Here is a 57,260-nt window from a genome sequence, read left to right as displayed (position 1 = left end):
CGATCTGGCTACACCCTAGCGCTGATCGCCGCAGCAAACCGGTGGAGAATTGCCGTTTTCGCCGGAGTCGATTCAGTCCTTGCGCACGCCGTCGATGAGCAGTCGCCGGATCGCTTCGTTCAGTTCGTTGACCGCGGTCTCGTCCGGATTGCGCAACCCCTGCACGATGCCCGCGATCAGCATGCCGGTGACGGCCTTGGCGGTGTTCTTGGTGTCGAGGTCCGCACGCAGGTAGCCGAGTTCGACGCCGTGCGAGAGGTAACCGGCGGTAAGCGCGTCGGCCATATCGAGTAGGCCGTAGAGCCGGGCGGTGAGTTCGTCATCGATACCGGTGGCGTGGAACAGCAGCAGCTGGGCGACCCGGCGGTCCGCCACCAGAATCCGGGTGAGCGCGGCGCCGATGCGGTCGATCTGGGCGCGGTATTCGTCAAGGGAGGTGGCTGCGTCGGGGGCGTTATCGGTGCCGAGCGCAGCGATGATCCGTGCCGCCAGATCGTCGATGACCACGTCGATGATCTCGCGCTTATTGCTGAAATACCGGTAGAACGTGCCGTGCCCGATGCCCAGCTCATTGGCGATATCGGCGATGCCGGTGGCGTGATAGCCCTTCTCGGCGAAGCACCCGAAGGCGGTGTCGATGATCTCCTGACGCAGTTCGGCTTTGCGTCGCTGGATCGCATTGCCGGCTGCTGGTCGGGGCGCACGCGTGGATGGCTTCGTCACCCACCCGATGATACGGTGTTCATAAACGGAATGAGATGTCATTCTGTGAGAGATGGTTCCTACATTCCCGTTGGAATGTATCTAGCAGGAGGTTCGACGTGGCGCCTCAGTACGACGCGGTCGTGGTCGGTGCGGGGTTCGGCGGAATGGGTGCGGGTATCGAACTCGACCGGCTCGGCCTGGGCAATTTCGTGATCCTGGAGCGCGAGGAGGACCTCGGCGGCACCTGGCACGTCAATCACTATCCGGGCCTCGCGGTCGATATCGCCTCGGTGACCTATTCGTATTCCTTTGAGCCCAACCCGTATTGGACGCGGCTGTTCGCACCGGGCAAGGAGCTCAAGAGGTACGCCGAGCACGTCGCGGACAAATACGGCCTGCGTCGTCGGATGCGCTTCGGCGCGGTGGTGGACGGCGCTCGCTGGGATGAGGAGCACCAGCACTGGGTTGTATCCGTCGCGGGTGGTGAAACCATTACCGGCCGCTACCTGTTGACCGCGACCGGGTTCCTGTCGCAGCCGTACACCCCGCCGTTCCCCGGTATCGAGTCCTTCGCGGGCAAGATCATCCATACCACCGCGTGGGAGGACGATTTCGACCTCACCGGGCGCAAGGCCGCCATCATCGGCACCGGCGCCACCGCCGTGCAGCTGGTACCGGAGGCGGCCGAGAAAGCCGAGGAACTCACTGTCTTCCAGCGCACGCCTATCTGGGTGGTGCCCAAGATCGACACCGCGATTCCGGCCCCGGTGCAGCAGTTGTTCGCCCGCGTGCCCGCCACCCAGAAGGCCGCGCGGTTGGTCAATACCAGCCTGCTCGAGGCGCTGATGGTGCTCGGCGTACTGCACTTCAAGCAGGCCAAGCCGCTGAACAAGGCCGCGGGGATGCTGGCCAAGGCGCATCTGCGAGCGCAGGTGCGCGATAAGGAGATTCGCAAGCAGCTCACCCCGCACTACGACTTCGGCTGCAAGCGCCCCACCTTCTCCAACACTTACTTCAAGACGTTCAACCAGCCCAATGTGCGGCTGGAGACCAACTCCATCGATCACATCGAGCCCGATGGCATCGTCACCGCCGACGGCCACAAGACCGAGATCGACACCCTGATCCTGGCCACCGGCTTCAACCTATGGGATGTGAACTTCCCGGCCATCGAGATCATCGGCCGCGACGGCGTCGATCTCGGAAAGTTCTGGCGCGACAACCGTTTCCAGGCCTATGAGGGCATCACGGTGCCGAAGTTCCCGAACTTCCTCAGCCTCAACAGCCCGTACTCCTACAGCGGCCTGTCGTACTTCACCACCATCGAGGCCCAGATGAAGCATATGGGCCGCCTGCTGAAGGAGACCTTCCGTCGCGGCGAGACCACTTTCGAGGTGACCGAGCAGGCGAACCGGCAGTTCCTGGATCGGGTCACCGACAAGCTGGGTTCCTCGGTCTTCTACGGCGGCGACTGCTCGACCGCGCGCAGCTACTACTTCAACCAGCACGGCGAAGCCGCCCTGCTGCGCCCGACCAGCACCATCAACGCGCACCGCGAAGCCGTCGCCTTCCCGCTCGACGACTACAGCTACGGCAAAAGCGCCTAGAACGCCCCGTTGCGCAGCCCCGTGACCACACCGCGGTCGCGGGGCTCGGCGTATCGGCCTGTATCCGCCGACGGCGCCGAGCGGTGCGATTCGGCCCGAATACCTGGCGCGACCGGTCCGCTGCCGGAGTCCTGATATCCGCCGGATCGGGTGTTCTGGGACGTCAGGGGGTGTGCCGGTGTGGTGGCGACGACGCGAACTGGCAGACTGTTGGTGTACTTGTCCATCCCACCCACAGACTAGGGACTGACTTCGACGATGGAACTTCTGTTTCCGCTGCTGCTGGTAGCCCTGCTCGTGCCCATGTTCCTCGGTGTGCGCCGCCAGAAGCGCGAGGCCGAGAAGGTCACCTCCTTGCAGGAAAGCCTGAAGGTCGGCGATCAGGTAACCACCACGTCGGGGCTCTACGGCACCGTCGTCGATTTCGACGACGATACGGTCGATCTCGAGATCGCCGAGGACGTCATCACCACCTGGCTGCGTCAGGCCATCCGCGATGTGCGCACCACGGACCAGACCACGGATGAGACCGTGACCGACGAGACCGTGGCCGACGAGATCGAGGCCGGTCCCGTCGAGGAGTCTGCGCAGCAGACCGAGACCCGGCTGACCAAGGACTGACTACCGTAGCGACTCGCACGTTGCTCGAAACGGTCGGCTCCACCGGCTACCGTTGCGATTGCTTGCAGGTCGCTCGAAAGGCCAGCCCGTGTGCTGACGATCGCCGCGGGCGGTCCGTCCGGGCCCCGGCTGTGCGTGCCCGCTTGTTCCACCCTCGACTTCCGCCTAGGAGATGACGAACTGTGCCACCTTCTCAGGGATCGGCGCATCCGCTCCGGTTGCTCGGCGTCTACGCCGTGCTGCTGGCCGTGATCTATGCGCTGGTGTTCTTCGCCGGTGACCATTCCCCGACCCCCAAACTGGGCATCGACCTGCAGGGTGGTACCCGGGTTACGTTGACCGCCCGCACCCCCGACGGCAGTAAGCCGAGCCAGGACAGCCTGCGCAGGGCCCAGACGATCATCGAGAACCGTGTCAACGGCCTCGGTGTGTCGGGTTCCGAGGTCGTCATCGACGGCGACAACCTGGTGATCACGGTTCCGGGTGACGACGGTGGCCAGGCCAAGGCGCTGGCGACGACCGCCAAGCTCTACATCCGTCCGGTGCTGCAGGCCGTACCCGCGGTCGGCGGCAAGGGCACGCCACAGGCGCCGGGTACGGCGGGGACGACACCGGGCACCGTTCCGGACACGACGCAGCTCAACCCCGACGGGACCGTGCCGACCCAGCCGGCCACCACCGGGGCTGCGCCGACCACCGAATCCGCACCCGCGGCGGAGTCGACCCCGCAGCCGCGCGTATTCCCCGCACAGGCCCCGACCTCGCCCCCGGCCCCGCCCGGCGGTCTGACGCCGCAGGAGCAGGCGAAGAAGGAGATCGCGGACGCCAGGGCGACCAGGCAGAGCACCGATCCCACGGTGCAGCAGGCGGCGATGACCGCGATGGACTGCACCAAGGCCGACCCGCTCGCCGGTAACGACGATCCGAATCTGCCGCTGGTCACCTGCGCTACCGACGGCAAGGAGATCTTCCTGCTCGACAAGAGCCGCATCGACGGCCAGGAGATCAACAACGCCACCTCGGGACTGAACCAGCAGCAGGCCCGCCACGAGGTGAACCTCGAGTTCAAATCCGGTGGTAGCGACGCGTGGGCATCGCTGACCGGCGAATACATCAATAAGCGGGTCGCGTTCGTGCTCGACTCGAAGGTGGTCAGCGCGCCGGTCGTGCAGTCGGGTCCGCAGCAGGGTGGTCGCACCACGATCTCCGGCAACTTCACCGCCGCCAGTGCCAAGGAACTCGCGAACACGCTGAAGTACGGTTCGCTGCCGCTGTCGTTCCAGACCTCGGAGGCCGAAACGGTATCGGCGACACTGGGTCTGTCCTCGCTGCGCGCCGGTCTGCTCGCCGGTGCGATCGGACTCGCGGTGGTGCTGCTGTACTGCCTGCTCTACTACCGGATGCTCGGCTTCCTCGCGGGATTCTCACTGATCGCCTCGGGTGTCGCGGTGTACGGCATCATCGTGCTGCTCGGCCGGTGGATCGGGTTCACCCTCGACCTGGCCGGTATCGCCGGTCTGATCATCGGTATCGGTCTGACCGCCGACTCCTTCGTGGTGTTCTTCGAACGCATCAAGGACGAAATGCGCGAGGGGCGCAGCTTCCGCTCGGCGGTGCCGCGCGGTTGGCAGCGGGCCCAGCGCACCAACCTCTCCGGTAAGACCGTCAGCCTGATCGCCTCGGTCGTGCTCTACATTCTGGCCGCCGGTCAGGTGAAGGGCTTCGCGTTCACCCTCGGTATCACCACCGTCCTCGACGTGATCGTGCTCTACCTGGTGACCGCGCCGCTGATGATGCTGGCGTCGCGCTCGTCGTTCTGGGCCAAGCCGTCGGTCAACGGGCTCGGCGCGATTCAGGAAGTAGCCAGGGAACGCAGGGCTGGCGAGGCTCTGGTGAAGGAGACGTCACGATGAGGACAGCATCGCGCAGCGATTCCGTGGGGGGCGGCGGTCGCGAGACGGGTGGGCACTCTTCGACTCTGGAGCCGTTCACCGACGAGGTGAACGAATTCGATGCCGCGCCCAAGCACAGCATCTTCGAGCGCCTCTACACCGGCACCGGCGGTTTCAAGATCGTCAGTCGGCGCCGCTTCTACTACGCGCTGACCGCGGCCTTCGTGCTGATCTCGTTGCTGAGCATCGGAATTCGCGGATTCACCCTCGGCATCGACTTCGCTGGTGGCTCACGCATCCAATTGCCCGCGGCGGGGACCGCGACCACGCAGAAGGTCGAGGACGTCTACTCCCAGACCATCGGCCACGCCCCGGTGACGGTGCAGAAGGTCGGGTCCGGTTCGGCGGAGACCATCCAGGTCCGCTCCGATACGCTGAGCGCCTCCCAGACCGACGCGCTGCAAACCGCGCTGTTCAACGCCTTCCAGCCGAAGGACAAGGACGGCAATGTCTCTCGCAACGCGATCAGTGTCGCGGAGATCAGCGAGACCTGGGGTAGTCAGATCACCAAGAAGGCCTTGATCGCGCTGGTGGTGTTCATTGCCCTGACCATGGTCTACATCGCGATCCGGTTCGAGCGGGATATGTCGATTGCGGCGATCGCCTCGCTGTTCTTCAACATGATCATCACCGCGGGCATCTACTCGCTGGTCGGCTTCGAGGTGACACCCGCCGCGGTGATCGGTCTGCTGACCATCCTCGGATATGTGCTCTACGACAATGTCGTCGTCTTCGACAAGGTCGAGGAGAATACCCGCGGTGTGGTGAATACGTCCCGGCGCACCTATGGCGAACAGGCGAATCTCGCGGCGAACCAGACGCTGATGCGTTCGATCAACACGACCGTCATCGGCATTCTGCCGATCGTTGGCATGCTGGTGATCGCGGTGTGGCTGCTCGGCGTCGGCACGCTGAAGGATCTGGCGCTGGTGCAGCTGGTCGGCATGATCGTCGGCGCGTACTCGTCGATCTTCTTCGCGGTGCCGCTGCTGGTGTCGATCAAGGAGCGGTGGGGTCCGGTCGCGGCGCACACCAAGAAGGTGCTCAACAAGCGGGCCGGGCTGGCCTCGGCGCGTGCGGGAGTCGAGGCCGAGCGGCGCGCGGTCGCGGCGACCGGCCGGGATCTCGATCCTCGCCCCGCACGTGAACCAGGGCAGACGCCGCGTCCCGGCGCTCGCCCGAGCGGAAAGCGGAACAAGCGCAGGCACTGACAGCCGACGGCAGGGGTTTTCCTTGATGAAGCAGTCGCTAGCGGCACGTTTGATCGGAGCGGTGGCTGTGGGCACCGTGGCTGCCACGGTGGTGGCCGGGTGCTCGAGCCAGAACCAGGTGCCCTCCATCGGCTATGCCGTCGACGCAGTGATCGCCAGTTACAACGGGGGGACCACCCTCGGCACGAGCAGTGGGTCGGACGTGGTATTCGCACGCGTGCTGACCGGGTTCTTCTACACCGGCCCCGACGGCCAGCAGGTCGCCGATACCGATGTGGGCACTGCGAAAGAGGTGCCGGGCGAGGCACAGACCGTGCAGTACCGGCTCAACGCGGACGGGGTGTACTCCGATGGCGTGCCGACCTCCTGCGACGATCTGGTGCTGGCCTGGGCCGCCCGCAGCGGCCGGTACACCAAACCCGGTGACCGCGGCCAGGTTCCGTTGTTCGACGCCGCGAGTACCGCCGGATACGCCGATATCGAGCGGGTGGACTGCCAGCCCGGCTCCAAGGACGCCACCGTGGTGTTCCGCGGGGACCGGCATTATCTGCCGTGGCGCAATCTGTTCGCCGCGGGGGAGTTGATGCCCGCGCATGTGGCGGCGCGAGTGGCGAATGTGCCCAATGTCGTGACGGCTGTGCAGGCCGGTGATCAGGCCTCGTTGCAGCGGATCGCCGACTTCTGGAACAACGGGTGGACGTTGGGCGCGGACAAGCTGGATCTGAGCCGGTTCCCGTCGTCGGGGCCGTATCGGATCGATTCCTACTCGGCCGAGGACGGGTTGGTCCTGGTAGCCAACGAACGCTGGTGGGGCAATAAGCCCGAGACCGGGCGGATCGTGGTGTATCCGAAGACCGCCGATCTGAAGTCGAAGGTCGGCGACAATGCGGTCGGCGTTGTCGATATCGGTGCCGGATCGGTCAAAGACATCAATCTGGACGGGTTTTCGGTGCGGACCGTACCGGGACGCGGTGCCGAACAGTTGGTGCTCGGGACCGGTGGCGTCTTCGGTTCGACCGAGGCGCGGCGCGCCTTCGCGTTGTGTGTGCCGCGGCAGGCGCTGTTCGACAAGCTCGGTAAGGCCAAGGATGCACCGAAGACCGGGCTCGGCACCGGAGTGCTGAACTCTCGTATCACACAGCAGGACTCGCTGAACTACCCGGCCGTCATCGGTGCGGCCGACAAGTATCAAGGCGCGAATGTCCCCGGCGCCACGGCGGCCGTCGCGGCCTCGAGTGCGCCGAATCCGACCATCCGGGTCGGGTATCTGAAGCCGGACGAGCGGCGCACACAGACCGTGCAGATGATCGCGGAGGCATGCAAACCGGCGGGTATCAATGTGGTGGACACCGGATCCGCCGATTTCACACCTTCCCAGCTGACCGAGGGCAAAGTCGACGCCGTCCTCGGCAGTACCGCATCGGCGCCGGGTCCGGCCGGATCCGAGACCACTGTGGCCGCTACCAGCGCGTTGCGCACCGGTAGCGGGCTCAATTTCGGTAGGTTCGGTAACGGCCGCTACGATTCGATCACCGATCAGCTTGCGGGCGACGACAACTCGACCACAGCGCTGAATCTGCGCACCGAGGCCGAGAACCTGCTGTGGGCGGAGATGCCGAGCATTCCCTTGTTCGCCACACCCCGCACCATCGCATTCGGCAGCGGTCTGCAGAACGGTATAGCCGGGCCCACCCAGGCGGGAACCGGCTGGAACATGGACCGCTGGGTGCTGAAGCGGTGACAGGTGTTGGTGGGTGAGTGATCATGGAGAGGTGTCGATGAGCAAGCATGCGGCGGTGGAATCGGAGGACGTCCTAGCCGAGCGGACGGGCAAGGCGGCCGAGTTGGTCGACCGCCTGACCCGTTGGTGCGACGATTTCCCCTCGCCCGGCGTCCGGTTTGCCGATCTGACGCCGGTCTTCGCCGACCCGGAGGGTTTCCGGGCGGTCATCGACTGCCTCGCCGCCTGTGCTCCCGATGCCGATCTGGTGGCGGGCGTCGATGCACGCGGGTTCATTATCGCTGCGGGTGTGGCCGCGACATTGGGCACCGGCGTCATGGCGGTGCGCAAGGCCGGTAAGCTGCCGCCGCCGGTGATCTCCCGCGAGTACAGCCTCGAGTACGGTACGGCCGCACTGGAGATTCCCGCCGATGGTGTCGAGCTGAAGGGCCGTCGCATCCTGCTCCTCGACGACGTGCTGGCCACCGGTGGGACGCTGGCCGCGGCGGCGGATTTGTTCCGGGCCGCCGGTGCCGAAATCATCGCGGCCGCAGTTGTTCTGGAGCTCGGATTCCTCAACGGGCGCGATCGCCAAGGAGACTACCCGTTGACAGCGGTAGTACGGATCTAGCCCACAATCCCCCGAAACCTGTTTGCCGATTGAGGTTCGGACCGCAAAGTTCGCCGAGCGGTTGCTCCCCCCTCCAATCCGGTAGCGTCGCATAACGAGTCGGACTGGTCGACGGTAGTCGAATGGTCGTTGCTGGTCTGCATGTTGGGCCACCTCTTCGCTACCCTCGATCGCGTGTAGCGGTCGGAGCTGCGGCGTATTGGAGATAGCGTGTGATCCAAATATCACTGGCGCGATGTCTGCGGGTGTGTTTAATCTAGAGTGGTCTTATTGCCGTTGATCGGAGTTATGCCGTTGCTCTCATGAGGTAGCACCTCGGGCGGTCCGCAATTCGCGCGCCGCGTATCCGTGCAACCTCTGGGGACCGCATGACCAATCTTTCTCTTTCCGATCTCACTTTTTCCTGGCCCGATGGCACACCCGTATTCAGTGGGCTCGATGCTGTACTCGGGCCCGGCCACCTCGGCTTGGTCGGCGGCAACGGCGCGGGCAAATCGACACTTCTGCGGCTGCTCGTCGGTGAGCTGACACCTGCCCGCGGTTCGGTCTCGCTGACCGGGCGACTCGGCTATCTGCGCCAGGATCTCGGGCTCGGCGATGGTCAGCGCGTCGACGAGGTGCTCGGTATCGCCGAAACACGGAAGGCATTGCACAGTATCGAATCCGGTATCGGCGCCGAGTCGGACTTCGACACCGTCGGCGGGCAGTGGGATGTCGAAGAGAGCGCCATCGCGCTGCTCGGTCGACTGGGCCTGCACTACCTCGCCGACACGACCGAACAGCTGGACCGCCGCCTCGAGACGCTCTCCGGCGGTGAAACGGTCCTGCTCGGCTTGGTCGCGCAGTTGCTGCGCGAGCCCGACGTGCTGCTGCTCGACGAGCCGACCAACAACCTGGATCACGTTGCCAGACAACGCCTCTATGAGGTCGTCGCGCAATTCTCCGGCACTGTGCTCACGGTCAGCCACGACCGCGAGCTATTGGATCGGATGACGACTATCGTCGAGCTCCGGCAGGGCGAATTGCGGTTGTTCGGCGGCAACTTCAGCGAGTACGAGCGCACTATCGCGGCCGAACAAGAGGTCGCGCGGGCCGCGATTCGCGACGCGCGCAGCGATGTCCGCAAACAGGCGCGCGAGCTGGTCGAGACCCGAATCAAGCTGGATCGCCGAGCGCGCTACGGGCAGAAGATGTTCGAGAACAAACGCGAGCCGAAGATCGTGATGGGCGCACGTAAGCGGGCCGCCCAGGTCTCGGCGGGCAAACTGCGCAACAATCACATCGAAAAGCTGGACACCGCAAAGGGACAGCTGCAGCAGGCCGAGGAATTACTACGTGATGATCGGCAGATCCGGATCGACCTGCCCGACACCCGGCTCTACCCGGGCCAGGACGTGATCGATCTCGACCGGATCGAGCTGGCCTGTGGGCCGACCGTGACCTTGCGCGTGTCCGGTCCCGAGCGGATCGCACTGACCGGCCGCAACGGCGCGGGTAAAACCACACTGCTGCACCGCATCGCCGCGGAACCGCCGAAGGTTACCTGGCGCATGCTGCCACAACGCCTCGACATCTTCGACGAGCGGCAATCGGTGTTCGACAACGTCGCCTCGACCGCACCGCACGCCTCCGGCGAACAGATCCGAGCGCAACTGGCACGCTTCTTGTTCCGCGGTACCGACGCCGACGTGCTGGCCGCGGCGTTGTCCGGTGGCGAGCGCCTGCGCGCGGCGCTGGCGATGCTGTTGCTCGCCGATCCCGCACCGAAGTTATTGCTGCTCGACGAGCCGACCAACAATCTCGACCTGCCGAGTCTGGAACACCTGACGCAGGCCTTGGCGGGCTTCGAGGGCGCACTCATCGTGGTCAGCCACGATGCGCGGTTCCTGGACGATATCGGGGTGACCCGTCGGTTGGAGCTGACCGCGGATGGGCTGACGGAGGAATCGGCCCGGTAGCTCCTTCATCGGTTCGGGTTGCCGCGCAAGGTGATCATTATCGGGCGGCGCGTCGCATGATCCCTGGGTAACGGAGCAGGCGCGGCCCCAGTTTCACCGCGAGGAAAGTGAGGGCCGGCCAAGGGCGAATGTGGGGCGCGAGGCGGCGGATGTGGCCGTCCTCGGCGACCTCCAAGACCAGGGCTTCGGTCATTCGCAACGGTCCTACCGTCGCCTCGGCCAGCAGGACCTGACGTGCGCCATCGCCGATATGTTCGGTCCAGCGCAGGCGGGAGAGGCTGCCGTAGGCGGCGGTCAGCAGGATGCGCAGATCGTCGTGACCGCGGAAGACCAGGCGGCCCGAGAGGGGAGAGGTCAACTCGGCATCGGGGGTGAGGGTGGTCATCAGTGTGTCGATATCGAAGGGCTGCGTCGCCTCGCGGAATTGTGCCACTGCATCCGACATTGTCTCGATCACCCTTCGCATGTGGTCATTCGATCGTTTCGAAACGTATCGGAGTAACTTGCAAAAAGCAATGGACTACGATGGGCAGGTGCCCAAAGCTGCCATGTCCGACATTGTGTGCTCGATCGCGCGAACGCTCGACGTGGTCGGGGAGCGGTGGACGCCGCTGATCCTGCGTGATCTGTTCGTCGGGGTGAACCGGTTCGAGGACATCCGTCGCGATCTGGGGATCGCCTCGAATGTCCTGACCGCGCGTCTGGATGCGTTGCGGCAGTACGGGATTGTCGAGGCCAGGGCGTATCAGTCGAATCCGGTGCGTCACGAATATGTGCTCACCGAACAGGGGCGCGATCTGTATCCGGTGCTCACGATGCTCATTTCGTGGGGCGATAAATGGCTCGCCGGGTCCGCGGGCCCGCCCGCGCTGGTCGTGCATCGCGATTGCGGACAACCGACGTCGGGGGTGGTGGTCTGTCGTAGCTGCGGAGCGCCGCTGACCGCCGACAATGTGTACTGGCGTCACGGCCCCGGCGCGTGGCGCGGGCCGGGGACCATGCTCATCGGAGACCATCTGGAACCCGCTCCGTAGGCCTGTGCGCCGTCAACGATTTCGCTCGAGTTGAGCGACGTGCTCGGCTGCAGCATGATCAATGCGATGGACCTGGTGCTGCGAGCAATAGCCGACGTCGATTGGGACGAGCTGGAACATGCTTATGGCCCAGCGGCGGATGCTCCGGCGCATCTGCGGGCACTGATCGACGGTGATGCGGAGGCCTGTGTCGACGCGGTCGGCTATCTCGATGCCGCACTACTGCATCAGGGGAGTGTGTACTCCGCGACCGCGCCGTTCGTCGCGATCATGGCCCAGCTGCTGCCGCGCCCGCATACCGCGATGACGATCGAGGACATCCTGCCGTGGGATCCGGAGCCACGGTCGCTGCGGGTCGCGCTGCTGGACTACCTCGAGGTCTTCGCGCAGGGCTGTTGTTCCGGAATCTCCGACGCGCAGCTGTATGCCGAGGCCTATCCGCCCGGTCGCGCCGAGGAGGACCTGCAGCGGGTCAAAGCGAATCGGCGCGCGGGATTGCTGGAACTCGGTCCCGATCCTGCGAAAGCTCTACTGGTGGAGCATGTTCCGACACCGCCGGGGCTACTTGCGGCGATCGATGACAACGAATTCCGCACAGCGATGCGGGCGCGGGACGAGATCGCCTGTCGCGCGGTGATTCCCGGAGTGATCGAGGCGATCGAACCCCTGGTGGACGATTCGGATGCCGCGGTGCGCATCGCCGCGCTGCGCGCGCTGATCGAGCTCACTGCGCAGCCCGCCTTTACCGCGAAACGGTCCACCTTGCTCGACCGGCTCGACACCATCGCGCCGACCATGCCGGATCCGGTCGAACGCGCCACTGCCGCAAGGATTTCGGGTCTCAACGGCGGCCGTCCGGAACAGCTGCTCGCCGACACCCATCCCGGTGTCCGTGCCTGCGCCGCCCTGGCGCCCGCATTCGCCACCGAGCAGCGCGCCATCGACGAACTCCTGGCCGCGCTGGAGCGTCCCGAGATCATCGACGAATGGTTCAACCGCCAACTGCCCGGGCAGGATGGCTGGCTTCGCCACGATGTCATCCGCGAACTCGTCAGCCGGGTCTACGATTTCGAGATACTGCTGCCCGCGGCGATCGAAGCAGCCTGGGCCGCCAACGACCATACCGTGCACTACGACTGTATTTCGTTCCTGCACAGAGCCTTTCCCGACCGGATCAGCGATGAATCGGAGCTATCCGCCGCCCAACTGTCCTATCTGGCGGTGCTGGCGGAGATCGAGACCCTATGGCAGACCGGTCAACTCGACCGCTGGTTCAGTGTGGCGGGTCTGCCGGGTGGCCGGGACAGCTGCCGTCGGCTCGTCGAACGGTAGCCGAATCAATCCAACTGGGCCGCAAGCTTTTTCGGTGCGACGATGCGGTAGGCATCATGAATGATCTCGGTGATCTCATCCCAGTCGGGATCCACCTCCAGCCGGACGCCGATCCAGCCGCGATGGCCGACATACGGTGGCACGAAGAAGCGTTCGGGCTCGGCGTCGACGAGTTCGGCCTGCGCCCCCTGCGGCGCCGGACACCAGATCGTCGCCCCCGGTTCGCGGTGCTGGTCCGCCATGAACATCGTGAACGCCCGCTTCGCCCGCACGAAGAAGTTCGGCGAGCCGTGGCTGAGTCGCTCGCTGGTCTCGGGCAGCGCCAGGCATATCGCCCGGATCCGCGTCAACGGGTCCACGTCCGCAGTGTAGGTGTAGGGTCCTGACTTTCGCCGCCGGACCGCGGACACAAGGATGTCTATCCATGGGAATCGAGTTGAATGTGGCGGGGGTGTGCCGCGCGCCCACCGAGGACTTCCTCGATCAGGTCGGGGCGTGGTTGCGGACCGGTCCGGCCGGTGCGCGGGTCGGCTGGACCGCCACGTCGGCTCCGTTCCGGAAATCGGTGGAGGTCTCCGGTGATCGCCTGCTTGCCGTCTTGCATCCGGCGGCGGAACCGGTCGATCTGCGCGCGGCGCACGGTCAGGTGGTGGTGAGTGCGGGCTGTGCCCCGGCCGGGCCGGGCTATCACCGGCACGTCGCCGCGGTGCTGCACGAAATGGGCAGGCGATTCGACATCGTATGGGACGAGGGGACCGAGGATCCGCTCGGACTTGCCGATAACCGCGCCGAGGTCGAGCAGGACTACCTGGTGTGGATCCGCACTCTGGCGGAGACGGTGTTGACCGAGGTGCCTGCCGAGGGCGCCTGGGTGTCGATCGGATTGTCGACGGGTAGTGACCGTTTCGACTATGACGGGCTGGCCGCGAGCTGGTTGGGACCGCGCGACCGCGACTGGTTCCACGCCGTCGCCGATGGTGACGAAGCGGCGGCACGAGCGTTCTTCCCGTGGTGGGAGGACGGCTGGACCGCGCCGACGATTCGCAATACCGCGATGGGCATCATCTGGAACGACGTGCGGTGGCGCGCACCGTCGGATGCCGACGACAGTCCTGCGCTGCATCAGGCCGATGCGCTGCTCGCCGAGGCGTACCGGCTCGACCCGGCGCTGGCCCTGCCGTGGGCGGCCTGGCACGAATTGCGGCTGCTCCTGGCGGATTCGGCACCCATCGCGGCCGGTGCGCCCGGCGATCTGCCCGCGCGGGCCGCTGCGGAAATGCCCCCGGTGCTCGGCTACCGTCGCCGCTCGGTCCGCACGACGCCGGTATCGGGTTGGAGTCTGCGGATTCCGGGCGAGTTCACCTACGGCTGGGACGGCGATCGCTGGTGGGCCTGGGACGGCACCCGCCAAATCGAGATCACCATTCTGCGGGTCGGTGACGCGAAGACCGGCCCGCCTCCGGCCGCAATGCTGCAATACGGTGCCAATGCGACCGCGGGTCATCGCGGCGAGCCGGTCGTCGGCGGGCCCGGTGACGGATGGTGGTTGCCGTCGGAGGACGGCGAGGAGGTCGGTGTGCAGGGGATCGCCAGCCGCCGCAACGGCGAACTGCTCCTGGTCACCATCAGCGTTCCGGGACCGCAACTTGATTGGGCGATCGAGGCCTGGCGCTCGCTGCGCTACGGCGGGGACTGATCGCACGTTTGTGGAAGCGGATATGCGCACCGCTCGATCATGCTGGCCTTCCGACTCGATCAGGAGGTTCCCTTGGCAACTGTCATCGATATCGTCATCGGCCTGTTCTTCCTCGCGATGGGTGGATATGCCCTGGCCGCACCCGCCGCGCTGATACGTCCCTTCGGCATGCGCCCCGAGCATGCCGCGGCGCGCTATGAGATTCGTGCCGTCTACGGCGGATTCGGCCTGGCGATGGCGGCCATGCTGGCGATCGCGGCCACGCACGACGGATCCCTACGCACCGGAATCATGCTCACGATCGGTGTCGCCTTGGGCGGAATGGCGTTGGGCCGCATCTTTTCCGCCGCGCTCGATGACCGAACCTCGTTCTACCCCAACTGGTTCTACTGCGTGATCGAGGCCGCCGCGGCGGCCGCCCTGGTGCTGGCCGCCTGAGCCGAACGGGTTGCCGAATCGAGTTCTGATCTACCGCTCGGTTCGATTTGAACAATTGTTCAACAACGACGGCTCGCTGCGGACTCGGGCGATCAGTGCAGGTGCGGCGGGTGGCGAGTTCTGCTCGTCGACCAGGCCTGATCCGCTTCGCGCGATACATATCGGCCTGTCTGCGCGATTAGTTAGTGGTAAGCGGTTCAAAACCCGCCGGGTGAATTCGGCCTCAGGGATTTCGACACCGCGCCAATCGGGGCACTCTGGATGGGAGCCTCTGATCCGATGACAGGAACCCGATCGTGACACGTACCTTGACTCAGCTGGAGTTGCTGACCGAACTAGAACCCATTGCCGAACAAAACCTCAACCGCCACCTATCGATTGCCAAGGACTGGCACCCACACGACTATGTGCCATGGGACCAAGGCCGCAATTTCGCCGAGATGGGCGGAATCGAGTGGGAGCCAGGACAATCCACTTTGAGCGAGCTGGCCAAGGCTGCGATGGTCACCAATCTGCTGACCGAGGACAACTTGCCGTCCTATCACCGACTGATCGCCGAATCCTTCTCTCAGGACGGCGCCTGGGGCACCTGGGTGGGGCGCTGGACCGCCGAGGAGAACCGGCACGGGATCGTCATGCGCGACTATCTCGTCGTCACCCGGGGCGTGGACCCGGTGGCGCTGGAACACGCGCGGATGGTCTGTATGACGACCGGGGTGCAGCACCCGACCGGCGTGGACGACAACGGATTCCTGCCCGGTATCGCGTACGTGACGTTTCAAGAGCTGGCGACCCGGGTCAGTCACCGCAACACCGGCCGGGCCTGCGATGACGCGGTCGCCGACCGCATGCTGCAGCGCATCGCCGCCGATGAGAACCTGCACATGATCTTCTATCGCAACCTGTGCGGTGCGGCGATCGATCTGGCGCCCGACCAGGCGCTGGCGGCGATTTCAGCGATCATCCGCAACTTCCAGATGCCGGGCGCGGGTATGCCGAACTGGCGTCGCAACAGCGTGCTGATGGCCAAGCACGGCATCTACGATCTGCGCCAGCACCTCGAGGACGTCATCAATCCGGTGCTGCGCATCTGGAATGTCTTCGAGCGCGACGACTTCACCGCCCGCGGTGAACAGACCCGCGAAGAACTCGGGTTGTTCCTCGAGCAACTCGGCAAGGATGTGATCAAGTTCGAGGAGCAGCGCGACCGGGCCCTGGCGCGTGAGGCGGAAAAGCGCGAGCGGCAGGGCGCCTGAGCGGGGTTCCGTCCGTCCGCGAAGATCAACTCGCGGTACCGATCCCGACCAGCGGACTCTTGACAGGCTTAGTTTTAGTCTCATACACTAAAACTAGATTCACGAAAGGAAGTGACGATATGGGATACGGACACTGGGACGACACCGCCTACCGCGCGGGCAAGACCTTCCGTGCCAGCCGGGGTCTGGACGACTTCGGATATACCGCCGAGATGCAGGGGCAACCGCATACGAGTTGGCAGGCGCACCCGGCGCTCGATCCGCTCGGCGTCACGGTGCGGGAATGCCGGGATTCCGACGAGCACGGGAACTCGCTGCCGATCGCGGTGCTGTTCGACGTCACTGGATCGATGGGGCGGGTGCCGCGGATCATGCAGGACAAACTCGGTAGGTTGCACGGCCTGTTGCGGCGCAAGGGGTATGCGCAGGATCCGCAGATCATGTTCGGGGCCATCGGCGATGCGGATGCCGATCGGGTGCCGCTGCAGGTGGGGCAGTTCGAATCCGACAACCGGATGGACGAACAGTTGCGCAATATCCTGCTGGAAGGCGGCGGTGGCGGGCAGAAGTCCGAAAGTTATGAACTGGCGGCGTATTTCATGGCCACCCATATCGCAACCGACGCATGGGAGCGGCACGGCAAGCGCGGCTATCTGTTCATCATCGGCGACGAGCTGAACAAGGCCAAGCTGGCGGGTCGGCATATCCGCGCGGTCATCGGCGACCATGTGCGCACCGATATCGAGGTGGCCTCGATCTATCGGGAACTGGCCGAGCGGTGGCACGTGTACTACATCCTGCCGAACCAGTCGAGCTACTTCGACGATCCGGAGATCGCCGAGCACTGGCGGGGATTGCTCGGCCAGAACTTCATGAAGCTCGACGATCCGGCCGCGGTATGTGAGCTCATCGCGCTCACCATCGGGCTCGCGGAGGACCGTATCGACGTGGATACCGGACTGGCGGACCTGCGCGATGTGGGGTCGGTGGCCGAGGCTGATTCCGTCGGAAAAGCGTTGGGCGCCAAGGCGGGACCGAGTATGCGCGCGCTTTCCCGGGGGCGGAGCTGAAGTCGGCTCGGTCGGTGATCCGTCGTGCTCGCAGCGCGGATGTGTGCCGGCGGTATGAGTGATTCCGACTGTGTGACAGCGAAGTCGGCGAACCGGGATTTGCCCGTGGGGGCCGGGCATGCCGCTATCGGTGATCTCGGGTGCCGGGTTCCGCGCGTCGGGTCGGTGCAAATCCCATCGATGGGAAAGGCAAGGGGTGCACGGTGATTCAGTCGCACATCATAGTGCTCGACCTCGGGTTCGGGGATGCGGGGAAGGGGGCGACCGTCGATTGGCTGTGCTCGCCGGCGGCGGGGCTGGGCGTATCGGCGGTCGTGCGATTCAACGGCGGCGCGCAGGCGGCGCACAATGTGATCGCCGACGGACGGCATCACACCTTCGCACAGTTCGGATCCGGAACCTTCTCGGGCATTCCGACACTGCTCACGCGGCACATGCTGGTCGAGCCGATCGCGCTGGCGAGTGAATCGCTGCGGCTGGCCGCACTGGGTGTGCCGGATCCGCTATCGCTGCTGCGGATCGACGGGCGTGCGTTGCTCACCACGCCGATTCACATCGCCGCCAACCGTGCCCGCGAGGACGCGCGGGGTTCCTCGCGGCACGGTTCGTGTGGCCGCGGCATCGGCGAAACAGCCAGGTATGCACTCGAATACGATGCACCGACCGTGTCGGATTGCCTGCGCCCGAACATCTTGTTCACCAAGCTCCGAGCAATGGCGGCACACTACGGCCCGCTGATCGCGCCCAGCGCGCACCGCTACGAACCGATTCGCGATCTGGTCGAGATGTACCGAGAATTCGCCGCCGCCATCCGCATCGTCGACGGCGCCGAACTCGCGCGCCTGGCGCACCGCGGCCGCCTGATCTTCGAAGGCGCACAAGGCGTTCTCCTCGACGAATGGCGCGGCTTCCACCCGCATACCACCTGGTCCACCGTAGAACCTCGCAACGCCCGCGCTCTACTCGCCGAAATCGACGCTCCCGCATACACACTCGGCGTCACCCGCACCTACCTGACCCGCCACGGCGCAGGCCCGTTCCCCACCGAAGACCACACCATCACCATCCCCGAACCACACAACACCACCCGCCACTACCAGGGCCCCTTCCGTCGCGGGCACCTCGACCCGATCCTGCTGCGCTACGCCATCGAGGTCTGCGGCGGTATCGACGGCCTCGCCGTCACCCACCTGGACACCCCCGGAACCGGCTGCGCCGCAACCGGATACGCGACCCCGACCGGCATTGTCGACCACCTCGAAGCGGGCACCTGGCAAGACCTCGACCACCAACGCCACCTCACCGCACTGCTGACCACAGCCGACCCGATCCTGACAGCCATACCAGCCGACCCAGCCCCGTGGCTGGAACACCAACTCGGCACCCCGATAATTCTGACGGCCGATGGCCCGGACCGTCATGACCGGACCCCGACCCACCCGGCGGCCGCAGTCGCCTAGCGCTCGAACGGTGCACTCGGGCCTCGAGCTGTGGCAGGGACGGATTGCGTGGCCCAAGGCGGCGAAGGTCGGCTGTCCGCTTGTTGGTCGTGCCACTCGGCGCAGGGTGTCGGGGGTGGGGCAGGATGTGGTGGCGTGGAGCAATCCGTTGTTTCGGTTGATGTGGTGGCATTGCGGTTCTGGGGCGATGACGCCGGGGTGACCGTGGGTATCGCGCCGCGAGAGCTGGAGCCGTTCACCGGGCGGTTGGCGTTGCCGGGAGTGCTGCTCGGGCGCGGCGAGCGGCTGGTCGCGGCCGCGCGGCGGGCCGTGCACACCAAGCTCGGGGTGCCGGAGGCGGCGATCGGCGCGGTCGGGCAGCTGGTGACTTTCGATGAACCGAACCGCGACCCGCGCGGGCCGACGTTATCCATTGCGATGTGGGCGGTGGCCGGGCCACACGAGGGGCCCGCCGAATGGGCTTCCTTCGACGAGGTACCCGAGCTGGCCTTCGACCACAATCGGATCGTCGATGCTGCCCGCGGCCTGCTGGCCCGATTGCTCTGGAAAGATATGGCTTTCACCCGAGCGCTGACCGGCGACGAATTTCCCGCCACCCGTGCGGTCGAACTCAGCGCCTCCGTCCACGGCACCCGTCCCGACCCGGCGAACCTGAACCGCATCCTCGCCGCCATCCCCGGCCTCGCCCGCACCACCGAACGCCGCCGCGTCAAGGCCACCGGCCGCCCCGCCGCCGTCTGGGCCTTCACCCCCGACGAATAACCCACCGAGACAACGCCTTCCACACAGCCCACCCCGATGTCGCTGTCGTTCGCGAGGCAGCCTCGGCATGCCCATGGAGTCCAACCGGACGCCAGTATGGCCTCGATGTCGGTTGTGGAAGACGTCGCACAACCTGTTGACAGCTCACAGCGGGACGCGCCGGTCGCCACACCGACTGCTCATTGCGAAGGTTTGCGTATGCGGCATGGCGTCATGCCGAGGGGCCAGTGGGGTTCAGCCGCGGGGCCCGTACATGATGACGGCGACGCCGATCAGGCAGAGGGTGGCGCCGATGTAGTCCCAGCGGTCGGGGTGGAATTTGTCGACGATCATGCCCCAGGCGAGCGAGCCAGCGACAAAGACGCCACCGTAGGCGGCCAGGATGCGGCCGAAGTTCGGGTCCGGTTGGAAGGTGGCGACGAAGCCGTAGGCGCCGAGCGCGAGCACACCCGCCGCGATCCAGACCAGCCCGCGATGTTCGCGCCAGCCCTGCCAGACGAGCCAGGCCCCGCCGATCTCGGCGAGTGCGGCAAAGGCGAACAGCAGCAGCGACCGGGCGATCGTCATGGGGTAGAACGTACCGCGCCGCCGCCTACACCTCGTAGACCGCACAGGTGCGGCCGAGCACCGGATACGACACATTCCGCACCGGCACCCCACCCGCGGTACGCCCGACTTCGGTACCCCCGTGCGCATGTCCGTGAATGGCCAGTACCGCACCGCCCGCATCCACGGCCTCGCCCAGGTCGTGACACCCCAGACCCGGGTAGATTTTCGGTGGCTCACCCGCCAACGTGTCGGTGATCGGCGCGAAATGCATGAGAGCGATACGGGTTTCGCACTCCAATGAGTCCAGTGCCCGACGCAGTCGCAATGCGTCCAACGGCCCGCGGCGCATCCGAGCGCGGTGTTCGGTGCTGGCTTGATCGGGTCGGCCCGGATGGTCCGGAAATCCACCTCTGCCGCCCATCACACCGGCGATACCCAACAACCGCCCGCGCACGTCGAGGGTGATCGCATCGCCGTCGAGTAGGTGCACCCCGAGATCGGTGAGCATGCTGGCGATGCGGTATCCGATTCGCCGGTCGTGATCGTGATTGCCGAGTACCGCGACCACCGGTACCGGCAGCCGGGCGATCTCGGCGCACAGCAGGTCCGCCTCGTACAGCCCGCCACCCTCGGTGAGATCGCCGCCGAGCAGCAGTACATCGGCGTTCAGCCGCAGGAAGTCCGGACGGAAGCGCCCCGCGACGGCATCGCGCATATGCAGGTCCGCGACGGCGGCAATCCGGAGGGGTGCGGTGGTTGTGCCGTCGGCAGCGGGGGACATGGCGGTCAGCCAGCCACACGTTCGGCGACGTGTCAACCGGTGTCTGCTGTTCACCTCACCGATACGCCCCCGTGAGCAGTAGGAATAGCTATTGGCTATCGCAAGTTCAGTGGTTGTTCAGCGAGGCGACCAGCGATGGCGAGACCGATGAAACGTCCATGAACACTCACTCGGTGAACTATCCGAAAGGCACAGGCGTACCGGATCGTTCGGTACATGAGCGAGCGAACTGTAGCTGGCACGTCCCTCGCCCGCAGGCAGCTGTTCTCCAGTGCCGTTGCCGTAGCGGCCGTTTCGACCGTCCTCGCCACCGGCCGTGCACAGGCCGCCGCCCAAGCCGACAAGGTCGTCCTCATCGGACTCGACGGCCTGATGTACCGCAAGATCGAGGAAGTCCGCGCCCCGAACCTGTTGCGGTTGAGCGCCGAAGGCACGCTCGGCCGCACCTCCATCGCCCCGCACGTCACCATCTCCGGTCCGTCCTGGGCCACCGTGCTCACGGGTGTCTGGGGCAGTAAGCACGGCATTACCGACAACAACTTCGACGCCACGCCGTTCGCGAAGTATCCGACGGTCTTCACCCGGCTCGAACGCTCCGATCCGACCCTGAAGACCCAGTCCATCGCCACCTGGGATCAGATCGCCACCATGACCGGCAGCGGTAACCCCAGCGCCGACGTCGTCATCTCCACCCCGCCCGTCCCCGGTGACGACGACGAAATCGAGACCGATGCCGCCACCGCCGACAGCGTCGTCACCGCCATCACCAAATACGCCCCCGACTTCCTCTTCACCCACCTCGACCAGGTCGATCGCGCCGGCCACCAGCATGGTGGCGCATCGCGCGCATACCGCGATGCCGTCACCCGCATCGACGCCCTGGTGGGCCGCATCGTCGCCGCCGTGGACGCCCGCGCCCGCGCCAACCCCGCCGAACGCTGGACCATCCTGGTCACCACCGACCACGGTCACCGGCCCAAGGGCGGCCACGGCGGCCAAACCCCCGACGAAACAACCAGTTTCGTGATCGCCCGCGGCCCGAACTTCATCGCGGGTGCGACCAGCTCCAGCTTCTCGCTGGTCGATATCACCCCGACGGTGCTCGATATCTTCCACGCCCCGCTCGACCCGGACTTCGACGGCCAGTCCCGCATCCGTCAGCCGATCGAACCCTTCACCAGCCGTTGAGCGTCCTTTTTCGCACCTCACACGTTGACGTTTCCGCCGGTTGTCGCCGACTCGGCAACCTCGGATCCGACGCGTGACCTGCGCTCGGACTAAAGTTGTGTTCTGGGCGGTTGCAGCGGTCGGATAGGGTGTTCCGATCGCGGCGTGGAGAGGTGGTGGCATGACTCAGCATCTTGGCGAGGCGAATGTCGAGCAATCGGCAGGCGCCCCGCAGTCGAATGGTGCGGCCGCCCCGGATGCATCGACGCCGAAACCGCAGGTGAGCGGTAATTCGGCGGCGGCGCGCCAGCCCGGGACCGCGGCCGCCGTGCCGACCTCCGCGTCCCGGCGGGTGCGCGCCCGTCTGGCCCGGCGCATGACCGGTCAACGTGGTATCGCGGCGGTCAAACCGGTGCTCGAACCATTGGCCAGCGTGCACCGCGAGCTGTACCCGAAGGCGAATCTCACCCTGCTGCAGCGCGCCTTCGACGTCGCCGACGAGCGCCATGCCCACCAGTTCCGCAAATCCGGTGACCCCTACATCACGCACCCGCTCGCGGTCGCCAATATCCTGGCCGAACTCGGCATGGATACCACCACGCTGGTCGCAGCGCTGCTGCACGACACCGTGGAGGACACCGGTTACTCGCTCGAGCAGCTGACCCAGGATTTCGGCGCCGAGGTCGCGCATCTGGTCGACGGTGTCACCAAGTTGGACAAGGTCAACCTGGGCGCCGCCGCCGAGGCCGAGACCATCCGCAAGATGATCATCGCGATGGCCCGCGACCCGCGCGTGTTGGTGATCAAGGTGGCCGACCGCCTGCACAACATGCGCACCATGCGTTTCCTGCCGCCGGAGAAGCAGGCGAAGAAGGCCAAGGAAACCCTCGAGGTGATCGCGCCACTGGCGCACCGCCTGGGTATGGCCACGGTCAAATGGGAACTCGAGGACCTCGCGTTCGCGATCCTGCACCCGAAGAAGTACGACGAGATCGTGCGGCTGGTCGCCGACCGCGCGCCATCGCGCGATACCTACCTGGCGCGGGTGCGCGCGGAGATCGTCAACACCCTTGCGGCGTCGCGGATCACCGCGATCGTCGAGGGCCGCCCCAAGCACTACTGGTCGATCTACCAGAAGATGATCGTCAAGGGTAAGGACTTCGACGATATCCACGACCTGGTCGGCATCCGCATCCTGTGCGACGAGGTTCGCGACTGCTATGCGGCGGTCGGTGTCGTGCATTCGCTGTGGCAGCCGATGGCGGGCCGATTCAAGGACTACATCGCCCAGCCGCGCTACGGCGTCTACCAGTCGCTGCACACCACGGTCGTCGGCCCGGACGGCAAGCCTCTGGAAGTGCAGATCCGCACCCAGGACATGCACCGCACCGCCGAATTCGGCATCGCCGCGCACTGGCGCTACAAGGAGACCCGCGGCAAACACACCAACGACTCCACCGAAGTCGACGATATGGCGTGGATGCGTCAACTCCTCGACTGGCAGCGCGAGGCCGCGGACCCGGCGGAGTTCCTGGAATCGCTGCGCTTCGATCTGAAGTCGCCGGAGATCTTCGTCTTCACTCCGAAGGGTGACGTGATCACGTTGCCGCAGAAGTCGACTCCGGTCGACTTCGCTTATGCGGTGCACACCGAGGTCGGGCACCGCTGCATCGGTGCGCGGGTCAACGGCCGCCTGGTCGCACTGGAACGTCAGCTCGAAAACGGTGAAGTCGTCGAGGTATTCACCTCGAAGGCGCAGAACGCCGGACCCAGTCGCGACTGGCAGAACTTCGTGGTCTCCCCGCGCGCCAAGGCCAAGATCCGGCAGTGGTTCGCCAAGGAGCGCCGCGAGGAGGCCCTGGAGAGCGGTAAGGAGCAGATCTCCAAGGAGGTTCGCCGCGTCGGGCTGCCGCTGCAGCGGTTGATGAGCGTGGACGCGATGACCGCGGTCGCGCACGAACTGCACTACACCGACATCTCCACGCTCTACACCGCCGTCGGCGAACACCAGGTCTCCGCCCATCACGTCGTACAGCGGTTGATGGCGCAACTCGGCGGCATCGGCGATGTCGAGAACGAACTCGCCGAGCGCTCCACCCCGTCGACCACCCCGGCCCGCCAGCGCGTCACCGGCGATGCGGGCGTGCTGATCCCTGGCGCGCCCGGCACGGTCGCCAAGCTGGCCAAGTGCTGCACCCCGGTGCCCGGCGACGAGATCATGGGCTTCGTGACCCGCGGTGGCGCGGTCAGCGTGCACCGCACCGACTGCACCAACGCCGGTTCGCTGCGCGAACAGGCCGAACGCATCATCGACGTGGAGTGGGCGCCGTCGCCGTCCTCGGTGTTCCTGGTGGCCATCCAGATCGAGGCACTGGACCGCACCAGGCTGCTCTCGGATGTGACCAAGGTGCTCGCCGATGAGAAGGTCAATATCCTGTCCGCCTCGGTGGCCACGCACGGCGACCGGGTTGCGATCAGCAAGTTCACCTTCGAGATGGGCGATCCGAAACACCTGGGCCACTTGCTGAATGTGGTGCGCAACGTGGAGGGCGTCTACGACGTCTACCGTGTGACCTCGGCCACCTGATCGCCCTGGTCGAGCTCGCTGAACATCGGCGCCGGGCAAATCCGGCGTACCCGTCGGAAGCGTTGCGGTGGCGGCTGTGTGCGCTCCGACGTTTGCCGGAATGCGAAGTCCACGTTGATGATTCGAATCGCCGACGGATCGCCCGCCGCCTGCCCACCGATTTCCATGGTCGGAAACTTGTCGGAAGATCCATGACGGCACGCCGGGAACCATCATCTGCCCCATGGTGGTTCGCGCAAACATTTCGTCGAAGCCGCAGTAAGAGTCGGAATCTGTTACGGTTTATTGCGTTTCATGGCGTTTAGGTTGGTTGCGGCAACACGAATTGATTGCGGATCGCTATGACGAACTACACGGCACGGATCTCGGGAATGCTGGTCGCATTCGCCGTTGCTGTGGCGACCGCAGGCGCCGCTGCGGCGGAACCATCCGATCCCGCTGGCCCGACGACGAACCTCACCATCGGTACCTGTCCGGCACTGTACGCGTTGGGAATTCAGGGCACCGGCGAATCGTCGCCGGATGCCGCGCCGACCACCGATACCGGCATGCTCTCCACGGTCTTCATGCCGATGCTGGCCAAGGCATCCCAACCCGGACTCGTCGATCGGGCCTATGTCCCTTACGAATCCGGCTTCGGCGGCGCGACCGCCGGTGGCGCGGTGTCGTACGCGGAATCGGTGACCGGCGGATTGGCGCGGCTGCGTGCGATGGCCGAGGATGTCGCGGACCGCTGCGCCGAGACCCGCTTCGCGATCGTCGGCTATTCGCAAGGCGCGCACGTGGCCTCGATGTTCGCCCAGGAGGTCGGCCAGGGCCATGGCGTGATCCCGCCCGAGAAGGTCGCGGCGGTCGCCTTGTTCGCCGATCCGACCCGCAATCCCGGTGCGCCGCTGTTTCCCGGTTCGCCGGGCAAGGCGACACCGGATCCCGCGCCGGGCACCTCGGGCGATCAGATCGCGTCCATCGCGGCACTGCCGCAGGAACCCGTCAGTGGCGGCGGTATCGGGCCCGAACGCGATAAGGCCGCGAATTTCGCCGCGCTGACCGGTCGCGTCGCCAGTTTCTGTGCCGCAGGCGATCTCGCGTGCGATGCACCGGAGGGTGCGCCGATTCTGCGGGCGGTGGCCAGTATCGCGGGCCAGACCAAGTTGAGTGGCGGCGACCCGATCGCCTCGTTGGTTTCGATCGCCCAGGCGCTGGCGTACACGTCGATCAAGACCGCGACCAAGGTCGTCAACGAGGATATGCAAGGCAACTCGCTGGCGAATCTGTCGATCTCACCGAAGAAGTCGATTTCCCAGCGCCTCGCCGATGCCGCCGACCCGCGGACCCCGCTCGATGCCCCCGCGGCGCTGCGGGCGCTGCTGAAGGTCGGCATGATCGGTCTGAACGCGGTCGTGACGGTGGTCAAGACGGTCATCAACCCAGCGACCATCACCCAACTCGCCACCGCAGGCCTGTCCGACCCGGTCTCGGGAATCGTGCTGCTCGGCACGAAATTGCTGGGCGCGGTGACTCAACTGGTGCCGCCGACGACCGGTGTCCGGCTGGTCACCCAGGCCTTCGACGCGGTCGTACAGAACATCACCGATAACAGCGAACTGCTCAATGTGACGACCTGGGTGCGGTATTGGGACACCGTGCAGCGCCATGGCGCCTACGGCACCGCGGCCGTCACCGCCACCGGTGCGGCGCCCACCCGATTCGTCGCCGACTGGTTCGCCGCGGTGGCGCACGATCTGGCCGCCGAATTCGGCCGCGGCGCGATTCCGCTGGGCGGTAGCACCAAGCCGAGTACCGGATTCTTCGGACAAACTTCCGGCGCGTCGACTACGCCGAATACCTTCGGTACGGGACAATTTCCGTTCGGGACAGGAGCCGATGGCGCCTCATCCGGCGGCGCGACGTCGACTCCGCCCACCGTAGTACCCGGCTCCGTAAACAACACCTACCCGTTCTCCACGAACTGATCGCCGAGAGGGTCCGATGATGCATCACGTGCCTCGCTCTGCGGGAATGGGGGAATGTTGAAGTCGTACAAACAGCTATCGCGCTGGTATGGCGCGCTGGAGCCGGAGGCGGATGTCTCCACCCCGCCGCATCGCGACGACACGGAGTTGCGGAATCCGAGCGACGAGGACGGCCCGGCCAGGTATCCGGACTACATTCGCGAAGAGGATCCCGACGAAATGCGTGCGCGCAATGAGGTTCCGGCCGATCTGGCCTCCAATCGCAGCGAATTCACCGGCGGCTGGTCGGATTGGGTGGCCGCGCACGCCCCCGGCCCCGACGACGACTACACCGAGCCGCACGATGGCGAACTTGTACAGTTCCCATGGCCGCAGGACGAACACGACGATGGTCGGTACGCGCGGTCGGTGCGCGCGACGCGGGCCCTGCGCCATGAGGCACGCGATCACCCGTCCGCGCGCCGGGCCCGGGTGGTCGTGGTGCTCGTCGTGGCGGTGTTGCTGCTGGCCGGTGCCGCCGCGGGCGCGATTTATCTCCTGCGTTCCTCCGGTCATCACGGCGCCGCCGCGCCGGTCGTGCCCTCGATGCAGTTCACCGCGGGCAGTGTCCAATCCCGGGGTATTTCGGATTGCCCCACCGAACGCGCCGACCGCATCGTGCGCAGTGCCGAACCCGGTGGCACCGATTCCGGACCGGAGGCGATTCTGGCATTTCAGTACGCCTACTACGTGGAGCGTTCCGGCGAGCGCGTCCGGGAGGTTGTCGCACCGGATTCGAATATCTCGCCCGCCGCGGTGATCCAGCACGGTATCGACACCATTCCGGTGGGGACCACGCACTGTGTGCGGATCCAGACGATCACCGAGAACAGGTATTCGGTCGAGGTCACCGAGTACCGGCCCGGCGGCGCGCCCGCCACGTACAACAAGCAGACCGTCACTACGGCGGTGGTCGGCGGCCGCACGCTCATCATGGGCATCGCGGCCGGATAGTAGAGAGAGCTGATAGCGATGGGAGACGACTGGAGCCGCTGGCTCGACGAGAGTGATTCGTCGAACCGGCACGCGCCGTCGAAGGCTCCGGTGGTGCGATTGCGACGTGGCAAGCGCGGGGAGACCGAATCCGCGGAACCGGCGCAGCGTTCGATTCTGGTGGTCGGTGGCTGTGGTGGTGCGGGGACTACAACCACGGTCTTGGGCTTGGCGGGTGAACTGGGCATGGCGGGTACGCCCACGGTCGCGGTGGACGCGACCGCGGCGGGCAGCGATCTGGCGCTACGCGGAGCCGATGAGCACCTGCATCCGATCAGCCTGCAGTCGTGGCTGTACGGTCGCGGCAACGATGAACCCGCACCGTTGAAGGAGTGTCTGTCGCAGGCGAGTTCGGGCATCGGACTGCTGTGGCGTGACGCCGCGCCGCTGCGTCGGCGTGCCACATATCTCACAGTCGCGCGGGCGATCTATGACGCCGGATACACCGCGGTCTACGACGGCGGCCACCCGATTGCCGGACGGCAGCTGCGTCCACTGCTCGATGACGCGGATGTTGCTCTGGTACTGGCCATTCCAGCCCGCGCCGATGCGGCGAACCGGCTGCGGGTCACCCTGGAATGGCTCGACGACCAGTTCGGCGACTCGACCGAGGGGCAGGGCGGCGGCATCGTCGGCGATACCACAATCGTTATCTCGCACCAGATGTCGGGTGCCGACTCGCATGTTGCCGACCATTTGCGCGAACATCTGTCCGGCTGGGTCCGCGACATCAGGGAGATTCCCTACGATCCGCATTTGGCGCGCGGTGAACTCGTGCGCCACGCATCACTGTCCGCCGAGACGCGCCGGGCTTATGGGCGGCTGCTCGCCGGAGTGGCATCATGACGGCCGCCATGAAACTTCGTCGTCAATCCGAAGCCGCCCAAGCCGGTGTGGTCGCCCCACCGGAGTCTCGTCGCGCGCCCATCTGGGACCGTCCCGTACCCGGCGTCGGCCGGGCACCGCTGTGGTGGCTGCTAGGTGTGCACGGCGGTGCGGGAGCCAGTAGCCTCGCGCATGTGCTTGCGCCCGCGGCGGATTCGGGCCGCCGCTGGCCCGGCGTCTTCGACCGCGAATCACCCTTCGTCGTCCTGGTGGCCAGGGAAACCATCACCGGACTCACCCGCGCGCACGACCTACTGCGCCAACATCATTCGGGCTTCGCCGGATCGTGTGAGGTGCTCGGGCTGATCACCGTCGCCGCCCGCCCCGGTCGCATGCCCGCCGAAATCCGCCGCTACCGCGATGTGGTCGGCTCGCTCGCAGGTCAGGTCTGGCAGATCCCGTGGTATGAGGAATGGACCCTGGTCGAACCGGAGAAACTGCCCATCTGGACCCCCGGCGACGAGATTCCGCCGAAGAAGAAGAGGATCGACCCGCTCGAGGAAGTTCCGCTCGAGGTCCGCGAACTCGGTGCCGATATTGTTGCGGTGGTACGCGAAAACCTGGACAGCAGTACGTCTTTCGAGGAGGGGCACCGATGAGCACCGCACTGACCTCCAGACCGGACCGTTGATCACAACTCCTACCCAGAAAGGCAGCCGATGAGCATGATTCTCCTCGCCGTGCAGGACACGTACGGCACTGTCCTGGCTCAGGTCGGTAACCCGACACCAGAGGCGCCTCCCGGCTCGGAGAAGATCCTGCAGCTGGTCCGGTATCTCACCTGGTTCGTATTGCTCTCCGGTATCTGCGGAATCACCTACGCGGGCGGCAAGTTCGCGTGGGAGAAGTGGACCGGCGGCGGGCTCGAATCGCCGAAGATGGTGGCCGGAGCCATGATCGGCGGAGTGGTCGCCACCAGCGCGGGCACCATCATGAACGCCGTCATCGGAACCTGATGTCCACGATGTCGACCGTGCGAATGTCGGCGGCGGAACTGCTTGCCTATAAGCAGATGCCCGCCGAAGTACTGCAACCGCTGATGCAGCTGCTGAACTGGTTGCTCTGGTTCGTGCTGCTGGTGTGCCTGGCGTGGATGATCGTCTCCGCGGGCCGCCTGTGGATCGCGTTCCGGAGCGATCTGGCGATGAACGACGCCTCGCACGGCGTTTTGATGAGTCTGCTCGGGGCAGCGGTGGCGAGCACGGCCTCGGGGATCGCGTTGGCGTTCCTGCCGACGTGAACCGAGATGGGGACGGCCCTGGGATGAATTCCACACCGCTGGCGACCGCTTGCAGGTCGCGCGAAACAGCAGAGCCGCTGGAGCACCCGCGAAACCACCTCATTGCGCGGCGTCGGCGTATCCGCACGCCCGCGGCCGGTGCGTTCGGTGCTGCCCTACTGCTGGCAGCGGTCGGCTGCGGCGGTGACGGCGATTCCGGCCCGAACCTGTCGGCCGCGCCGAGCCAGGTCCGGTGGCAGCCGTTCCAGGGCGTCGCACTTCCGACCACCGCGCAGGGGCCCAAGAAGGTCGCCGACGGCGCCGCAACGGGTTTCGAACATTCGCCGGCCGGTGCGGCCTTGGCGGCGATCGTCCACACGGTGCGATTGTCGGTAGCCGCCGACAGTCAGTGGGCCGATATCGTGCGCCTCGAGGTGGTGCCGGACAAGGCGAGAGACGAGTGGTCGGTGAACCGGCTGCAGCTCACCATCACCGGTCCGGCATCGCCCGATTACGCGCCGAGACTGCTGGGTTACCGGATCACCGGCTACACCGATGCGGCATCGGCCGTCGACGTCTATACCGAATATTCGGACAACTCCAAGGCGGTGAACCACACCACCGTCGAGTGGTTCGGCAACGACTGGAGGTTACGGCTGCCCGACCCCGATTCGACCGCCCGCCCCCTTGAGTCGGTCGATGAATTACCCACGGACATAGTGAAATTGGAGGCACCGGCATGAGGGAGCGCAGTGAGCGAATCATGTCGCGGCGCGCTTCGCTCATGACGGAGCCGTGCGTCGGCGAGGCGGAGTCATGAGCGAGAAGGAGTCCTACCCGCGCGATCGTGTCTCCTTCGGTGTCATCGCATCGGCTGCCGTGGTGGTGCTCATCGTTGTGGTGGGCATATTCGTCTACCTCGGGCGGGACGACTCGGGTTCGGGTGGCGATAAGGCCACCGCCGCGGTGGGTTCCGGTGCGGACGGCTTCGCGACCCCCGAGGTGGATATCCTCGGTAGGCGCGTCGACATTCCGAACAACCCTGCCGGACAACCACTTCCGCAGGATCCGACCCGCCAGCGCAAACCGTCCGATGCTGACTGGCTGACCGCGGCCCCGGAGGGCACCACCGCACCGCGCGGCTGGCAGCGGGTCTACGGCGCCTCGGTCCCGTTCTCCACCTCCGACGGACCCACCCGCATCGAAGACGGTCTGGCTGTCGGCTATTCGCACACCCCGCAGGGTGCGGTGCTCGCGGCGGCCCAGATCACCTACCGTCTCAACGCCCGCCCCGCCGACCGCGACCTCTACGTCCGCCAGGTGCGCGTCTCGGCCCAGCAGATCGCCGCCTACGACAAGGCCCTGTCCCAGGACAAGCTGCCCGAACAGCAGCCGGAGAAGGTGACTCGGTATTTCGTCGCGTCGGATGCGTTCAAGGTCGAGAACTATGCGGATGATCTGGCGATCATTCAGCTGGCCACCCGCGGTCCCGTGGTCGACGGCAAGCAGCTGTGGGCGGCTCTGCGATTGGTGATGATCTGGGATGCGGGGGACTGGCGGCTCAAGCCGGCTACCTCCAATAACGCGCAGACCGAATATGTCGAATCGCTCAACGGGTGGACCAAATGGTGACCATGGGCCCCGGATCCGGTCCGGCACACAACCGTTCGCCGATCGCGGTGCTGGGCGTCGGCGCAGTGCTCGCGGTGGTCGTCGCGGTCGCAGTGACCGTGGTCGCGATGCGCGATAATGCCGCCGGGGGCGACCAGGTATCGAAGACCGGAACGAGCTCGGAGAGTGTGCCCGTCAGCGCCTCGTCGACCGCCGGAGCGGCCGGATTCAGCGGCTCCGATGTGGATTCGTTCGGTCATCGCTTCGATGTCCCGAACAACCCCGCCGGACAACCGCTTTCGGAGTCCGTCATGCCGCGCAAACCCACCGACGCCGATTGGCAGTCGGGCGCTCCGGGCGGCACGGGTCAGCAAGGCGGATGGCAGCGGGTGTACGGCGGTCCGGTGATCCCGTTCTCGACCACGGACGGCCCCACCCGAATCGAGAACGATATTCCGCTCGGATTCACCCAGACCCCGCAGGGTGCCGCACTTGCGGCCGAACAGATCTATTGGCGCACCGTGGCGCGGCCGACCGATCGCGCCCTGTGGCAGCAGTTGGTGATCCTGTCCGCACAAGAGCAGGCCGATCGCGACCGAAAGATCGCCGACGGCAAGATTCCGAACGAACTACCCGACAACATCAAACCGTTGTTGTTCGCCTCTGACGCATTCCGAATCGAAAGCTATGGTGACGATTTCGCTGTGGTACGTATCGCCCGCAAGACCCGTGATTTCCTGCACGGCGGGCGCAGTTGGGTGGCCATGAGACTGAATGTGCTCTGGCGTGATGCTGGTTGGAAACTCAAGTCGTCCACGAGTGATGCACAACCGCTCGAGACGATCGACTCGATCGATGGGTGGACAAAATGGTGAGGCGAGTTGTCACGATTCTCGCGGTCATCTTCACTGTCATGATCGCGACACCGACGGTGGCCTACGGTCAGGGTTACGGATTCGATGAGACGTGCAACGAGTTGCACGACACCCTCGATAACGTTGGTCTGCCGGGCTTCTCCCTGGGTGACGCCGCGTCGGCCGCGTGCAAGGCGGGTAACGTCGCCTCGCATCCGGGCAGCGCCGCGAACGCGGTCAAGGACAAGGCCTGGGATTCGACCTTCGGCAAGGTCGTCGATTCGCTGATGAACGGTCTCGGCCAGGCCATCATCCTTGCGCTGACCTTCTGGATGAAGGTCCCCAATGAGGCGACCAGCGATAACGGTTCGTTGTTCGTGAAGATCAACGATTACACCTATCAGGCGCAGATATTGCTGCTGATAGCCTCGGTGATCCTGTCCGGCGCCAGACTGGCCGAGGCCAGACGCGGCGCCGCGATGAACGAGGCGGCCGAATCGTTCCGCATGTTCGCCCGTGTGGTTTTCAGCTCCTGGATGCTCGGCGCTGTGATTGTCGCGGGCACCCAGGCCTCGGATCGCTTCTCCGAGTGGATCATCAACGATTCGACCAATGGCAATGCCAAGGACCTGGCCGAGCTGATGGTGAAAACCAGTAAACTGCAGGCGTTTTCGCCTGGTCTGGTGCTGATCATCGCGATTGTCGGATTGCTGGGCGCGCTCGCGCAGATCGTGCTCGCCATCGTCCGTCAGGGTCTGCTGCTCATCGCGGCGGGTGTACTGCCGTTGGCGGCGGCCGCATCCGGGATGAATGTCGGCAAGTCGTCCTATCAGAAGCTGATCGGTTGGATCATCGCGTTCATGCTCTGGAAGCCGGTGGCCGCCATCGTCTACATGATCGCGTTCACCACTGCGGGCCATGTGGATTCGCTCACCGATACCGGCGGACTGCCCGAAGGTGAACAGGCACAACGGATGCTGGTCGCGATCGTGCTGCTGTGCAGTGTCGCGTTCGTACTGCCCGCGCTGATGCGGCTGGTCACCCCCGCGGTGGCGATCGTGGGTAGCGGTGGTTCGGGTCTTACCGCGACCGGTGGAACCTTGCTCGCGGTAGGCGCTTTGGGTGCGATGGGCACCAAGGCCGTCTCCGTCAAGGGGGCCGCACCGGGTTCGGCGGGTTACGTCAGCGGCTCCTCCACCGGTCCGCGGCCGCCGGGCGGTGCGGGCGGTGCCCGCGGTGGCGGTGGCGCTCCGCGTCCAGCTCCGCCGCGCGGTGGCGGTGGTGGCGGCGGCGGTGCTCCGGCGGGCGGACCTCCGCGCGCCTCCGTCCCGTCGGGCGGGTCGGGAGTACCGTCCGGAGCGTCCAGGGCGGTGGGCGCGATCGGCGCGGCGCGCGCCGCGTCCGCGCCGCTGACCCGGGCCGATGAGGCCATGGGTGATGTGGCCGGTGATCGCTGGGCGAATCGTTCGCCCGACCTCGGGAGGAGCACCATTCCGCGATGACGATGACGACGAGCGATACCTACGAGCGCCGCTCGTACGGACTGTGGCAGAAGCCGCGCAGCGCAGGCCTTTTCGGTCTGCGCTGGGAAGAGACCGTCATCGGCTTCGTCGTCGTGATCACGGCCCTGATCTGCGCCATGGTTGGCGGGTTCCAGTGGGGTCTGATCGTGGGCGGCACCGGCGTTGTCGTGATGGTTCCACTGGTGTGGCGGACCGGGGGCCGCTCCGGATACGAGAACGGATTGATGATGTTCAACTGGATGCGCTCACGCAGCCGCGGTGAGCATGTGTACCGAGGTGGCCGGTTCTCGCGGATTCCCGGCGGCGTCACTCGGCTACCGGGTCTGCTGGCGCCTTCGAAGCTCTATGAGGGCATCGATGCGGGCGGCTACAGCTTCGGCATGATCCACCTACCGCAATTCGCCCAGTACACAGTGGTTTTGCGGGCGTGGCCGCAGGGCCATGAGGCGGTCGACCAGCCGGTCATCGATCGCTGGGTCTCGGCGTGGGGTACCTTCCTCGCCTCGGTCGGCCAGACCAGTGACATCGTCGCGGTGGTCCCGGTGATCGATACCGTGCCCGAAACCGGCAACCGGCTGCTCACCGAGGTCGCCACCATCACCAGGCCGGAGGCGCCGGAACTGGCGCAGCAGGTGATGTACGAGCTCGCGACCGAACTACCGCAGGAACGGGTGCAACTGCTGCCACGGGTCGCGATCACCTTCAAAGCGACTACCGCGGAGCGTCGCAAGAACCCGGCCGAGGAGGCCGTCGAGATCGGACGCAGGCTGCCCGGTATCTGCGCCGCGCTCGCCGAGGCGGGCGTACGCGCCCAGCCGATGTCGGCCGATGAGGTCATCTCGTTCATCCGGCGCAGCTATGACCCGGCCTCACAGGCCGATCTCGAGGTTGCCGCGGGCGAACCCGAAGGGCACGGACTGGATTGGGCCGATGCCGGACCGGTCTCGCACGACGAGAAGTGGGATCACCTGGTGCACGACGGCGGCCGGTCGGTCACCTGGGAGATGGACGCCGCACCCGAGGGCGCGGTGGACGAGCGGGTGCTGCAGCGGCTGCTGGCGCCGAATCCTGAAGTGCCGCGCAAGCGCATCGCCATCGTGTACCGTCCGCATTCGGCCGCCGACGCCGCCGAAATCGTCGATGACGACTTCAAGAACGCGTTGGTGGCACAGCAGAGCGAACGCGGCGTCGTCTCGGCAGCCGCGACCCTGCGAGTGGGGGCCACTCAGCAGGCCCGTGAGGAGCAAGCCCGGGGTCACGGTGTGACCCGCTTCGGGGCGCTGGTAACCATTACCGAGCCCCTGCGCGGCGATCTGCCGCGTATCGAAGCCATAACCCGCGACCTGTCCACACAGGCGCGGTTGAAGATCCGGCGGTGCTACCGCTACCAGGCGGCGGCCTTCGCGGCCTCGCTCGGTTGTGGGGTGATCCTGCCGGAACACGCGACAATTCCGAAAGCCTTGGCGGGGTGAACGATCCATGGCACGTGAGCACGAGCCACCGGTCCGCGAACGGGACGAGATGCCGGTGCGCCGCAAGCGGCGTCCCGAGGATACGACGCTGGGGCCTGGCGGTGACGATCAGCCCCGCTCCGCGGAGGAACGCGCGCAGCGGCCCACCAGCGGCCGGATCGAGCGTTCGGGCATCGAGGAGATGCCCGACCGGGATCGGCGGTCCGCGCGGGTGAGCGGCGGCGAGCGGACCAGGGTGGGCGAGGCGTCCGATCGGGAGCGGCGACCGTCGCGCGATGCGGCCGAGCGTCGGGCGCGTCCCGGCGCTGGAACCGCGGACGGTGGCCGTGCCGATCGGCCGCAGCTCGGCTCCGATCGCGGGCGAACCAGGTCCGAAAACAGACGCGGTGACGGTATTTCCGCCGAGCGCGGCCGTATCGACGGCTCCAGGACCGCCCGCCCCACGCGTGACGGCACACCGCAACGATCGGCACGGGGGGAACGTGTGGCACGACCGGAACGCAACGGAGCCAGGACGAGTCGCGAGGCACAGCGCGCGGCCAAGGTCGACTACACCGCCGACCGTGCGATGGGTACCCCGCAGACGGATAAGTCCGCCCGCCGCGCAAAGGCCAAGTCCGACAGGCGCAAACAGTCCGGTCCGCCCCTGCTCGACGATGTGACCAGGGCCAGACTCGAACAGATCAGCCGCGAGGGCACCGGCCTGCGGGCGGCCTTCGCCACCTTCCGCGTCCGCACCGACGATATCCGCCGCCGCAACTACGCGGCCCGCACCGAACAGGTCTTCGAGGACGGATTCGACCGCAGCACAGCCCAACTCACCGATCGCGGCTATATGGGTCCCGGCGGCGGCCGGATGAATGTCGTCGGCCGCCCGGTCGAATACCGGGCCACCACCGCTCAGGTGGCCGGTCTGTGGCCGTGGTCGGTCGGGGCTGGCGCACCGTTGATCGGCACCCCGCTCGGTTCGCATCTGCACACCGGTGCACCGGTCTGCTTCGACCCGATGAACTGGTTCCTGCGCGGCAGCTTCATCACCGCGCCGAGCCTTTTCGTGTTGGGGCTCAATGGTTTCGGTAAGTCGTCGCTGGTGCGCCGGATCGTGCTCGGCGGTATTGCACAGGGCATCACCCCGCTGATCCTGGCCGACGTGAAACCCGACTACCGCAAGATGGTCGAGCTGGTCGGCGGTCAGGTGATCGACCTCGGCTACGGCCACGGCAAGCTCAACCCGCTCGCCGCGGGTGTGCTCGGTTCGGTCGTGCCGATGCTGGACGAGCTTCCCGCACTGCAAGTTCAGGTACTGCAGGATATGCGCGCCCGCCAGGTCACGCTCATCGCCGGTCTGGTGGAACTGGTGCGCGGCGCGCGCGTGCGCGACTACGAGGAGACGCTGATCTCGACCGCGCTGCGCATCCTCTACCGTCCAGGTAGCGGCTACACTCCGGACCAGCCGCCCATTATGGAGAACCTGCTCGAGGTGATCGTCGGCGGCGGTGAAGAATTGATGCTCGACGCCGGTGCCGACAACCCGGACGAATACCAGGTCGCCATCAAGGGTCTGCGCCGCTCGCTGCGCGCGCTGACTCAGGGCCCGTTCGGCGCGATCTTCAACGGGCAGACCACCGTTCCGATCGATACCGGCGCGGTCGCCGTCTGCATCGACGTCTCGCACATCCCGACCGGTGATAAGAAGCTCAAGGCCGCTGTGATGCTGGCCTGCTGGGCCGACGGATTCGCCTCGGTGGAGGCCGCACATGTGCTCGCCGACGCGAATCTCGGCCCGCAGCGCTATTTCCAGGTGGTGATGGACGAGCTGTGGCAGGTGCTCGGCCTCGGCGACTTCATGGTCGACCGGGTCGATGAGCTGACCCGCCTGCAGCGCACCATCGCCACCGCGCTGATCATGATCAGCCACACCATCAAGGACCTGCAAGCACTGGGATCGGAAGCCGCGATCGCGAAGGCGCTCGGCTTTCTCGAACGCGCGCGTGCCAAGATATTCGGCGCGCTACCCGGCGAGGAGATCAAGCGCCTGGACAGCGTGGTTCCGTTCACATCCGCCGAGGAGGAGATGGTGACCGGATGGTCCGCACCGCAAGCATTGACAGGTGAGGCACTCAAGCCCGGCCAGCAACGTCCATCGCCGCCGGGCACCGGCAAATTCCTACTGAAGATCGGTGAGGATCGCCGCCCTGGCATCCCGTTCCACATGGAATTCACGTTGTCCGAGAAGGAGAGTGGTATCCACGAAACCAACCAGCGTTTCTCCGAGTTCACCGAATCCACTACGCGCGGTAGCGATTCCCCCACTGGGAGCGTGGCATGAGAAAACTCGCGGTGTGGTGGAGACCGGATGTCTGTGTGAGGTGGGGCGCATGATGCCGCACCGGTCCTATCGGAGAGTGTCGCCGGAGGTGCGCAAGGCCGCGGTCGAACAGGCCATCGCGCTCACCGGCAAACTACGCAGCGAATCGGAGGCGTGCCGGTTGGTGGCCGAACAGATCGGCGTGCATACCAATTCGGTCCGCAACTGGGTGCGCGCGGCCGAGGGGCCGAGTCTGGAGCGCCTCGACGCGACGGCGTTGCGCCGCAAAGTCGCACTGCTACAACAACAATTGGCCGCCGCGGCGGAAATGAACCGCACTCTCGCCGACACCCTCAACGAGTCTAGGCGGCAAAGGTGACTCACCCGGATTCGACCCGCGGTCGATCGGTTCCGCCGGGGATGCGGTGACCGGGCGGACCGTCCTGTACCTGGCGTTGGCGAGCGTGCTCGGGTTGATGACCCTGGTGCTGGTCGTCGTGATGCCCGCCGTGGATGACGGGTGCGAGGGCTCCTCGGTACTCGGGTCGTCGAGTGTGCTGCCGCCGCTGGGTGGCTACGCGCCGGGTAATTCCCGTGTCGCTGCCACGACCAGCGCTGCGAGTACCACTGGCAATCCCTCTGCCACACAGGCCAATCCAACAGCCACCGGCGCGCCGTCGCTGGCCGCCGGTATCGGCCCGATTCGCCGGACGCTGCCACTGGCCGCGGGCACCTTCACCGTGTCCGATGTCTTCGGCGCCCGCGGTGGCACGCACCTGGGCGTCGACCTCGCCGCCACGGACGGCACCACCATCTACTCGGTGTCCGACGGACGCGTCGTCGCGGCCGGTCCCGCTTCGGGTTTCGGCAATTGGATCGTCGTCGACTCCGTCGATACCAACGGCCGCGCCTATTCGGCGGTCTACGGGCATATGTGGGACAGCGGTGTGCACGTGCGCGTCGGCGATACCGTCATCGCCGGTCAGCCCATCGCTCAGGTGGGGTCGGCGGGCCAATCCAGCGGCCCGCACTTGCATTTCGAGATCGTGCCCGGCGGGCGTTTCACCGGTGGCCGCCAGATCGACCCGCTGCCTTGGCTCGACGGTGCCCCGACACCGGATGTCGGTGGCGCGCAGGCCTTCTCGTCCGATCCGCGCTGCAATCGTGGCTTCGGCACGGCGGGCGGCGCGCTGGCGGGGGGCAAGGTACCGCAGGAACTCGAAATCTGGTATCGCCGTGCGGGTTCCATCTGTCCGCAGATCACCCCGTCGCTGCTGGCCGCACAGGGCAGGCAGGAGTCCGGATTCCGGCGCGGCGCATCCTCACCCGCTGGCGCGCAGGGGCTGGCCCAGTTCCTGCCGGGCACCGCGGCCAGTATCGATCCCGACGACGGTCAGCCCTATGTCATCGATGCCGACGGCAACGGCGTGGCCAGCGTATGGGACGACGGCGACGCGATCATGGGTCAGGGCCGCTACATGTGCGCCATCGCGCGCAAGATCGTCGCGTGGGAGGCCGGGGGCCGGGTGCAGGGTGATGTCGTCGCGCTGACCCTGGCCGCCTACAACGCCGGTGAGGGTGCGGTACTCGCCTCCGGCGGCATGCCGAACCAGGTGGCTGCGCACTATGCGGAGACCCAGCCCTATGTCGCGAATATCCTTGCGATGGAACCGCAGTACCGCGCACAGGGCTCCAACGGTCGCTTCACCCCGCAGGAGGGTGCGGGCGGCGGGCAGGTCGTCCAGGCGGCGCAGCAGTGGCTCGGCACCCCGTACGTATGGGGCGGTGGCGGTCCGCAGGGCCCGAGCGGTGGCGGCTTGGACGGGCCGGGGCTCACCTCGGCCGCTGTGTTCGCGGCCTCGTCGGGCACGGTTACGCTGCCGCGGACCGCCGAACAGCAGTGGGAGGCGGGCGTCGAGGTGTCGATGAGCAAGCTGCAACCCGGTGATCTGGTGTTCAGCTCGTTCGGCCCGCGCGGCCCCGCCGAGGTCGGAATCTATTCCGGCAATGGACGAATGATCAAATCCGTGCCCGCCGCATATGGGCATTCCAGTGGCGTGACCGAGGTCGCGGTGCCGGGTGACGGCCGTGGGAGGAGGGTGCTGTGACGACAACCGCGACCACGCCGAGGACGACAATCGCGCGGGCGGCGAGCGAACACGCCGACGCGCGTGCGGCGATCGGACCGCCCAAGTGTCGGTCCTGGCGGCTAGCCTTGAATGACACACGCGCGAAACTGGTGGTGATGCTGGTGGTGAGCGTTGCGATGCTCGGTGCAGGGTGCGGCAGCAAGGACAAGGATTCGAGTTCCGGTGCGCCGCATCCGCCCACGTCCACGACCCGGTTGCTGGAGGAGGTGCCCGCACCCGATCCGGTGACGCCCGATGGCGTCGCGGTGGCCGCGTTGAAGGAGATCTACTCCTGGCAGCCCGCCACCGAGACCCAGGGCGCCTCGCTGTCGCGTGCGCGGAAATGGTTGGGGCCCAGCCTGATCCGCATACTGGACGGCACACCGACCGCAGTGGAGACGCCGAAGGCGACGCTGCAGTGGGCGGACTGGGCCAAGGCGCAGGCGCATATCGAGGCCTTCACATTCGCATCTGGGGAGCGCCCGCCCGCGAGCACGGATCCGAATATCGAGCAGTTCAAGATCGGGATCGAGCAGACGGCCGTTTATCCGAACGGGCGCAAGGAATCTCTGCCGCCCACGACGGTCATCGCGACCGTAGTGCGCACGCCTGCGGGCTGGCGACTCGACGCGTACCGCTGAACCCGCACCAGCGACAACCGCATAGCTAGGTCCCAACAGGAGGCAGACATGGCGAAAAAGAAGAAGGTGCAGGATCCGGCCGTGGTCGGACCCGATGTCAGCCTGATCATGATCTACGCTGGTTTCGCGCTGCTCGGAACCCTGTGGCTCGCACTGCATCTCGGCAACGCGATGGCGGTCACCCCGCAGCATATTCCGATCAACCCGATCGCGATTGTCGCCGATCTCGCCAAGGGCAAACTGCACTGGCCGCGCGCCTCCACCGTGATCGTGTTGCTGGTCGTCGCGGCGCTCATCGGCTATCTCGTCGTACGGAAAAGGCTCGCGGCGCGACGGGCGGTCGGCAGACTCGCTGTCGACGACAAAGCCGATGTGATGGGCAGCGGCAGTGCCATCAAGTCGCTCACCGAGGCCGGGGTGCGGGCCAAGGCCGATCTGCTCGGTGTGCGGCTCGGCTACAACGACAGCCCGGGTGTGCCGATCGGCATCGGCGTCGCCGACGGGGTGATGCTCTACGGCTCCTATGAGGATCTGCACCTGGACATCTGGGGCCCGCGGCAGGGCAAGTCGACCTCGCGGGTGATCCCGGCGATCCTGACCGCGATCGGCCCGGTGCTGTCCACCTCGAATAAGCGCGATGTGGTCGACGCGACCCGAGATGTGCGCGAGTCCAAGGGAAGTCGCACCTTCGTCTTCGATCCGCAGGGCGTCGCGGGGGAGGAGCCCTCCTGGTTCTGGGATCCGCTGGACTGGGTGGACGCCTACCACGACGGTGCGGAGATGCGGGCCGCGCGGCTGGCCGGCCACTTCGCCGATGCCGACAACGGCTCCGACGCCAAGGGCGACGTCTTCTTCGACCCGGAGGCCGAGGATCTGCTCGCCGGGCTGTTTCTGGCCGCCGCGCTGGGCGGTCGCCCGATCGTCCAGGTCTGGGACTGGGTGACCAACCCCAACGACGCCGAGCCCATCGAACTGCTGCGCAACGCGAGCAAGCACTACACGGCCTCGGGTCTCGCGATGCAGTACAACGCCGATCCGCGCACCAAGAGCGGCATTTTCGGCACCGCGAAGAAGATGATCCGCTGCCTGCAGCTGTCGAACGTGCATCCGTGGATCCTGCCCGGCGACAACCGCATGCAGTTCGACGAACTCGAATTCATCGAGAACAACGGCACCCTCTACAGCCTGTCGCTGGAGGGCCGTGGTTCGGCGGCGCCGCTGGTGAGCGCGCTCACCGAGGCCGTGGTCGATGTGGCCATGCGCAAGGCCTCGCAGTCGCCCGGCGGACGGCTGCCGATTCCGATGCTCGCCGTGCTCGACGAGGCGGCGAATGTGGTGCGCTGGAAGGATCTGCCCAAGCAGTACAGCCACTTCGGCTCGCGCGGCATCGTGGTGATGACGGTGCTGCAATCCTGGGCTCAGGGTGCGCGCTGCTGGGGTGATGACGGCATGCTCGCGCTGTGGTCGGCGGCCAATATCAAGGTGCTCGGTCCCGGCGTCGACGATATGAACTTCCTGCGCGACCGCTCCGAGGCGATCGGCGAATACGACGCGATCTCCTCCTCGGTCTCGGAATCCAAAGGCGGCAAGAGCTATTCGCGGTCACTGGGCTCGTCCAAGACCTTCACCGTGAATGCGCTGGCAACCCTGCCGCAGGGACGCGCGATCGTCTTCACCTCCGGCCAGCCCGCGGTGCTCGTGCGGACCGTACCGTGGTGGGAGGGCGACTACGCTGACGATGTGAAGAAGTCGATCTCGCACCATCTTCCGGGGCGTAAGACCGAGATCGCCGACCTGTTCGGCTCGCCCAACCTGACCAAGGCTGCTCCGCCACCCGAGTACGGCCAAATCGAGGAGGTCCGGCCGCTGTGAGCGCGCGAACCATGAGCACTGCACCATCGGTTACAGCGAAGCCGAGCGTCAGCGAGGTACAGCTGTGACCGAACAGCAGCAACAGCCCATGATCTACACCAATGTGGTGGAGTTCGTCGAGAACTACCTCAGCCTGGTGTATCGGCGTCAGGTCACCGATATCAGTGAAACCGTGTGGTGCCCGGAGTGGTGGAAGCATGCCGAGGCGGTGGCGCGACTGGATGCGCTCTGGCGTGCCTGGGAGCACTATCGGCTGGAACCGAGCACCGGATTGAGCATCTGGTTCCTCGACCACGCCGATCCGCATATGACCAAGCTGTTCGATCCGCGCGGCCCCTTCAAGTACTGCAGTGTGCGCAACGGCCATAAGGACATGCTCAGTCCCCTACCGCTGAAATCCCCCGCACAGGGGCTTTTCGGTGATCCGACCATCGGCGATTTCCGCGTGTGAGAACCCCGAGAACGTCGAAACGCCCGCTGATTTCAGCGGGCGTTTTCGGTTTGCGGTGTGCGCCTTACTGTCTGACGCGTTCCAGACCGCGGGCTTCCTGTTCCCGGCCCCGTGCCGCGGCGGCTCGGGCCGCTTCGTCACGGATACGAACCGCTTCTTCGGGCGGTTGGCCCTGGCCCACTTCGATGAGCATCCGCACCGCTGCCAGCTCCGGTGCGATACCGATGCGAGCCAGGTGCGCCGCGATCGCCATCCGGCGCTCCGCGGAGTCATAGCGTACGAGTGGTTTTGTTTGAGCGGAGGCCGTCGCGGCCATCCGACTGGCCTCGGCCTGTGCGGAGAAACGATCCTTCTCCAGCGAAATACCCTGGGCCGGTACCGATTTCTCGACCATGCGGGCCAGTTCGAGATTGCGTGGGTCCTTGGCCTTGGCGTCGCGGGCTTCACGGATCTGAAGTTCCCGGGCCTCCTTGACACGGGCCTCGGTGACCTTGACGCGGGCTTCGGCTTCTTTCTGACCACGCTCCCGGGTCCGCAGCGCGACCAGGGTCGCAAGCTGCAACATAGTCCTCATCATGGCCGCGGTTTCCCGGCCGATGTCGTCCAGTTCCTCGGACATGGCTGCTCCCCGATGCTGCAGTGATCACTATGGATGTTGTGGTGCATTCGTCACGGACACCGCCACGCCGAACTGTAATCCGTCGCGCCGGTGCCCCGCCTGCAAACGCGGACACCCAGAGGACTCGTCGCGTGGCATTCCCGGTGGGGATCGCCCGATCAGGGGATGACTACGCTACGCGTTCTCCTTCATTCGAGATTACCCGAGAAAACTCGGCACCAACCGCGCGGTCGTGCCGCTTAACAGCATATATCGCACAATTCCGGCGGGTGGGCGAAAGCTCAGGAGTATCTCCGGTTTTAGCGCACCCTTACCGAATGATTAGGGTCGCCTACCCTAGGCTCGCCTCGGAAACCAGTTCGGGCCCGCTGCCCATTCTGCGCAGCGGGCCCGAATGAAGCGAGCACCCGGGTCGGGCGTGTCACTAGTCGATGCGAACCGACTGGATGGTCACGGGGAGATTCGGCTTGCCGTCGCCCTGGCCATTGGAGTTGTCCTGACCGCCCGCGGCGATCTTGTCCAGCGTGGCCATGCTGTCCGAGTCGACCGTGCCGAAGATGGTGTAGTTCGGCGGCAGCTGCGAATCGCCGTAGACGATGAAGAACTGGCTGCCGTTGGTGCCGCCGCCGTCGGTGGGATCCGGTCCCGCGTTGGCCATGGCGAGTGTGCCGCGCTTGTAATCCATGGGCTTCTGCAGCGCGGGGTCGGCGGGGTTGTACCGATTGGTCGGGTATTCGTTGTCGAACTGGTAGCCGGGACCGCCCGTACCGGTGCCGGTCGGGTCGCCGCACTGCAGCACCTTCAGGCCCTCGTCCGCGGTCATACGGTGGCAGATGGTGTTGTCGAAGAAGCCCTGACCGGCCAAACTCGCGAAGCTGTTGACGGTGCAGGGCGCCTTGGCATTGTCCAGGGTCAGACCGATGGGGCCCTGGGTGGTCTCCATGCTGACGCTGAGCGTGGCGTTATCGCCGGTGTTCTGGATGCCGCTGGTGCGCGGCTTGTTCACCTGCTTATCGGCGGGCTTCTGGCTATTGCGGTAGTCGCAACTGACGGCGGCGGCCTTGTTGTCATCGCCCTTGGTCAGGAAGTACACGCCGACGGCGGCCGCTGCCACGACGACCACGCCGACTGCGGACCCGGCGATCATGAGTCGCTTGCGCTTGCGCGCCCGATCGGCCCGGTTGGCCAGCTGGCGCTCCAGCTTGCGTTTCGCCACGGCTCGTCGCTGTTCGTTGCTCGGCACTACCACGTTCCTCCCGTATCCGTTACGTACGGCACAGGATTGTGCCATCTATTCCTGAGACTGCTCAGCAAGCTATTTACCGCGTGGGCAAACCGGTTGGACTTGACGGGCGGTGGTGGTGGAAACTTGACCATCGTGACCAAGACCAGCAGCTTCTCCGCCCCGAAGGGGGTCCCCGATTACGTGCCACCCGGTTCGGCCGAGTTCGTCGCGGTGCGCGACGGCTTGATCCGCGCCGCCCGACTGGCCGGATACGGGCATGTGGAGCTGCCGATCTTCGAGGACACCGCGCTGTTCGCCCGCGGTGTCGGCGAGTCCACCGATGTGGTGACCAAGGAGATGTACACCTTCGCCGACCGCGGCGACCGCAGCGTCACGCTGCGGCCCGAGGGTACCGCCGGTGTCATGCGGGCAGTGATCGAACACGGACTCGACCGCGGCCAGTTGCCGGTGAAGCTCGTGTACTCGGGTCCGTTCTTCCGCTACGAGCGGCCGCAGGCCGGTCGGTACCGGCAGTTGCAGCAGGTCGGCGTCGAGGCCATCGGTGTCGATGATCCGGCACTGGACGCCGAGGTGATCGCGATCGCCGACGCCGGATATCGCGGGCTCGAACTGGAAGGATTCCGGCTGGAGGTCACCTCGCTCGGTGACGAGACCTGCCGCCCGCAGTATCGAGAGCTATTGCAGGAGTTCCTGTTCGGCCTGCCGCTGGACGAGGAGACCAAGCGACGGGCGCAGCTGAATCCGCTGCGCGTGCTCGACGATAAGCGACCCGAGGTGCGGGAGATGACCGCGAACGCGCCATTGATGATCGATCACTTGTCGGAGTCGGCGAAGACACACTTCGAGCAGGTGCTCGGGTATCTGGATGCGCTCGGCGTGCCGTATGTGGTCAATCCGCGCATGGTGCGCGGCCTGGACTACTACACGAAGACGACCTTCGAATTCGTGCACGACGGACTCGGAGCGCAGTCGGGGATCGGCGGCGGCGGTCGCTACGACGGGCTGATGGCCGAACTGGGCGGACAACCGTTGTCCGGCATCGGTTTCGGGCTCGGCGTCGACCGCACCATCCTGGCGTTGCGGGCCGAGGGCAAGTCGGCGGGCGATCCCACGCGATGCGAGGTCTACGGTGTGTCGCTGGGCGATGCGGCCAAGCAGCGCTTGGTCGTGCTGGCGGCGCAGTTGCGGGCGGCCGGGATTCGGGTCGACCTGGCCTACGGTGGCCGTGGCGTCAAGGGCTCGTTGAAGGCCGCCGACAAGTCCGGTGCGAAATTCACCCTGGTCCTCGGTGATCGTGACCTGGCGGAGAACACCATCGGCCTGAAGGATATGGCTACCGGTGAGCAGCGCCAGATCCCACTGGACGAGACGGTCACCGCTGTCGCGACCGCGCTGCGTCCGGCCGGGTAGTACGGTGCCGCGAGATATCCGCACTCGGACGAATGCGCAGCCGTGCCCGTAGAACCCATGAATTCCGGTGCAGCCGAACCGGTTCCGACGGTCGGACTCGACCTCGTCGCACCCGAAACCTATGCACCCATGCTGCGGCGACTCGCCCTCGCCGCGGTAGGGGTGGGTTTCGGCGCCGCACTGCTCGCGGCTCTGCTGGTACCGTGGCCGATCGCGCTCGCGATCGGCCTGGTCGTCGGCGCACCGACCGTCGCCTATGCCATCGCGCTGCGGCGGCGCCGGATGTGGTTGGCCGGGACCACGATTCACGCCAGGCACACCTTCGGTGAACGCCGGGTCGATCTCGCCGCCGCGAACGGCGTCGAGATCCTCGTCTACCCCGCCCGTTTGAGTCGAATCGTCCTACGAGTGACCGCTGGTGCGGAATCACAGGTCGTTCCGCTGGCGATGTACACCGACGCGGGCAGCGGCCGCGAACTACATCTGCTCGGCCTCCGCAAACTCGCCGACGCCCTGTCCGCCAGCGAACTCGCCGCGGCCGTATCGGTTTCGACAATGCTCGTCCACCAGTTGCGCGCCGAAGCCCGCGATGCGGGTCTGGAAGAACGTCCCCTGTACCGCGCGGTGCGACTCGCCAGGGCGAAGGACTATGTGTCGCCGATCGTGTTGACCGATAAGGAAGTCGCGGAGTTGTGTTGAGCGGGTTGGATGGGTCTGCCGAGGTGATTGTCGCGTAGCTCACCACCAGGGTTCGCGGGCAGTGAGAATCGTTAGGGTGGGAATCGAGTGTCCGCCTATCGCAAGGAGATTGTCGTGAGCACCGCCGCTCGGACCGCGCCCGTGACTGTTGCCGTCACCGGGGGAGCGGGACAGATCGCGTACGGTCTGCTGTTCCGTATCGCGTCCGGGGCGATGCTCGGGTCCGAGACGCCGGTGCGGCTGCGACTGCTCGAGATCCCGGCGGCGGTCGCGTCGTTGGAAGGTGTGGCGATGGAGCTCGAGGACGGCGCCTTCCCGCTGCTGGAGTCGATTGATATCAGCGACGATCCGTGGGTCGGGTTCGCGGGGGCCAATGTCGCGCTGCTGGTCGGTGCACGGCCGCGCACCGCGGGTATGGAGCGCGCGGATCTGCTGGCCGCCAACGGCCCGATCTTCACCGATCAGGGTCAGGCCATCAATGCCAGCGCCGCCGACGACGTCAAGGTGCTCGTGGTCGGCAATCCGGCCAACACCAACGCTTTCATCGCGATGAGCAATGCCCCGGACGTGCCCGCGGAACGCTTCACCGCGATGACCCGCCTCGACCACAACCGCGCCATCGCCCAACTCGCCAAGAAGACCGGCACACCCGCCGCCGATATCGCCCGGGTCGGCATCTGGGGTAACCACTCCGCGACCCAGTACCCGGACATCACGCACGCCACCATCGCGGGCCGCCCCGCCCTCGACCACGTCGACCAGACCTGGCTGCGTACAGACTTCATCCCCACCGTCCAGCAGCGCGGTACCGCCATCATCCAAGCCCGCGGCGCATCCTCGGCAGCGAGCGCGGCCAGCGCCGCCATCGACCATATCCACGACTGGTCCCTGGGCACCCATGCCAACGACTGGACCTCCATGGCCGTCCCGTCCGACGGCTCCTATGGCATCCCCGAAGGCCTCATCGCCTCATTCCCCGTCACCTGCGTGGATGGCGAATACGCGATCGTCCAGGGCCTCGACATCGACGATTTCTCCCGAGCCCGCATCGACGCCAGCGTCGCCGAACTCGAACAGGAATGTGATGCGGTCGTCGACCTGGGGTTCGCCAAGCGCCTCTGATCGTCGGAAACCGGTTGGGACGCTGCCCCGCGGCGAGGCGACCCGGCTTCCTGCCCTCGATTCGCTCATCGCTGGCTCAGGCGGTGGCTGCGGCGTCGCGACTCCGGGAGATGGCCAGCTGGCCAGCGGTGGCGAGATGGATGAGCGCGAGCACGGTGCCGCCGACCAGCATGCCGGGAATCCCCTGGGTGGCGCCAATGGCGACATCGCCGAGTTGGACCGCTCCGGAAACGGTGAGCAGCGGGAGCAGCCCCCGCTTGCGGCGGCTGGCCAGGCTGAACAGTAGGGCGGCGCCCAGTGGGATGGCGCGGGCGGCGTAGGCCTGCGCGTACAGATCGACGCCAGGGGAGTCCGCGCCGCCGGTGATCACGAGTGTGGGATCGACGAGCGCCGCGGCGCTGAATGCCATGGCGACACTTGCGCCGATTGCGTTGACGATGATCGCGGACTTGGTGAGCTTCTCGGTCTGCATCTTTCACTCCTATAATCGTTCAGTGTCTGAATGATTTCAGGCCAGTATTATGCGGTCCATGAAGAACGTCAAGGCGGAAAATCTGCCGGAGACCGTCACCTTCCGGCTCGGGCTGCTCGGTGCGTTCCTGACCGACCGCTTCAGTGCCCGCGTTGCCGATCTCGGGCTCAAGCCGAAGCATGCCGGAATGCTGAATGTCCTGGCGGCCAACGGTCCTGCATCGCAGATGGAGATGGCGCAGGTATTGCGAGTCGCGCCGAGCCTGGTCGTCACGCTGGCCGACCACTTGGAGTCCCTCGGCGCCATCGATCGATTGCGCGACCCGGACGATCGCCGCCGTCAGATTCTGAGCCTGACCTCCCATGGCCGCGCGCTGCTACGCAAATGCCTCGAAGCGGCACATGCGATCGACGCCGAGACGACCGCGGACCTCAGTACCGCCGAGCGCGCCGCATTGCATCGCACGCTCGGCGCGCTGGCGGATCGGCTGGGATTGCCGTACTAGTCGCCGCTAACCGATGGTCCAGGTTTCCTGGCCGTTGAGCAGGGCTTGCAGTGAATCCTGCTGTACCGGTTCGCGTTCCCGCGCCGCAGCGGTCTGGGTGCGGACCGCGTCGTCGTAGGTGGGCCGGGTGACATTGCGGAAAATGCCGGTCACCACATGGCCGAGGTCCTGGTCGGAGAGGCGGGACAGGGCGTAGGCGTACTCGGGATTGTCGGCGTAGGCGTCGTGCACGATGATCTCGGACTCCTCGACCTCGTCGGCGCGGGCCACCGCGAGCCCGAAACCGTCTCGAACCACGGCGAATTCACCGTCGGCGCCGAAGCGGATCGGTTGGCCGTCGTGCAGCGGGATGAGCCGGGATTCGGCGTCGCCTTTGCGCAGCACGTCGAAGGAGCCGTCGTTGAAGATCGGGCAGTCCTGCAGGATCTCCACGAATGCGGTGCCGCGGTGTTCAGCGGCGGCGCGCAGCACCTCGGTGAGGCCAGCGCGATCGGAATCCAGTGCACGGGCCGCGAAGCTGGCCTCGGCGCCGAGCGCGACCGACAGGGTGTTGAACGGGTGGTCGACCGAGCCCATCGGCGTCGATTTGGTGACCTTGCCCGGTTCCGAGGTCGGCGAGTACTGGCCCTTGGTGAGTCCGTAGATCCGATTGTTGAACAACAGGATCGTCATATTGACGTTGCGGCGCAATGCGTGGATCAGGTGGTTGCCGCCGATCGACAGCGCGTCGCCGTCACCGGTCACCACCCACACCGACAGGTCGGGCCGGGTCACCGCGATTCCGGTCGCGATGGCGGGCGCGCGGCCGTGGATCGAGTGGATGCCGTAAGCCTCGAGGTAGTACGGGAATCGGCTCGAACAACCGATTCCGGAGACGAACATCAGGTTCTCCCTGCGCAATCCGAGTTCGGCGAGGAAGCCGCGCACGGTCGCCAGGATCACGTAGTCACCACAGCCGGGGCACCAGCGCACCTCCTGATCGGAGGTGAAGTCCTTGACCTTCTGCGGACCGTCGGCGGCAGGGACTCCAGAGAACCCTGTGAGGCCCAGATCGGTTCCGACGAGCGAGGTTTCGACGATCGTCATCAGTTACCCCCAGTCGAGTACGTGGCCCGTGCCCGCGCCGCGAAGGCTTTACCGTTTTCCATCTCCTCGATCGATCCGTCCAGCGCGGCATCGATCACCCCGACGAGTTCCTGCGCGGAGAACGCCGTGCCCGCGATCTTCGTCCACGGCTGCACATCCACCAGGTATTTCGCCCGCAACAGCATGGCCAGCTGGCCGCCGTTCATTTCGGGTGCCACCACGGTGCGGTAGCGCCGGAGCACGGCACCGAGGTTGGCGGGCAACGGATTCAGATATCGCAGGTGCGCCTGGGCGACCGGGACACCGCGGCGGCGGGCGCGGCGACAGGCCTCGCCGATCGGTCCGAAGGAGCTGCCCCAGCCGATCAGCAGCAGTTCGGCGCGCTCATCCGGATCCTCGACCTCGAGCTCGGGAACGGCGATGCCATCGATCTTGGCCTGCCGCAGGCGAACCATCAGCTCGTGGTTGGCGGGCTCGTAGGAGATATTGCCGCTGCCGTCGGCCTTCTCCAAGCCGCCGATCCGATGCGCGCGACCCGCGGTGCCCGGCACCGCGAGCGGCCTGGCGAGGGTGTCCGGATCACGGGCGTAGGGCTGGAACGGTGTGCCTTCCGCGGCGTCGGGCTCGAAGCGCGGATCGATCGGCGCCAAGTCGGTGACACGCGGAATCGACCATGGCTCAGAACCATTGGCGATCGAGCCATCCGACAGCAGCAGCACCGGCGTGCGGTAGGTGAGCGCGATGCGGGCCGCCTCCACCGCGGTGGCGAAGCAGTCGGCGGGGGAGCGTGGCGCGAGCACCGCGACCGGCGATTCCCCATTGCGGCCATAGAGTGCCTGCAGCAGATCGGCCTGTTCGGTCTTGGTCGGCAGTCCGGTGGACGGACCGCCGCGCTGCACATCGACGATCACCAGCGGCAGCTCCGTCATCACCGCGAGCCCGATGGTCTCGCTCTTGAGCGCGAGCCCGGGACCGGAGGTGCTGGTGACCCCCAGGGCACCGCCGAGCGATGCGCCCAGCGCCGCGCCGATACCCGCGATCTCGTCCTCGGCCTGGAAGGTGGTGACGCCGAAGTTCTTGTGCTTACTCAACTCGTGCAGGATGTCCGAGGCGGGCGTGATCGGGTAGGTGCCGAGAAAGACCGGCAACCCGGACAATTGTCCCGCGGTGACGAGGCCGTAGGCGAGCGCGGTATTGCCGGTGATCTGACGGTAGGTGCCCGGCGGCAGCTTGGCGGGGGACACCTCGAAGGTGGTTGCGAAGCTTTCGGTGGTCTCGCCGTAGTTCCAGCCCGCGCGGAAGGCGAGTAGATTCGCCTCGGCGATATCGGGTTTGGCGGCGAACTTCTCGCGCAGGAAGCGCTCGGTGCCGCCGATCGGGCGGCCGTACATCCAGGACAGCAGGCCGAGCGCGAACATATTCTTGGCGCGCTGACCGTCTTTCTTGCCGACACCGGTCGGTTCGGTCGCGCCGAGGGTCAGCGAGGTCATCGGGACGCGATGGACCACGAAATCGCTCAGCGTGTCATCGTCGAGCGGATCCGTCGCGTAGCCGACCTTGCCGAGATTGCGCTTGGTGAATTCATCGGTGTTCACGATGAGGGTGGCGCCACGCGGCAGATCCTCCAGATTCGACTTCAGCGCGGCCGGGTTCATCGCCACCAGCACGTCGGGCTGGTCACCGGCGGTGAGGATGTCGTAGTCGGCGATCTGGATCTGGAAGGACGAGACGCCGGGTAGCGTGCCCTGGGGCGCCCGGATTTCGGCCGGAAAATTGGGCTGGGTGGCGAGGTCGTTGCCGAATGCGGCCGCTTCGTGGGTGAAGCGGTCACCGGTGAGCTGCATTCCGTCCCCGGAGTCACCGGCGAACCGAATTACGACCCTTTCCAATTTCACTGTGCCGACATCATTTTGGGGCGCTGCGTCATCATGATGCGCCGCGTCGATCCGCTGCGAGGGCATGTGCCTGCTTCACTCCTCGTCCGATGGGAGGTGCCATTGGCCAACGTACTCCGCCGCGCGGAAATTGCTTGTGAAATGCTCAGTTGAACAGTGCCAGCTGCGTGTCGTTCGGAAGCGTCGTCGCGGGCACGGTCGCGGGCTCCGGCGGGTGGTCGCGGGTCAGGCCGTGGTGTTCCAGTAGCGGTCCGATCCGGCCGCGTAGCCACTCGGTGTATTCCGGTGTCACGTATGCGCCCCGGCCGTACAACTGGCGGTAGCGGCGCAGCAGCGCGGGATGTTCCTCGGCCAACCAGCTCATGAACCAGCCACGGGTGGCCCCGCGTAGATGCATCGGGAATGCGACCACTGAAACCGCCCCGGCCTCGGCGATCGCGCCGAAGAGGGCGTCGAGATGGGCGCGGCTGTCGGTGAGATAGGGAATCACCGGCGCGACCATGACATTCACCTCGAACCCGGCATCGGCAAGCGTCCGCACCAGCTCCAGCCGTGCCTTCGGCGACGGTGTGCCCGATTCCAGGCTCCGGTGCAGATCGGTGTCCAGGATCGCGATGGAGACCGCGATGCTCACCCTGACCTGCCGGGCCGCTGCGGTGAGCAGTGGTAGATCCCGGCGCAGCAGGGTGCCCTTGGTGAGAATGGAGAACGGCGTCCCGGAATCGGTCAACGCGCGAATGATGCCGGGCATCAACCGATATCGCCCCTCCGCCCGTTGATACGGATCGGTATTGGTGCCGAGTGCGACGGGTTCCCGATGCCAGGAGCGGCGGCCGAGTTCCTTGCGCAGTACCGCGGCGATGTTGGTCTTCACCACGATCTGCGAATCGAAATCCCGGCCCGCGTCCAGATCCAGATACTCGTGGGTGGGGCGCGCGAAACAGTAGCGGCAGGCGTGCGAACAACCGCGCATCGGATTGATCGTCCAATGGAACGGCAGATTCGACGCCTCCGGCATCTTGTTCAGCGCGCTCTTGCACAGCACCTCGTGGAACGTGATGCCCTCGAATTCGGGGGTCTGTACGGTGCGCACGAAACCCGCCCGGCCGAGGCCGGGTAGGGCGCCGTCGTCGGCATCCAGGGTTTGGCTTTGCCACCGCACCCCATCAGTCGAACATGTGTTCTAAACGGTGTCAAGCGATCTGTTGGCGTCGGATGTCGAGTCGCTTCGGGTCGGTGAAGAAGGTCACCAGATCGCGCACCGTCTCTTCGATGGGGCGTGGCTGATAACCGATTTCGCGTTCGGCCTTGCCGTGGTCGACGATGGGGGCGGAGACCAGCGCACCGAGCGCGGCCTTGGAGAGAATATCGGTCTTGAGGAGTTTGCCGAACGGCTGGAGCGCTGGAATCAGGCCGGTGACGACCTTGGGGGGGATCGAGAACTTCGGCCCTTTCTTGCCGCCGAAGCTCGCCGCCGTGCGGCACAGGTCGAGCATGGAGATCATCGAACCGCCGAGCAGGTAGTTCTCGCCGGTCCGCCCGCGCTCCCCGGCCAGGATCAGGCCCTTGGCGACATCGCGCACATCGACCAGATCGAAGCCGCCGCCGATCATCGCGGGCACCCGCCCGCGGGCCGCGTCCCTGAGGGTGCGGTTGATCCTGGACAGCGGGGTGCTGTAGTCGAGCGGGCCGAAGACTCCGGTGGGATTGCAGATCACCGCGTCGAGACCCTTTTCGATCACCTTGCGCAATTCGACCTCGCCCGCCCACTTGGAGCGGTCGTAGACGGGCAGGCTCGGATCGGTCGAGCGCATCGAGGACTCATCGATGCGGCCGCCGCAGGTGTACTGGTTGAAGGCGTGAATGGAGCTGGCGTGCACCATTCGGCGCACGCCGAGGTCGAGTGCGGCCTCGGCGACGACGCGGACACCCTCGGTATTGACCTTCCAGGCGAGGTCGTGCTGGTCGGCCAGGGTGATCACGGCAACGAGGTGGTAGACGATCTCCGCGCCCGCGAGGACGGTGCGCATGGATTCGGGGTCGAGCACGTTGCCGGTGACCCACGTGACGTGCGGGTCGGTCCGCTGCTCCGGAACGATGCGATCAATTGCTGTGACCTCGTGTCCTCGTTCGACCAGCAGGCTGAGCAGATTCGTGCCAAGGTAGCCGGCTGCGCCGGTCACTGCGACCTTCATGTGATCGAGAATATAGAACTTGTTCTAATTTGCAACACGTTCTAGTTCCTTTCCGGTGGCCGCGTTGGGCTCGAAAGTTGCCGGTGGGGTCCGCTATATTGGGCGCAACCGCAGCGGCGCTGGTATCGACTCGTAGTTGCGTAGGGGCCCGAACAGCAGCTGAGCTGCCGGTGAGGGCAGGGAGTGGACGTTGATCGACGCGATGAGTACTGAACTGCAGTTCAACAGGATATGGGGGGTGCAACTCGATGGCTGATCTATCGGTGGAGACCGATGCAGTCCGAGCATTCGCTACCACGAACGCCGGAGTCGCTGGCGAGATCGCGGGGGCGGGCAATTTCGACGCCGTGCAGAACGTTGCCGCGCTCACGCCGGTATTCGGACTGATCGGCGCCGACTATCTACTGGCTTTCGCCGCAGCACAGGTACTGCAGGCCAAGGACATCAACGATCTCTCGGCCAAGTACGACAAGCTGTCGAAGTCGGCGTTCACCGCGGCCGCCGCGTTCGACACCACCGACTCCAGCAACGCCGGCGTGTTGAGCGCGATCACGAACCAGATCGGGGGCGCGGTATGAAGCCGATGGATACCGGCGCGACCGGCGTGATAGCCCCCGACGTCCAGAGCGTGGCAATCGAAGAGGCCGTGATCGCGACACAGAACACTGCTGTCGACGCACTGCAGAACGTGGCGCAGGGGTTGAGCGATCTGTCGCTGCCGCAGTTGCCCGCGGATCTGCCACCGATCGAGGCGCCCGAATTCGTGCTGGCGCACAAGATCACCGAGGAATCGCCCCAGCTGGGCACCATCCCCTCGGGATTGTCCGGGCTGAACGGCAATGCGACACCGGACGCCAGCGCGATCTTGTCGGGCGTGGTGTCGCCGGACGTGTCGCAGGCACTCACCGATGCGCATACCGCGATCAGCCATGCGGCGGCGCCGGTGGTCCAAGCGGCGCAGAGCATGGCGCAGCAGGCGCAGAGCGCGGTGAGCAGCGCGCTCGGCGGAGCGAGCACGCAGGGGGCGGCGGCGAGTGACATTCCGACCGATCCGGTCGCAGCGCTGATGCAGGGGCTGTCGATTCCGGGGATTCCCGGCATCGACACCTTGTTCCAGCCGATTCTCCAGCTGCTCAGTAGCTTCGGCACCGGCGTCATCGGCGCCTTCGACCCGACCGCGATTCTCAGTCAGTCCTCGAAGATCATCGAGGCCGCCGTGAGCGTGGGCAAGGGTGGTCTGCAGACCGTCGAGCAGCTGTGGGAGGGCCAGTCGTCCCACGAGGCGCAGGCCGCGAGCAAAACGGCGCAGACGCAGGGGCAGGACACCAGTCAGCGCGGTATCGATATCTCCGAACTCACCCAGCGGGCCGCCGCGGTGGTGCAGCAGGGCAATGCGCAGTTGCTCGGGATCGCGAGCGAATTCGCCACGCAGGCCACCGCGCTCGTACCGGTGGCGCTGACCCCGCCCGGTCAGGCCGCGCTGATCGCGACGGCGACCGAACATCTGGGGACGGCCGTCGCGGTCGCCAATGCCACCCGCGGTGATCTGGCCGGGAAGACGGCCGAGCTGACCGGCGTGGTGAACCAACTGCTCGGGACCAGCGGTCTGCCCGCACCGCAGGAGGTCGCGCAGGCGGTCATGCAGAACATCGGCGAGCCGATCATGGAGCAGGCGCAGTCCGCCGCGTCCGATGCCTCGACCAACGCCGCCAGCGTGTTGGACGGATCGAGCACCTCCGGGTCACCGAGCACGGCCACCACCGCCGCATCGATGAACACCGGGCACACCACAACGGGAAGCCCCGGTGTCACCGGCCTCGGATCGTCGGGCCGATCGGGATCGCCGGGCACAACGAGTTCGACGCCGAAGGTGACCAGCGGTACGCCGGGCTCGACGGTGTCGCCGATCAGCCGAGTCGCGGGCCTATCGGGCACATCTCTCGGCACCGGGACGTCGACCTCCGCCGCGAGCAGCGGCAATTCCTTCATGGGCGGCAGCCCCGGGGCTGCCGGCCAGCGCGGTGCCAACGACGACGAGCACTCGCGCAACGTCGAGCCGTACCAGAGCCGCACCGGCAATGACGACCTCACCGGTCCACTCGGTGAATCCACGCCGGACGTCATCGGTGCGACCCACCCGGACGAGCTGGTCAGCTCGGACTACGAACAGGACCAGTTCTAAGCAGCCGCAGGCGGTCTCGCGGTTTCGCCGACCACCGGTTCTCATCGAACTGTCGCAGTGCCCCGCCTCTCGGGCGGGGCACTGTCAGTTGGCCGCCGCGTACAGGCTCAGTGGTCCTGGACGAAGGCGTCGAGGAGTTTGCGGTAGAGGTCGGTGAATCGTTTGCGGTTGGCCTGTTGGTCGGAGGTCAGGCCTTCGCTGGATTCGGGGGCGTAGAGGAGTACGTGGACGTCCTGTTCGGGTGGAGTGGGCATGAGGTCGATGATCTGGCTGCCCTGGTCGGTGTCGGTCGGCATGCCCAGGTCGAGGGTGGCGAGTGATTTCGTTTCGGCCAATGCGGCATTCAGAACATCGGTGGGGATGGTGCCGTTGAGTCGCTGTGGTGCGACATCCGCGGCGCGGGTGGTAGCGGCGGCGTCGGGCTGTTCGACCGCCCGGCCATCGGCGTAGATCTGGAGCATCGGGCGCAGGTCGACGCGCTCCGACCAGCCCGTGGGCATGGTGGTGAGCGTCAGCAGTGCGGGTAGGGGTGCCTGGACGGGCTCTGGCGTGTCGGTCGTCGGTTGGGCCGAGGCGATGCCCCAGCTACCGGCGAGTGCTACGACGAGAACCAGCAGTGCCGACTTCGTACTTCGCATGAATTCCCCATCTACGGTGTGCCACAGGTCAACTGCTCTCGATGCTCGAATCGAGTGGCCTTGATCATCGCAGCGCGCGGACCCGAATCCGTGCCAGCGCGCTGTGGTGTCGCTCAATTTCCTTCGATCTGCCTTCGCTGGTCCGACCAGCTCCGTCGAGCCACCCGGTCGGCCCTTGGTGATCAGCGCAGTCCCGACGGGTTGTTCAGGTCGGCGGCCGAGTACGTGTCGCACGCTTGCACTTGGCCGGTCTTGTAACCGGTGAGGAACCACTTCTGGCGCTCGTCCGACGAGCCGTGGGTCCAGGCTTCCGGGTTGACTCGGCCCTGGGCCGCGCGCTGGATGCGGTCGTCGCCGACAGCCGAGGCGGCCGATAGCGCATCCTTGATGTCGTTGTCCGACAACGGCTTCAGGAACGGCTGGGTGCCGCCCGGCGCGTTCTGCTTATCCGCGAAGTGGGCCCAGATGCCCGCGTAGCAGTCGGCCTGCAGTTCGGTCCGCACCGCGCCCGATTCGGGTCCGCGCGGATCCCGCTGGGACCGGCCGATATCGCCGAGCAGGTTCTGGATGTGGTGGCCGATCTCGTGCGCCACTACATACTCCTGGGCAAGCGGGCCGCCGCTCGACCCGAACCGGTCGACCAGTTCCTGGAAGAAGCTGGTGTCGAAGTAGGCGGTGCGGTCG

General features: G+C 66.1%; 55 protein-coding genes (1 of these 55 only partly in view). 40 read left to right on the top strand and 15 right to left on the bottom strand.

Translation table 11 applies throughout. From position 1 onward, the window contains the following. Positions 1-72 precede the first annotated feature (72 nt). A complete protein-coding gene (locus tag ACQP1G_RS28840; protein ID WP_433192696.1) occupies positions 73-723 on the bottom strand; it encodes a TetR/AcrR family transcriptional regulator in 651 nt (216 codons plus the stop codon). Between the two features lie 98 nt (positions 724-821). On the opposite strand from ACQP1G_RS28840, the gene ACQP1G_RS28835 reads away from it, so the two are divergent. Continuing rightward, the gene (locus tag ACQP1G_RS28835; protein ID WP_433192695.1) at positions 822-2,312 is read left to right on the top strand and encodes a flavin-containing monooxygenase; all 1,491 of its coding nucleotides are present in this window, start codon (positions 822-824) and stop codon (positions 2,310-2,312) included. On the opposite strand, the gene ACQP1G_RS28830 is transcribed toward ACQP1G_RS28835, so the two are convergent. Next, positions 2,309-2,539 carry a hypothetical protein gene (locus tag ACQP1G_RS28830; protein WP_433192694.1) on the bottom strand — a complete coding sequence of 77 codons (231 nt, stop codon included), beginning with the start codon at positions 2,537-2,539 and terminating at the stop codon, positions 2,309-2,311. The genes ACQP1G_RS28835 and ACQP1G_RS28830 overlap by 4 nt on opposite strands. Positions 2,540-2,570: 31 nt before the next feature. Here ACQP1G_RS28830 and yajC point away from each other — a divergent pair, with 31 nt between their 5' ends. From yajC to ACQP1G_RS28800, 6 genes are all read left to right on the top strand, one after another. Further along, positions 2,571-2,933, top strand: coding sequence for a preprotein translocase subunit YajC (gene yajC / locus ACQP1G_RS28825; protein ID WP_433192693.1), 363 nt, complete (start codon positions 2,571-2,573; stop codon positions 2,931-2,933). Positions 2,934-3,115: 182 nt separating this feature from the next. Beyond that, positions 3,116-4,846, top strand: coding sequence for a protein translocase subunit SecD (gene secD / locus ACQP1G_RS28820; protein WP_433192692.1), 1,731 nt, complete (start codon positions 3,116-3,118; stop codon positions 4,844-4,846). Then, positions 4,843-6,096: a protein translocase subunit SecF gene (gene secF / locus ACQP1G_RS28815; RefSeq protein ID WP_433192691.1), complete on the top strand. Its 1,254-nt coding sequence runs from the start codon at positions 4,843-4,845 to the stop codon at positions 6,094-6,096. Before secD ends, secF begins: the two co-directional genes overlap by 4 nt. Positions 6,097-6,121: 25 nt before the next feature. Continuing rightward, on the top strand, positions 6,122-7,837 hold the full coding sequence (locus tag ACQP1G_RS28810) for an ABC transporter substrate-binding protein (protein ID WP_433192690.1): 1,716 nt from the start codon (positions 6,122-6,124) through the stop codon (positions 7,835-7,837). A 37-nt stretch (positions 7,838-7,874) separates the two neighbouring features. Continuing rightward, positions 7,875-8,447, top strand: coding sequence for an adenine phosphoribosyltransferase (locus ACQP1G_RS28805; protein WP_433208898.1), 573 nt, complete (start codon positions 7,875-7,877; stop codon positions 8,445-8,447). Positions 8,448-8,815: 368 nt separating this feature from the next. Beyond that, a complete protein-coding gene (locus ACQP1G_RS28800; RefSeq protein ID WP_433192689.1) occupies positions 8,816-10,405 on the top strand; it encodes an ABC-F family ATP-binding cassette domain-containing protein in 1,590 nt (529 codons plus the stop codon). Positions 10,406-10,442: 37 nt separating this feature from the next. On the opposite strand, the gene ACQP1G_RS28795 is transcribed toward ACQP1G_RS28800, so the two are convergent. Continuing rightward, positions 10,443-10,850, bottom strand: coding sequence for a nuclear transport factor 2 family protein (locus ACQP1G_RS28795; protein ID WP_433192688.1), 408 nt, complete (start codon positions 10,848-10,850; stop codon positions 10,443-10,445). 88 nt (positions 10,851-10,938) lie between these two features. Between ACQP1G_RS28795 and ACQP1G_RS28790 the strand changes: the two genes are divergently transcribed. Beyond that, entirely contained in the window at positions 10,939-11,439 is a 501-nt protein-coding gene (locus ACQP1G_RS28790; protein WP_433192687.1) for a winged helix-turn-helix transcriptional regulator, read from the top strand. A 30-nt stretch (positions 11,440-11,469) separates the two neighbouring features. After that, a complete protein-coding gene (locus ACQP1G_RS28785; RefSeq protein ID WP_433192686.1) occupies positions 11,470-12,771 on the top strand; it encodes a hypothetical protein in 1,302 nt (433 codons plus the stop codon). 5 nt (positions 12,772-12,776) lie between these two features. On the opposite strand, the gene ACQP1G_RS28780 is transcribed toward ACQP1G_RS28785, so the two are convergent. After that, positions 12,777-13,130: an MmcQ/YjbR family DNA-binding protein gene (locus tag ACQP1G_RS28780; protein ID WP_433192685.1), complete on the bottom strand. Its 354-nt coding sequence runs from the start codon at positions 13,128-13,130 to the stop codon at positions 12,777-12,779. Positions 13,131-13,195: 65 nt separating this feature from the next. Here ACQP1G_RS28780 and ACQP1G_RS28775 point away from each other — a divergent pair, with 65 nt between their 5' ends. The 6 genes from ACQP1G_RS28775 to ACQP1G_RS28750 all read left to right on the top strand — a co-directional run bounded on the left by ACQP1G_RS28775 (position 13,196) and on the right by ACQP1G_RS28750 (position 19,453). Then, the gene (locus tag ACQP1G_RS28775) at positions 13,196-14,467 is read left to right on the top strand and encodes a hypothetical protein (protein WP_433192684.1); all 1,272 of its coding nucleotides are present in this window, start codon (positions 13,196-13,198) and stop codon (positions 14,465-14,467) included. A gap of 72 nt (positions 14,468-14,539) precedes the next feature. Continuing rightward, positions 14,540-14,905, top strand: a complete 366-nt coding sequence (locus ACQP1G_RS28770; RefSeq protein ID WP_433192683.1) for a DUF4345 domain-containing protein — start codon at positions 14,540-14,542, stop codon at positions 14,903-14,905. A gap of 296 nt (positions 14,906-15,201) precedes the next feature. Next, entirely contained in the window at positions 15,202-16,161 is a 960-nt protein-coding gene (locus ACQP1G_RS28765; protein ID WP_433192682.1) for an acyl-ACP desaturase, read from the top strand. A 119-nt stretch (positions 16,162-16,280) separates the two neighbouring features. Next, positions 16,281-17,231, top strand: a complete 951-nt coding sequence (locus tag ACQP1G_RS28760) for a hypothetical protein (protein WP_433192681.1) — start codon at positions 16,281-16,283, stop codon at positions 17,229-17,231. A 203-nt stretch (positions 17,232-17,434) separates the two neighbouring features. Then, positions 17,435-18,691, top strand: a complete 1,257-nt coding sequence (locus tag ACQP1G_RS28755) for an adenylosuccinate synthetase (protein ID WP_433192680.1) — start codon at positions 17,435-17,437, stop codon at positions 18,689-18,691. A 135-nt stretch (positions 18,692-18,826) separates the two neighbouring features. Next, positions 18,827-19,453: an NUDIX hydrolase gene (locus ACQP1G_RS28750; protein WP_433192679.1), complete on the top strand. Its 627-nt coding sequence runs from the start codon at positions 18,827-18,829 to the stop codon at positions 19,451-19,453. Between the two features lie 234 nt (positions 19,454-19,687). On the opposite strand, the gene ACQP1G_RS28745 is transcribed toward ACQP1G_RS28750, so the two are convergent. Both ACQP1G_RS28745 and ACQP1G_RS28740 read right to left on the bottom strand, forming a co-directional pair. After that, entirely contained in the window at positions 19,688-20,020 is a 333-nt protein-coding gene (locus tag ACQP1G_RS28745; RefSeq protein WP_433192678.1) for a YnfA family protein, read from the bottom strand. Between the two features lie 25 nt (positions 20,021-20,045). After that, positions 20,046-20,783 carry a metallophosphoesterase family protein gene (locus ACQP1G_RS28740; protein WP_433192677.1) on the bottom strand — a complete coding sequence of 246 codons (738 nt, stop codon included), beginning with the start codon at positions 20,781-20,783 and terminating at the stop codon, positions 20,046-20,048. Positions 20,784-20,999: 216 nt separating this feature from the next. On the opposite strand from ACQP1G_RS28740, the gene ACQP1G_RS28735 reads away from it, so the two are divergent. The 19 genes from ACQP1G_RS28735 (at position 21,000) to ACQP1G_RS28645 (ending at position 42,507) form a co-directional block, all read left to right on the top strand. After that, positions 21,000-21,971, top strand: coding sequence for an alkaline phosphatase family protein (locus ACQP1G_RS28735; protein WP_433192676.1), 972 nt, complete (start codon positions 21,000-21,002; stop codon positions 21,969-21,971). Positions 21,972-22,131: 160 nt separating this feature from the next. Continuing rightward, the gene (locus ACQP1G_RS28730) at positions 22,132-24,537 is read left to right on the top strand and encodes a RelA/SpoT family protein (protein WP_433192675.1); all 2,406 of its coding nucleotides are present in this window, start codon (positions 22,132-22,134) and stop codon (positions 24,535-24,537) included. A gap of 341 nt (positions 24,538-24,878) precedes the next feature. After that, positions 24,879-26,510 carry a cutinase family protein gene (locus tag ACQP1G_RS28725; RefSeq protein WP_433192674.1) on the top strand — a complete coding sequence of 544 codons (1,632 nt, stop codon included), beginning with the start codon at positions 24,879-24,881 and terminating at the stop codon, positions 26,508-26,510. Positions 26,511-26,564: 54 nt separating this feature from the next. After that, positions 26,565-27,503, top strand: coding sequence for a hypothetical protein (locus ACQP1G_RS28720; RefSeq protein ID WP_433192673.1), 939 nt, complete (start codon positions 26,565-26,567; stop codon positions 27,501-27,503). A gap of 18 nt (positions 27,504-27,521) precedes the next feature. Then, entirely contained in the window at positions 27,522-28,388 is an 867-nt protein-coding gene (locus tag ACQP1G_RS28715; RefSeq protein ID WP_433192672.1) for a MinD/ParA family ATP-binding protein, read from the top strand. Continuing rightward, complete coding sequence (locus ACQP1G_RS28710) at positions 28,385-29,026, top strand: hypothetical protein (protein ID WP_433192671.1); 642 nt, start codon at positions 28,385-28,387, stop codon at positions 29,024-29,026. The genes ACQP1G_RS28715 and ACQP1G_RS28710 overlap by 4 nt, the downstream gene beginning before the upstream one ends. Before the next feature lie 60 nt (positions 29,027-29,086). After that, positions 29,087-29,383 carry a hypothetical protein gene (locus ACQP1G_RS28705; RefSeq protein ID WP_040692318.1) on the top strand — a complete coding sequence of 99 codons (297 nt, stop codon included), beginning with the start codon at positions 29,087-29,089 and terminating at the stop codon, positions 29,381-29,383. 8 nt (positions 29,384-29,391) lie between these two features. Beyond that, complete coding sequence (locus ACQP1G_RS28700) at positions 29,392-29,667, top strand: hypothetical protein (protein WP_354950750.1); 276 nt, start codon at positions 29,392-29,394, stop codon at positions 29,665-29,667. A gap of 23 nt (positions 29,668-29,690) precedes the next feature. Further along, positions 29,691-30,389 carry a hypothetical protein gene (locus ACQP1G_RS28695; protein ID WP_433192670.1) on the top strand — a complete coding sequence of 233 codons (699 nt, stop codon included), beginning with the start codon at positions 29,691-29,693 and terminating at the stop codon, positions 30,387-30,389. A 73-nt stretch (positions 30,390-30,462) separates the two neighbouring features. After that, the gene (locus ACQP1G_RS28690; RefSeq protein ID WP_433192669.1) at positions 30,463-31,278 is read left to right on the top strand and encodes a hypothetical protein; all 816 of its coding nucleotides are present in this window, start codon (positions 30,463-30,465) and stop codon (positions 31,276-31,278) included. Then, the gene (locus ACQP1G_RS28685; protein WP_433192668.1) at positions 31,272-32,132 is read left to right on the top strand and encodes a hypothetical protein; all 861 of its coding nucleotides are present in this window, start codon (positions 31,272-31,274) and stop codon (positions 32,130-32,132) included. The genes ACQP1G_RS28690 and ACQP1G_RS28685 overlap by 7 nt, the downstream gene beginning before the upstream one ends. Next, on the top strand, positions 32,126-33,613 hold the full coding sequence (locus tag ACQP1G_RS28680) for a hypothetical protein (RefSeq protein ID WP_433192667.1): 1,488 nt from the start codon (positions 32,126-32,128) through the stop codon (positions 33,611-33,613). The genes ACQP1G_RS28685 and ACQP1G_RS28680 overlap by 7 nt, the downstream gene beginning before the upstream one ends. Before the next feature lie 2 nt (positions 33,614-33,615). Next, on the top strand, positions 33,616-35,106 hold the full coding sequence (locus ACQP1G_RS28675; RefSeq protein ID WP_433208895.1) for an SCO6880 family protein: 1,491 nt from the start codon (positions 33,616-33,618) through the stop codon (positions 35,104-35,106). A gap of 181 nt (positions 35,107-35,287) precedes the next feature. Then, a complete protein-coding gene (locus tag ACQP1G_RS28670) occupies positions 35,288-37,435 on the top strand; it encodes a hypothetical protein (protein WP_433208892.1) in 2,148 nt (715 codons plus the stop codon). 49 nt (positions 37,436-37,484) lie between these two features. Continuing rightward, positions 37,485-37,793 carry a transposase gene (locus tag ACQP1G_RS28665; protein ID WP_433192666.1) on the top strand — a complete coding sequence of 103 codons (309 nt, stop codon included), beginning with the start codon at positions 37,485-37,487 and terminating at the stop codon, positions 37,791-37,793. A 46-nt stretch (positions 37,794-37,839) separates the two neighbouring features. Further along, a complete protein-coding gene (locus ACQP1G_RS28660) occupies positions 37,840-39,522 on the top strand; it encodes a peptidoglycan DD-metalloendopeptidase family protein (protein WP_433192665.1) in 1,683 nt (560 codons plus the stop codon). Continuing rightward, complete coding sequence (locus ACQP1G_RS28655; RefSeq protein ID WP_433192664.1) at positions 39,519-40,184, top strand: hypothetical protein; 666 nt, start codon at positions 39,519-39,521, stop codon at positions 40,182-40,184. The genes ACQP1G_RS28660 and ACQP1G_RS28655 overlap by 4 nt, the downstream gene beginning before the upstream one ends. 48 nt (positions 40,185-40,232) lie before the next feature. Beyond that, on the top strand, positions 40,233-42,056 hold the full coding sequence (locus tag ACQP1G_RS28650; protein WP_433192663.1) for a type IV secretory system conjugative DNA transfer family protein: 1,824 nt from the start codon (positions 40,233-40,235) through the stop codon (positions 42,054-42,056). A gap of 64 nt (positions 42,057-42,120) precedes the next feature. After that, entirely contained in the window at positions 42,121-42,507 is a 387-nt protein-coding gene (locus ACQP1G_RS28645; RefSeq protein WP_433192662.1) for a DUF4913 domain-containing protein, read from the top strand. Positions 42,508-42,571: 64 nt separating this feature from the next. Here the strand turns inward: ACQP1G_RS28645 and ACQP1G_RS28640 are convergent, their stop codons facing one another. Then, positions 42,572-43,126 carry a hypothetical protein gene (locus ACQP1G_RS28640; protein WP_433192661.1) on the bottom strand — a complete coding sequence of 185 codons (555 nt, stop codon included), beginning with the start codon at positions 43,124-43,126 and terminating at the stop codon, positions 42,572-42,574. A gap of 424 nt (positions 43,127-43,550) precedes the next feature. Next, complete coding sequence (locus ACQP1G_RS28635; RefSeq protein WP_433192660.1) at positions 43,551-44,369, bottom strand: peptidylprolyl isomerase; 819 nt, start codon at positions 44,367-44,369, stop codon at positions 43,551-43,553. A 135-nt stretch (positions 44,370-44,504) separates the two neighbouring features. On the opposite strand from ACQP1G_RS28635, the gene hisS reads away from it, so the two are divergent. The 3 genes from hisS to ACQP1G_RS28620 all read left to right on the top strand — a co-directional run bounded on the left by hisS (position 44,505) and on the right by ACQP1G_RS28620 (position 47,603). Beyond that, positions 44,505-45,782, top strand: coding sequence for a histidine--tRNA ligase (gene hisS, locus ACQP1G_RS28630; protein ID WP_433208890.1), 1,278 nt, complete (start codon positions 44,505-44,507; stop codon positions 45,780-45,782). A 57-nt stretch (positions 45,783-45,839) separates the two neighbouring features. Further along, positions 45,840-46,481 carry a hypothetical protein gene (locus tag ACQP1G_RS28625; protein WP_433192659.1) on the top strand — a complete coding sequence of 214 codons (642 nt, stop codon included), beginning with the start codon at positions 45,840-45,842 and terminating at the stop codon, positions 46,479-46,481. Between the two features lie 114 nt (positions 46,482-46,595). Next, positions 46,596-47,603, top strand: coding sequence for a malate dehydrogenase (locus tag ACQP1G_RS28620; RefSeq protein WP_433192658.1), 1,008 nt, complete (start codon positions 46,596-46,598; stop codon positions 47,601-47,603). 76 nt (positions 47,604-47,679) lie between these two features. Here the strand turns inward: ACQP1G_RS28620 and ACQP1G_RS28615 are convergent, their stop codons facing one another. After that, positions 47,680-48,075, bottom strand: coding sequence for a hypothetical protein (locus ACQP1G_RS28615; RefSeq protein ID WP_433192657.1), 396 nt, complete (start codon positions 48,073-48,075; stop codon positions 47,680-47,682). Positions 48,076-48,133: 58 nt separating this feature from the next. On the opposite strand from ACQP1G_RS28615, the gene ACQP1G_RS28610 reads away from it, so the two are divergent. Continuing rightward, on the top strand, positions 48,134-48,580 hold the full coding sequence (locus ACQP1G_RS28610; RefSeq protein WP_433192656.1) for a MarR family winged helix-turn-helix transcriptional regulator: 447 nt from the start codon (positions 48,134-48,136) through the stop codon (positions 48,578-48,580). 6 nt (positions 48,581-48,586) lie between these two features. Here ACQP1G_RS28610 and ACQP1G_RS28605 read toward each other — a convergent pair whose 3' ends face one another. The 4 genes from ACQP1G_RS28605 to ACQP1G_RS28590 all read right to left on the bottom strand — a co-directional run bounded on the left by ACQP1G_RS28605 (position 48,587) and on the right by ACQP1G_RS28590 (position 53,756). After that, positions 48,587-49,666 (bottom strand): 2-oxoacid:ferredoxin oxidoreductase subunit beta, encoded by a 1,080-nt coding sequence (locus tag ACQP1G_RS28605; RefSeq protein ID WP_433192655.1) that lies wholly within the window; start codon positions 49,664-49,666, stop codon positions 48,587-48,589. Next, on the bottom strand, positions 49,666-51,627 hold the full coding sequence (locus ACQP1G_RS28600; RefSeq protein ID WP_433192654.1) for a 2-oxoacid:acceptor oxidoreductase subunit alpha: 1,962 nt from the start codon (positions 51,625-51,627) through the stop codon (positions 49,666-49,668). Before ACQP1G_RS28600 ends, ACQP1G_RS28605 begins: the two co-directional genes overlap by 1 nt. A gap of 79 nt (positions 51,628-51,706) precedes the next feature. Then, entirely contained in the window at positions 51,707-52,723 is a 1,017-nt protein-coding gene (locus ACQP1G_RS28595) for an Rv2578c family radical SAM protein (protein WP_433192653.1), read from the bottom strand. 31 nt (positions 52,724-52,754) lie between these two features. Then, the gene (locus ACQP1G_RS28590) at positions 52,755-53,756 is read right to left on the bottom strand and encodes an NAD-dependent epimerase/dehydratase family protein (RefSeq protein ID WP_433192652.1); all 1,002 of its coding nucleotides are present in this window, start codon (positions 53,754-53,756) and stop codon (positions 52,755-52,757) included. 248 nt (positions 53,757-54,004) lie between these two features. Here ACQP1G_RS28590 and ACQP1G_RS28585 point away from each other — a divergent pair, with 248 nt between their 5' ends. Further along, on the top strand, positions 54,005-54,334 hold the full coding sequence (locus ACQP1G_RS28585) for a type VII secretion target (protein ID WP_433192651.1): 330 nt from the start codon (positions 54,005-54,007) through the stop codon (positions 54,332-54,334). Continuing rightward, positions 54,331-55,938, top strand: coding sequence for a hypothetical protein (locus tag ACQP1G_RS28580; protein ID WP_433192650.1), 1,608 nt, complete (start codon positions 54,331-54,333; stop codon positions 55,936-55,938). The genes ACQP1G_RS28585 and ACQP1G_RS28580 overlap by 4 nt, the downstream gene beginning before the upstream one ends. Positions 55,939-56,045: 107 nt before the next feature. Here the strand turns inward: ACQP1G_RS28580 and ACQP1G_RS28575 are convergent, their stop codons facing one another. Both ACQP1G_RS28575 and ypfJ read right to left on the bottom strand, forming a co-directional pair. Next, complete coding sequence (locus ACQP1G_RS28575; RefSeq protein WP_433192649.1) at positions 56,046-56,576, bottom strand: hypothetical protein; 531 nt, start codon at positions 56,574-56,576, stop codon at positions 56,046-56,048. 182 nt (positions 56,577-56,758) lie between these two features. Next, a protein-coding gene (ypfJ, locus tag ACQP1G_RS28570) for a KPN_02809 family neutral zinc metallopeptidase (RefSeq protein ID WP_433192648.1) crosses the window boundary here: on the bottom strand, positions 56,759-57,260 show its 3' portion. It continues 422 nt past the right edge of the window; the window shows 502 of its 924 coding nt (coding positions 423-924); its start codon lies beyond the right edge, outside the window; its stop codon occupies positions 56,759-56,761.

The sequence above is a fragment of the Nocardia sp. CA-107356 genome, assembly GCF_050946365.1.
Lineage (GTDB): Bacteria > Actinomycetota > Actinomycetes > Mycobacteriales > Mycobacteriaceae > Nocardia.
Note: the sequence above shows the minus strand (reverse complement) of the source record. Positions and strands in the feature narration are given on the sequence as shown.

Excerpts from the sequence above, each read along its gene's own strand:
- ACQP1G_RS28830 (WP_433192694.1), bottom strand. The coding sequence starts at position 2,539 with ATGGACAAGTACACCAACAGTCTGCCAGTTCGCGTCGTCGCCACCACA.
- yajC (WP_433192693.1), top strand. The coding sequence starts at position 2,571 with ATGGAACTTCTGTTTCCGCTGCTGCTGGTAGCCCTGCTCGTGCCCATG.
- secF (WP_433192691.1), top strand. The coding sequence starts at position 4,843 with ATGAGGACAGCATCGCGCAGCGATTCCGTGGGGGGCGGCGGTCGCGAG.
- ACQP1G_RS28810 (WP_433192690.1), top strand. The coding sequence starts at position 6,122 with ATGAAGCAGTCGCTAGCGGCACGTTTGATCGGAGCGGTGGCTGTGGGC.
- ACQP1G_RS28805 (WP_433208898.1), top strand. The coding sequence starts at position 7,875 with ATGAGCAAGCATGCGGCGGTGGAATCGGAGGACGTCCTAGCCGAGCGG.
- ACQP1G_RS28800 (WP_433192689.1), top strand. The coding sequence starts at position 8,816 with ATGACCAATCTTTCTCTTTCCGATCTCACTTTTTCCTGGCCCGATGGC.
- ACQP1G_RS28795 (WP_433192688.1), bottom strand. The coding sequence starts at position 10,850 with ATGTCGGATGCAGTGGCACAATTCCGCGAGGCGACGCAGCCCTTCGAT.
- ACQP1G_RS28775 (WP_433192684.1), top strand. The coding sequence starts at position 13,196 with ATGGGAATCGAGTTGAATGTGGCGGGGGTGTGCCGCGCGCCCACCGAG.
- ACQP1G_RS28760 (WP_433192681.1), top strand. The coding sequence starts at position 16,281 with ATGGGATACGGACACTGGGACGACACCGCCTACCGCGCGGGCAAGACC.
- ACQP1G_RS28745 (WP_433192678.1), bottom strand. The coding sequence starts at position 20,020 with ATGACGATCGCCCGGTCGCTGCTGCTGTTCGCCTTTGCCGCACTCGCC.
- ACQP1G_RS28740 (WP_433192677.1), bottom strand. The coding sequence starts at position 20,783 with ATGTCCCCCGCTGCCGACGGCACAACCACCGCACCCCTCCGGATTGCC.
- ACQP1G_RS28735 (WP_433192676.1), top strand. The coding sequence starts at position 21,000 with ATGAGCGAGCGAACTGTAGCTGGCACGTCCCTCGCCCGCAGGCAGCTG.
- ACQP1G_RS28730 (WP_433192675.1), top strand. The coding sequence starts at position 22,132 with ATGACTCAGCATCTTGGCGAGGCGAATGTCGAGCAATCGGCAGGCGCC.
- ACQP1G_RS28725 (WP_433192674.1), top strand. The coding sequence starts at position 24,879 with ATGACGAACTACACGGCACGGATCTCGGGAATGCTGGTCGCATTCGCC.
- ACQP1G_RS28720 (WP_433192673.1), top strand. The coding sequence starts at position 26,565 with ATGTTGAAGTCGTACAAACAGCTATCGCGCTGGTATGGCGCGCTGGAG.
- ACQP1G_RS28715 (WP_433192672.1), top strand. The coding sequence starts at position 27,522 with ATGGGAGACGACTGGAGCCGCTGGCTCGACGAGAGTGATTCGTCGAAC.
- ACQP1G_RS28710 (WP_433192671.1), top strand. The coding sequence starts at position 28,385 with ATGACGGCCGCCATGAAACTTCGTCGTCAATCCGAAGCCGCCCAAGCC.
- ACQP1G_RS28705 (WP_040692318.1), top strand. The coding sequence starts at position 29,087 with ATGAGCATGATTCTCCTCGCCGTGCAGGACACGTACGGCACTGTCCTG.
- ACQP1G_RS28700 (WP_354950750.1), top strand. The coding sequence starts at position 29,392 with ATGTCGACCGTGCGAATGTCGGCGGCGGAACTGCTTGCCTATAAGCAG.
- ACQP1G_RS28695 (WP_433192670.1), top strand. The coding sequence starts at position 29,691 with ATGAATTCCACACCGCTGGCGACCGCTTGCAGGTCGCGCGAAACAGCA.
- ACQP1G_RS28690 (WP_433192669.1), top strand. The coding sequence starts at position 30,463 with ATGAGCGAGAAGGAGTCCTACCCGCGCGATCGTGTCTCCTTCGGTGTC.
- ACQP1G_RS28685 (WP_433192668.1), top strand. The coding sequence starts at position 31,272 with ATGGTGACCATGGGCCCCGGATCCGGTCCGGCACACAACCGTTCGCCG.
- ACQP1G_RS28680 (WP_433192667.1), top strand. The coding sequence starts at position 32,126 with ATGGTGAGGCGAGTTGTCACGATTCTCGCGGTCATCTTCACTGTCATG.
- ACQP1G_RS28675 (WP_433208895.1), top strand. The coding sequence starts at position 33,616 with ATGACGACGAGCGATACCTACGAGCGCCGCTCGTACGGACTGTGGCAG.
- ACQP1G_RS28670 (WP_433208892.1), top strand. The coding sequence starts at position 35,288 with ATGCCCGACCGGGATCGGCGGTCCGCGCGGGTGAGCGGCGGCGAGCGG.
- ACQP1G_RS28665 (WP_433192666.1), top strand. The coding sequence starts at position 37,485 with ATGATGCCGCACCGGTCCTATCGGAGAGTGTCGCCGGAGGTGCGCAAG.
- ACQP1G_RS28650 (WP_433192663.1), top strand. The coding sequence starts at position 40,233 with ATGGCGAAAAAGAAGAAGGTGCAGGATCCGGCCGTGGTCGGACCCGAT.
- ACQP1G_RS28640 (WP_433192661.1), bottom strand. The coding sequence starts at position 43,126 with ATGTCCGAGGAACTGGACGACATCGGCCGGGAAACCGCGGCCATGATG.
- ACQP1G_RS28625 (WP_433192659.1), top strand. The coding sequence starts at position 45,840 with ATGAATTCCGGTGCAGCCGAACCGGTTCCGACGGTCGGACTCGACCTC.
- ACQP1G_RS28615 (WP_433192657.1), bottom strand. The coding sequence starts at position 48,075 with ATGCAGACCGAGAAGCTCACCAAGTCCGCGATCATCGTCAACGCAATC.
- ACQP1G_RS28610 (WP_433192656.1), top strand. The coding sequence starts at position 48,134 with ATGAAGAACGTCAAGGCGGAAAATCTGCCGGAGACCGTCACCTTCCGG.
- ACQP1G_RS28605 (WP_433192655.1), bottom strand. The coding sequence starts at position 49,666 with ATGACGATCGTCGAAACCTCGCTCGTCGGAACCGATCTGGGCCTCACA.
- ACQP1G_RS28600 (WP_433192654.1), bottom strand. The coding sequence starts at position 51,627 with ATGCCCTCGCAGCGGATCGACGCGGCGCATCATGATGACGCAGCGCCC.
- ACQP1G_RS28590 (WP_433192652.1), bottom strand. The coding sequence starts at position 53,756 with ATGAAGGTCGCAGTGACCGGCGCAGCCGGCTACCTTGGCACGAATCTG.
- ACQP1G_RS28585 (WP_433192651.1), top strand. The coding sequence starts at position 54,005 with ATGGCTGATCTATCGGTGGAGACCGATGCAGTCCGAGCATTCGCTACC.
- ACQP1G_RS28580 (WP_433192650.1), top strand. The coding sequence starts at position 54,331 with ATGAAGCCGATGGATACCGGCGCGACCGGCGTGATAGCCCCCGACGTC.
- ACQP1G_RS28575 (WP_433192649.1), bottom strand. The coding sequence starts at position 56,576 with ATGCGAAGTACGAAGTCGGCACTGCTGGTTCTCGTCGTAGCACTCGCC.